General features: G+C 44.7%; 47 protein-coding genes (1 of these 47 running past the window's edge). 20 read left to right on the top strand and 27 right to left on the bottom strand.

Features of this window, described 5'->3' with window-relative positions; translation table 11 throughout:
* Positions 1-580 (bottom strand): DeoR/GlpR family DNA-binding transcription regulator (locus tag AB6D93_RS16475; protein ID WP_372159178.1); only part of this gene is annotated, 580 nt, incomplete at its 3' end.
* 429 nt (positions 581-1,009) lie between these two features.
* Here AB6D93_RS16475 and pykF point away from each other — a divergent pair.
* The gene (pykF, locus tag AB6D93_RS16480) at positions 1,010-2,422 is read left to right on the top strand and encodes a pyruvate kinase PykF (protein ID WP_017061403.1); all 1,413 of its coding nucleotides are present in this window, start codon (positions 1,010-1,012) and stop codon (positions 2,420-2,422) included.
* Between the two features lie 176 nt (positions 2,423-2,598).
* On the top strand, positions 2,599-3,270 hold the full coding sequence (locus AB6D93_RS16485; RefSeq protein WP_102332761.1) for a GntR family transcriptional regulator: 672 nt from the start codon (positions 2,599-2,601) through the stop codon (positions 3,268-3,270).
* Positions 3,271-3,851: 581 nt separating this feature from the next.
* Here the strand turns inward: AB6D93_RS16485 and AB6D93_RS16490 are convergent.
* The 10 genes from AB6D93_RS16490 to AB6D93_RS16535 form a co-directional block, all read right to left on the bottom strand.
* Positions 3,852-5,735 (bottom strand): diguanylate cyclase, encoded by a 1,884-nt coding sequence (locus tag AB6D93_RS16490; RefSeq protein ID WP_102332760.1) that lies wholly within the window; start codon positions 5,733-5,735, stop codon positions 3,852-3,854.
* A gap of 113 nt (positions 5,736-5,848) precedes the next feature.
* On the bottom strand, positions 5,849-6,343 hold the full coding sequence (ilvN, locus tag AB6D93_RS16495; RefSeq protein ID WP_008219984.1) for an acetolactate synthase small subunit: 495 nt from the start codon (positions 6,341-6,343) through the stop codon (positions 5,849-5,851).
* 1 nt (position 6,344) lies between these two features.
* Positions 6,345-8,102, bottom strand: a complete 1,758-nt coding sequence (locus AB6D93_RS16500) for an acetolactate synthase 3 large subunit (protein WP_017062926.1) — start codon at positions 8,100-8,102, stop codon at positions 6,345-6,347.
* Between the two features lie 460 nt (positions 8,103-8,562).
* On the bottom strand, positions 8,563-10,371 hold the full coding sequence (locus tag AB6D93_RS16505; protein ID WP_017066937.1) for a long-chain fatty acid--CoA ligase: 1,809 nt from the start codon (positions 10,369-10,371) through the stop codon (positions 8,563-8,565).
* Positions 10,372-10,572: 201 nt separating this feature from the next.
* The gene (gene leuO, locus AB6D93_RS16510; protein WP_102332759.1) at positions 10,573-11,532 is read right to left on the bottom strand and encodes a transcriptional regulator LeuO; all 960 of its coding nucleotides are present in this window, start codon (positions 11,530-11,532) and stop codon (positions 10,573-10,575) included.
* 347 nt (positions 11,533-11,879) lie between these two features.
* The gene (locus tag AB6D93_RS16515; protein WP_017068817.1) at positions 11,880-12,935 is read right to left on the bottom strand and encodes an MJ1255/VC2487 family glycosyltransferase; all 1,056 of its coding nucleotides are present in this window, start codon (positions 12,933-12,935) and stop codon (positions 11,880-11,882) included.
* Between the two features lie 54 nt (positions 12,936-12,989).
* The gene (locus AB6D93_RS16520) at positions 12,990-13,514 is read right to left on the bottom strand and encodes a phosphatase PAP2 family protein (RefSeq protein ID WP_017062930.1); all 525 of its coding nucleotides are present in this window, start codon (positions 13,512-13,514) and stop codon (positions 12,990-12,992) included.
* A 293-nt stretch (positions 13,515-13,807) separates the two neighbouring features.
* Positions 13,808-16,915 (bottom strand): efflux RND transporter permease subunit, encoded by a 3,108-nt coding sequence (locus AB6D93_RS16525; protein WP_102332758.1) that lies wholly within the window; start codon positions 16,913-16,915, stop codon positions 13,808-13,810.
* Positions 16,912-18,249: an efflux RND transporter periplasmic adaptor subunit gene (locus AB6D93_RS16530; RefSeq protein WP_050053092.1), complete on the bottom strand. Its 1,338-nt coding sequence runs from the start codon at positions 18,247-18,249 to the stop codon at positions 16,912-16,914. The genes AB6D93_RS16525 and AB6D93_RS16530 overlap by 4 nt, the downstream gene beginning before the upstream one ends.
* Positions 18,249-18,908 (bottom strand): TetR/AcrR family transcriptional regulator, encoded by a 660-nt coding sequence (locus AB6D93_RS16535; RefSeq protein ID WP_102332757.1) that lies wholly within the window; start codon positions 18,906-18,908, stop codon positions 18,249-18,251. Before AB6D93_RS16535 ends, AB6D93_RS16530 begins: the two co-directional genes overlap by 1 nt.
* Before the next feature lie 568 nt (positions 18,909-19,476).
* Here AB6D93_RS16535 and leuA point away from each other — a divergent pair.
* The 5 genes from leuA (at position 19,477) to AB6D93_RS16560 (ending at position 25,299) form a co-directional block, all read left to right on the top strand.
* A complete protein-coding gene (gene leuA / locus AB6D93_RS16540) occupies positions 19,477-21,024 on the top strand; it encodes a 2-isopropylmalate synthase (RefSeq protein WP_017066940.1) in 1,548 nt (515 codons plus the stop codon).
* A gap of 97 nt (positions 21,025-21,121) precedes the next feature.
* Positions 21,122-22,213 carry a 3-isopropylmalate dehydrogenase gene (leuB, locus tag AB6D93_RS16545; RefSeq protein ID WP_017061390.1) on the top strand — a complete coding sequence of 364 codons (1,092 nt, stop codon included), beginning with the start codon at positions 21,122-21,124 and terminating at the stop codon, positions 22,211-22,213.
* A gap of 117 nt (positions 22,214-22,330) precedes the next feature.
* Positions 22,331-23,743, top strand: coding sequence for a 3-isopropylmalate dehydratase large subunit (gene leuC, locus AB6D93_RS16550; RefSeq protein WP_017062936.1), 1,413 nt, complete (start codon positions 22,331-22,333; stop codon positions 23,741-23,743).
* 14 nt (positions 23,744-23,757) lie between these two features.
* Complete coding sequence (gene leuD, locus AB6D93_RS16555) at positions 23,758-24,360, top strand: 3-isopropylmalate dehydratase small subunit (protein WP_102332756.1); 603 nt, start codon at positions 23,758-23,760, stop codon at positions 24,358-24,360.
* Between the two features lie 156 nt (positions 24,361-24,516).
* A complete protein-coding gene (locus AB6D93_RS16560) occupies positions 24,517-25,299 on the top strand; it encodes a DUF547 domain-containing protein (RefSeq protein ID WP_102332755.1) in 783 nt (260 codons plus the stop codon).
* A 95-nt stretch (positions 25,300-25,394) separates the two neighbouring features.
* Here the strand turns inward: AB6D93_RS16560 and AB6D93_RS16565 are convergent, their stop codons facing one another.
* Both AB6D93_RS16565 and djlA read right to left on the bottom strand, forming a co-directional pair.
* Positions 25,395-25,940 carry a DUF924 family protein gene (locus tag AB6D93_RS16565; protein WP_102332754.1) on the bottom strand — a complete coding sequence of 182 codons (546 nt, stop codon included), beginning with the start codon at positions 25,938-25,940 and terminating at the stop codon, positions 25,395-25,397.
* A gap of 57 nt (positions 25,941-25,997) precedes the next feature.
* A complete protein-coding gene (gene djlA / locus AB6D93_RS16570) occupies positions 25,998-26,852 on the bottom strand; it encodes a co-chaperone DjlA (protein WP_017061385.1) in 855 nt (284 codons plus the stop codon).
* Positions 26,853-27,001: 149 nt separating this feature from the next.
* Here djlA and lptD point away from each other — a divergent pair, with 149 nt between their 5' ends.
* From lptD to AB6D93_RS16600, 6 genes are all read left to right on the top strand, one after another.
* Positions 27,002-29,329 carry an LPS assembly protein LptD gene (gene lptD, locus AB6D93_RS16575; protein ID WP_102332753.1) on the top strand — a complete coding sequence of 776 codons (2,328 nt, stop codon included), beginning with the start codon at positions 27,002-27,004 and terminating at the stop codon, positions 29,327-29,329.
* 43 nt (positions 29,330-29,372) lie between these two features.
* Positions 29,373-30,671, top strand: coding sequence for a peptidylprolyl isomerase SurA (gene surA / locus AB6D93_RS16580; protein ID WP_065584690.1), 1,299 nt, complete (start codon positions 29,373-29,375; stop codon positions 30,669-30,671).
* Positions 30,658-31,650: a 4-hydroxythreonine-4-phosphate dehydrogenase PdxA gene (gene pdxA / locus AB6D93_RS16585; protein WP_017062941.1), complete on the top strand. Its 993-nt coding sequence runs from the start codon at positions 30,658-30,660 to the stop codon at positions 31,648-31,650. Before surA ends, pdxA begins: the two co-directional genes overlap by 14 nt.
* Positions 31,647-32,462, top strand: coding sequence for a 16S rRNA (adenine(1518)-N(6)/adenine(1519)-N(6))-dimethyltransferase RsmA (gene rsmA / locus AB6D93_RS16590; protein ID WP_017062942.1), 816 nt, complete (start codon positions 31,647-31,649; stop codon positions 32,460-32,462). Before pdxA ends, rsmA begins: the two co-directional genes overlap by 4 nt.
* A gap of 88 nt (positions 32,463-32,550) precedes the next feature.
* The gene (gene apaG, locus AB6D93_RS16595; RefSeq protein ID WP_004735899.1) at positions 32,551-32,931 is read left to right on the top strand and encodes a Co2+/Mg2+ efflux protein ApaG; all 381 of its coding nucleotides are present in this window, start codon (positions 32,551-32,553) and stop codon (positions 32,929-32,931) included.
* Between the two features lie 29 nt (positions 32,932-32,960).
* A complete protein-coding gene (locus tag AB6D93_RS16600; RefSeq protein WP_017062943.1) occupies positions 32,961-33,764 on the top strand; it encodes a symmetrical bis(5'-nucleosyl)-tetraphosphatase in 804 nt (267 codons plus the stop codon).
* 74 nt (positions 33,765-33,838) lie between these two features.
* Here the strand turns inward: AB6D93_RS16600 and folA are convergent, their stop codons facing one another.
* From folA to rplU, 6 genes are all read right to left on the bottom strand, one after another.
* Complete coding sequence (gene folA, locus AB6D93_RS16605; RefSeq protein ID WP_017062944.1) at positions 33,839-34,318, bottom strand: type 3 dihydrofolate reductase; 480 nt, start codon at positions 34,316-34,318, stop codon at positions 33,839-33,841.
* Positions 34,319-34,354: 36 nt separating this feature from the next.
* Positions 34,355-34,828, bottom strand: a complete 474-nt coding sequence (locus AB6D93_RS16610; RefSeq protein ID WP_017062945.1) for a threonine/serine exporter family protein — start codon at positions 34,826-34,828, stop codon at positions 34,355-34,357.
* Positions 34,828-35,595 (bottom strand): threonine/serine exporter ThrE family protein, encoded by a 768-nt coding sequence (locus AB6D93_RS16615; protein WP_017061378.1) that lies wholly within the window; start codon positions 35,593-35,595, stop codon positions 34,828-34,830. Before AB6D93_RS16615 ends, AB6D93_RS16610 begins: the two co-directional genes overlap by 1 nt.
* A gap of 164 nt (positions 35,596-35,759) precedes the next feature.
* Positions 35,760-36,932 carry an Obg family GTPase CgtA gene (cgtA, locus tag AB6D93_RS16620; RefSeq protein WP_017061377.1) on the bottom strand — a complete coding sequence of 391 codons (1,173 nt, stop codon included), beginning with the start codon at positions 36,930-36,932 and terminating at the stop codon, positions 35,760-35,762.
* A 323-nt stretch (positions 36,933-37,255) separates the two neighbouring features.
* On the bottom strand, positions 37,256-37,513 hold the full coding sequence (gene rpmA, locus AB6D93_RS16625) for a 50S ribosomal protein L27 (RefSeq protein WP_004735905.1): 258 nt from the start codon (positions 37,511-37,513) through the stop codon (positions 37,256-37,258).
* A 19-nt stretch (positions 37,514-37,532) separates the two neighbouring features.
* Positions 37,533-37,844 carry a 50S ribosomal protein L21 gene (gene rplU, locus AB6D93_RS16630; protein ID WP_004740823.1) on the bottom strand — a complete coding sequence of 104 codons (312 nt, stop codon included), beginning with the start codon at positions 37,842-37,844 and terminating at the stop codon, positions 37,533-37,535.
* Positions 37,845-38,112: 268 nt separating this feature from the next.
* On the opposite strand from rplU, the gene ispB reads away from it, so the two are divergent.
* Positions 38,113-39,084 (top strand): octaprenyl diphosphate synthase, encoded by a 972-nt coding sequence (gene ispB, locus AB6D93_RS16635; RefSeq protein ID WP_017061376.1) that lies wholly within the window; start codon positions 38,113-38,115, stop codon positions 39,082-39,084.
* A gap of 103 nt (positions 39,085-39,187) precedes the next feature.
* Here the strand turns inward: ispB and AB6D93_RS16640 are convergent, their stop codons facing one another.
* Both AB6D93_RS16640 and mdh read right to left on the bottom strand, forming a co-directional pair.
* Positions 39,188-39,379, bottom strand: coding sequence for a hypothetical protein (locus tag AB6D93_RS16640; RefSeq protein WP_017061375.1), 192 nt, complete (start codon positions 39,377-39,379; stop codon positions 39,188-39,190).
* Between the two features lie 124 nt (positions 39,380-39,503).
* Positions 39,504-40,439: a malate dehydrogenase gene (mdh, locus tag AB6D93_RS16645; protein ID WP_009847834.1), complete on the bottom strand. Its 936-nt coding sequence runs from the start codon at positions 40,437-40,439 to the stop codon at positions 39,504-39,506.
* 332 nt (positions 40,440-40,771) lie between these two features.
* Here mdh and argR point away from each other — a divergent pair, with 332 nt between their 5' ends.
* The 4 genes from argR (at position 40,772) to AB6D93_RS16665 (ending at position 45,928) form a co-directional block, all read left to right on the top strand.
* On the top strand, positions 40,772-41,242 hold the full coding sequence (gene argR, locus AB6D93_RS16650; RefSeq protein ID WP_004740827.1) for a transcriptional regulator ArgR: 471 nt from the start codon (positions 40,772-40,774) through the stop codon (positions 41,240-41,242).
* Positions 41,243-41,583: 341 nt separating this feature from the next.
* On the top strand, positions 41,584-42,552 hold the full coding sequence (locus AB6D93_RS16655) for a TAXI family TRAP transporter solute-binding subunit (protein ID WP_017061374.1): 969 nt from the start codon (positions 41,584-41,586) through the stop codon (positions 42,550-42,552).
* Between the two features lie 254 nt (positions 42,553-42,806).
* Positions 42,807-45,386 carry a TRAP transporter permease gene (locus tag AB6D93_RS16660; RefSeq protein WP_102332752.1) on the top strand — a complete coding sequence of 860 codons (2,580 nt, stop codon included), beginning with the start codon at positions 42,807-42,809 and terminating at the stop codon, positions 45,384-45,386.
* A 104-nt stretch (positions 45,387-45,490) separates the two neighbouring features.
* Positions 45,491-45,928 carry a universal stress protein gene (locus tag AB6D93_RS16665; protein WP_048609641.1) on the top strand — a complete coding sequence of 146 codons (438 nt, stop codon included), beginning with the start codon at positions 45,491-45,493 and terminating at the stop codon, positions 45,926-45,928.
* 85 nt (positions 45,929-46,013) lie between these two features.
* On the opposite strand, the gene AB6D93_RS16670 is transcribed toward AB6D93_RS16665, so the two are convergent.
* Positions 46,014-46,976 carry a D-2-hydroxyacid dehydrogenase gene (locus AB6D93_RS16670; RefSeq protein WP_102332751.1) on the bottom strand — a complete coding sequence of 321 codons (963 nt, stop codon included), beginning with the start codon at positions 46,974-46,976 and terminating at the stop codon, positions 46,014-46,016.
* Between the two features lie 36 nt (positions 46,977-47,012).
* Positions 47,013-47,747 carry a bifunctional tRNA pseudouridine(32) synthase/23S rRNA pseudouridine(746) synthase RluA gene (rluA, locus tag AB6D93_RS16675; RefSeq protein WP_102332750.1) on the bottom strand — a complete coding sequence of 245 codons (735 nt, stop codon included), beginning with the start codon at positions 47,745-47,747 and terminating at the stop codon, positions 47,013-47,015.
* A gap of 156 nt (positions 47,748-47,903) precedes the next feature.
* Here rluA and AB6D93_RS16680 point away from each other — a divergent pair, with 156 nt between their 5' ends.
* Positions 47,904-49,181, top strand: a complete 1,278-nt coding sequence (locus AB6D93_RS16680; RefSeq protein WP_010434396.1) for an NRAMP family divalent metal transporter — start codon at positions 47,904-47,906, stop codon at positions 49,179-49,181.
* 110 nt (positions 49,182-49,291) lie between these two features.
* On the opposite strand, the gene rapA is transcribed toward AB6D93_RS16680, so the two are convergent.
* The gene (gene rapA, locus AB6D93_RS16685) at positions 49,292-52,201 is read right to left on the bottom strand and encodes an RNA polymerase-associated protein RapA (RefSeq protein ID WP_102332749.1); all 2,910 of its coding nucleotides are present in this window, start codon (positions 52,199-52,201) and stop codon (positions 49,292-49,294) included.
* A 466-nt stretch (positions 52,202-52,667) separates the two neighbouring features.
* On the opposite strand from rapA, the gene AB6D93_RS16690 reads away from it, so the two are divergent.
* On the top strand, positions 52,668-54,047 hold the full coding sequence (locus tag AB6D93_RS16690; protein WP_102332748.1) for a PhoH family protein: 1,380 nt from the start codon (positions 52,668-52,670) through the stop codon (positions 54,045-54,047).
* A gap of 108 nt (positions 54,048-54,155) precedes the next feature.
* Here AB6D93_RS16690 and tldD read toward each other — a convergent pair whose 3' ends face one another.
* The 3 genes from tldD to AB6D93_RS16705 all read right to left on the bottom strand — a co-directional run.
* Complete coding sequence (gene tldD / locus AB6D93_RS16695) at positions 54,156-55,601, bottom strand: metalloprotease TldD (protein ID WP_017061366.1); 1,446 nt, start codon at positions 55,599-55,601, stop codon at positions 54,156-54,158.
* A gap of 19 nt (positions 55,602-55,620) precedes the next feature.
* Positions 55,621-56,433 carry a carbon-nitrogen hydrolase family protein gene (locus AB6D93_RS16700; protein WP_102332747.1) on the bottom strand — a complete coding sequence of 271 codons (813 nt, stop codon included), beginning with the start codon at positions 56,431-56,433 and terminating at the stop codon, positions 55,621-55,623.
* A gap of 94 nt (positions 56,434-56,527) precedes the next feature.
* Positions 56,528-57,671 carry the 3' end of a YhdP family protein gene (locus AB6D93_RS16705; protein ID WP_102332746.1) on the bottom strand. It continues 2,732 nt past the right edge of the window, so the window shows 1,144 of its 3,876 coding nt (coding positions 2,733-3,876); the start codon falls outside the window, past its right edge; it ends in the stop codon at positions 56,528-56,530.

A 57,671-nucleotide genomic window follows, 5' to 3' on the forward strand; every position in this document is an offset into this window, starting at 1 on the left:
TGCTCAGGCCAACCAGTTCGTTAAACGTGGTTGTGCCTCTATCGAGGTCGATACCATCAGCCCCAATAAATAGTTGGTCAAAATCGTAAGCACGAAGTACCGACTCTGCAACTTTGCCTTGGAAAGAGTCCGAATGGGTATCCCAAGTGCCGCCAGTCATTAATAACGTCGGCTCGCTTTCAAGCTCATTAAGCGCATTAGCAACGTGCAATGAGTTGGTCATAACAACCAAGCCACGCTTAGCATTAAGCTGCTGAATTAGAGCACCGGTCGTACTGCCACTATCGATCACGATGCGGTTATGGTCGCGAATTAAATCTGCAGCGGCTTTTGCCAATGAAATCTTTCGAGTCGAAACTTGTTGACCCAGTTCTTCGTTGACAACCTCTTTCGGTAACGAAATCGCACCACCATAACGGCGTAAAAGCTGACCGTTTTTCTCTAAAGACGCCAAGTCCTTTCTAATAGTGACTTCTGAGGTTTCGAACTTAGCGGATAATTCATCAACACTAACCTCCCCTTTTTCATTCACTAGGTTAGAAATTGCATGTCTTCTGAGCTGGGTGTTTCGTTTCGACATTTAAAAAAGGCCATTAAGTTTCGATATGAAACATATTATAGTTACAACGAAACTATTTAGTCCATTTATTTTGATCCAAAAAATTAATAAATAGCGATAAAACCTTGTCCTAAGACAATTGTTAAGCAGTGATATTGAACTCATTAGGTGGTAGAATCCGCACCCGAAAAGAAAAAAAATTACAAAACTGACTGTTATTTTTTTGCAACTTACCCCTTATATAGTGGGGTAAGTCACAGAAAACCGATATTGAATCAAAATCTTTTAGTCATAAAATGACTAAAATTGATGAAAGACTTACAACTCTGAAGGACATATTGGAAGTCCCGCGCTTTTACACAACAGGCACAAAATGTTGATGTAGCGGACCAATCTTCAGAACTTAAATAAATTTCAAATTGTAACAATACTTACCGGAGAGTACCTTCCATGAAAAAGACCAAAATCGTATGTACGATTGGCCCTAAAACTGAATCTGTAGAGAAGCTAACTGAACTAGTAGATGCTGGCATGAACGTTATGCGTCTTAACTTCTCTCACGGTGATTTCGCAGAGCACGGCACTCGTATCGCGAACTTCCGTAAAGTAATGGAAAACAAAGGTGAGCAACTTGCTATCCTTCTAGATACTAAAGGTCCAGAAATCCGTACTATCAAACTTGAAGATGGTAACGACGTAGATCTAGTAGCTGGTCAAGAGTTCACTTTCACAACTGACGCAACAGTTGTTGGTAACAAAGACGTAGTAGCAGTAACTTACCTAGGTTTCGCTAAAGACCTAACAGCAGGTAACACTATCCTTGTTGATGACGGCCTAATCGAAATGGAAGTTATCGCAACAACAGAAACTGAAGTTAAGTGTAAAGTTCTTAACAACGGTGCTCTAGGCGAAAACAAAGGTGTTAACCTTCCTGGCGTTTCTGTTCAACTTCCTGCTCTTTCTGAGAAAGACAAAGCTGACCTTAAGTTTGGTTGTGAGCAAGGCGTAGATTTCGTTGCTGCTTCTTTCATCCGTAAAGAAGAAGACGTTAAAGAAATCCGTGAGCTTCTAAACGCTAACGGCGGCGAGAACATCCACATCATTTCTAAGATTGAAAACCAAGAAGGTGTAGATAACTTCGATTCAATCCTTGAAGCTTCTGACGGCATCATGGTTGCTCGTGGTGACCTAGGTGTTGAAATCCCAGCTGAAGAAGTAATCTTCGCTCAGAAGATGATGATCGAGAAGTGTAACCGTGCACGTAAGATGGTTATCACTGCAACTCAAATGCTTGACTCTATGATCAGCAACCCACGTCCAACTCGTGCTGAAGCGGGTGACGTTGCGAACGCAATCATGGATGGTACTGATGCAGTAATGCTTTCTGGTGAAACTGCTAAAGGTAAGTACCCAGTTGAAGCTGTTACTATCATGGCTCAAATCGCGAACCGTACTGATTCAGCTCTTAAAGCTGAGCTAGGTTCTCGTCTAGACAGCCCACGTCTACGCATCACTGAAGCAGTATGTAAAGGCGCCGTAGACACAGCAGAGAAGCTAGCTGCTCCTCTAATCGTTGTTGCAACTGAAGGCGGTAAATCTGCACGTTCAGTACGTAAGTACTTCCCAACTGCAAACATCCTAGCTCTAACAACTAACGAAAAGACAGCTGCACAGCTAGTTCTTACTAAAGGTGTTAAGCCAGTTCTTGTTGACTCTATCGAGAACACAGACGCGTTCTACATCAACGGTAAAGAAATCGCTCTACAATCTGGCCTAGGTAACAAAGGCGACATCGTAGTTATGGTTTCTGGTGCTCTAGTAGCTTCTGGTACTACAAACACGGCATCTGTTCACGTTCTATAAGAATGAACCGATTCGCATAAAATATAAAAGAGGGCTTCGGCCCTCTTTTTTTATGAAACAAAATCTTGCCTAACTTTTCAGTACGCTGTATTATCAATCACAATAGAACTACGTACTGTTAACCTCCAACTGACTCTTTCTAAGAGACGGATTAGCAGACTAGAAATCATATATAGATGAGGTTTGTAATGTCTAGTCCTACGCTCACTGACAAAGTATCAAAGATGATTCGCCAAGATATTCTTAATGGTGAGTTAACCCCAGGCCAAAAGCTTGTTGTTGCTGATCTAAAAGCACGCTACAACGTTGGCGCATCCCCTATTCGCGAAGCCTTGGTACAGTTATCTTGGAGCAAATACGTAAAGCTAGAGCCACAAAAAGGCTGCTGGGTATCTCCTGTATCAAAGAAAGAACTGAATGACCTATACGAAAGCCTTCGTGTTGTATCATCGGTTCTGCTTAAAAAAGCGATTGCAGCAGGTGATGAGAGCTGGGAACTGGATGTACTAACGTCTTACCATAAACTATCGCGAGTACAGTACGTATCTGAAGAGTTTGACTGTGTAGAATGGGAAGAGCGCCACCAGCAATTCCATGTCGCACTGCTTGAAGGTGCAGGTTCAGAGAACATGTTTAAGTTCTTTGATGACCTAATTAACCAAGTGAAACGTTACCGCTTCCTCGCTATGTCTGCAGAAAGCGCATCAGATGATCTGTTCAATATTGATGAACACGAAATGATCATGAAACTAGTACTCTCTAAGAATGTAGAACAAGCGACTGAACTGCTTGATCAACACCTGCTAGGTTCAATGAAACGAATTGAAGAAGTTATCGAAGCGGCATAACGCTAAAGTAGCTTCTAACCAAATAAAAACGGAGCCCAATGGCTCCGTTTTTTGTTTCCAGTATTACGACTGAACTACCACCCAAAAAACTCTTTGTGATGAGTATTGAGCAGCACAACCATAGGTAAAAAATACAATGCACTAAGTTGAAAGCCAAGAATGGCTAATGTGCCTATGGTTAACCTAACTAAAAAATCGACAAACATACCACGCCTCTTTTAACCAGACTGTATGATCCCCAAACTCTTGCTCCAGCTAACCTAATTCTACTGCTGCCTTTCAAACCATTGAAAAGGCTAGCTAATCAGTTGAATTAAGTTAACGGTGTCATCCTTTTACATCTGGTAAACACTCTATTTATTACACCGTTAAGCACGATGTAATCTGAAGCAAGGTAGTTTACTTATTGTTCATTTTAGCTCAAATTTCCACCAGCATTAGACTTTAGTCTAACTGTATAGATTTTGTGACATAGGTCGCTCAAAAGTGAGATTCCTATAAAAAGGGGGAGAGATAAAGTGAGTCGGGCCGCGACTTGAAGAGGTGAAGGAAATAGAAGACAGGACTAGATAGAAGCGACCCTAAGCGACATCATCATAGCTAGGACACATAGAGACCGTATTACGGCCAGACGATTTAGATTCGTAAAGCGCAACATCCGCACACTTGTATGAGCGAGTGCTGTTACTGGTTAAATCCGTAAAGCCAACACTCACTGTTACCTTAGTTCCGGCCGCTAGCTCAATCTCGATTCGTAAGCGATCCAATACGCGCTTTGCTTCTGGCAGTGAGGTGTGTGGCATCAAGAGTGCAAACTCTTCCCCTCCGACACGTGCAACAAAATCCGTCCCACGAAGACTGTCTTGCAGAAGCTTAGCAACACCAGCAATCACACGGTCACCTTCGTCGTGGCCAAGTTCATCATTGATTCGCTTGAAGTTATCGATGTCGACTAAGGCTAAGCAAGTGGTCGTTTCGTTCGGGTAACGCTCAACCAAGCGAGAATAGTAGGCCAACTGCTCTTCGAACTTTCGTCTGTTCCAGAGGTTACTCAAAGAGTCACGTTCACTTAAGATCCTCAAACGCACCTCAAGCTCCTTCCTTACGGAAATATCAACCAACGAGGTGATGTAGTAACTGACTTTGCCTGAATTGTTTTTGACCGCATGCACTCGCATGATCGCAGTAAAAGGAATACGCAGCTTGTTCTTACACTGAACCTCCCCTTCCCATACTTCTTCTTGCTCTAAATGACTCCAAATAGCCGAGCTTGAGAGCACTTGGTCGGTATTCTCAAGCAGCAACTGCAATGCATTTTGACCGATCACCTGTTTTTTGCAGTACCCAGTCATGTTCTCAAATTCGTTGTTGATCATCATTGTGCGGTGCTGCTTGTCAGAGATCATCACTGCCGACATACCATTCAATGCGGCGCGTGCCAATTTACTCTCTAGGCTTCGGCGTCGGCAGTGCGTCACCAGGTAAGCAAACGGGAAAGCGAATATCAGCACCGTAATCAGAACAATGATCTCTTCATGGGCCAAATCATCTAGATCACGCTCAGCCCGATCCATCAGTTGCTTTTGATTAAGTTGAATCAGTAAATGGACCTTTTGACTGTTCGCGAGCATAACCGTGTTAAAGGCAAACAAATTACCATCTTCAAAAACGTATCCCACCTGATCATTGGAGATCGCATCCCACGTCTTCGGCGCGATATTTTTCAGGTTATAGCCTTTTCTTTCAGGAATAGAGTCTCCGAACAACTTACCGCTGTTGTTACTCGCGATGAAGTAACCCGCGTCATTGAGAACTTCTGCTCTAAGATCGTTATCTGGTGAAAAGCTCAGACGCGACGATAAGCCCCATACATCAAGATTGATGACGAGGTAGCCTACTCTTTCGTCAGGGGTTTCTACTGGGGTAAAGACACGGATTACCGGCGAATAAGGGAAGGTGACTTCACCATGCTCAGTTTCAAGCTCAATACCCCAACCGCCAATCTGTTCGGCTTCTAGTTTTTGAGCGTATTGGAAGTAGTTAGAATCCGACCTATCTTGCAGCTGTTGAGGAAACGTCACTCTACCGGTATCAGAGGAATAGTTAACACGCACCAATTCTTTGCCAGTGACATCTAACAGATGGATTTGTGTATACCACTTCTGGTTCACGAGAACAGATTGCCAGACCTCTTCAAGTAGATGTTTGGTTTGGTCTGAGGGAGAGGAAGCAAAGTTAACCAAGCTCTGGCTATGACTGAGTAGCTCCATGACCGAGACTAACTGAGTCTTGAGAAGATCATAATCTCGCTTGGCATACACTAACTGATGAACGGCTTGCTTAGCTGAGTAGTCAAAGCTCTGCTGTTTTACTTCTTTGTAGCGCTGCAAATAATACAGACATACTGCAGAAGACAATATGATAGAGATAATCAGCAATGTAATTATTGATTTTTTATTTCGCATTGCTAACTCAGATGAATGGAAGTGCAGCGCGGGATTATAGCACTCTAAAAAATTAACAAAATAAAAGCCGCTTAAAAAAGCGGCTTTAAAGTTATTTTTTAAAGACTTATCGTCTAGGCTTTCAACGCACGTTCGCCTCGTGCGATGCCAACAACACCACTTCGAGCTACTTCAAGCACTTCCGTCACTTCAGACAGCGCCTGAATGAAGGCATCCAGTTTCTCGCTAGTACCCGCCATTTGAACCGTATATTGAGAAGCCGTAACATCAACGATCTGACCACGGAAGATATCCGCTGTGCGCTTCACTTCCGCACGAGCAAAGCCGCTCGCACGTACTTTTACCATCAACAGCTCACGTTCAATGTGTTCAAGTTCAGACACTTCTTGTACTTTAAGTACGTCGATTAGCTTATGCAGTTGTTTCTGAATCTGCTCAAGCTGCATTTCGCTCGAGTTAGTAGTGACGTTCAAACGAGACAGCGTCGGATCATCGGTTGGAGATACGTTCAAAGACTCGATGTTGTAGCCACGCTGAGAAAACAAGCCAACCACACGAGAAAGCGCACCAGGTTGGTTTTCCATTAGTAGTGAAATAATGTGTCTCATATTATGTTCTCTCCGTTTTGCTTAGCCACATGTTATCCATACCCTCGCCTTTGATCTGCATTGGGTATACGTGCTCGGTGTCATCCACACTAATATCGACAAATACCAAACGGTCTTTCATCGCTAGTGCTTTTTCCAAACCTGATTCCAGTTCATCCGGAGATGAAATGCGCATACCAACGTGGCCATAAGCCTCAGCGATAGCAGCAAAATCAGGAACAGAGTCCATATATGAGTTAGAGTAACGGCCTTGATAAACAATGTCTTGCCACTGTTTTACCATGCCTAGGAAACGGTTATTAAGATTAATAATCTTAACCGGGATATTGTATTGCAGTGCTGTCGACAGCTCTTGGATATTCATTTGAATACTGCCGTCACCGGTTACCACAACCACCTCTTCATCTGGCTTAGCAAACTTAACGCCCATACCAGCAGGCAGGCCAAAGCCCATCGTGCCTAGACCACCAGAGTTAATCCAACGACGTGGCTTGTTAAACGGGTAGTATAAAGCAGCAAACATTTGGTGTTGACCTACGTCAGAAGCAACATAGGCATCGCCATTGGTTACTTTATGCAGTGTTTCAATTACTTGCTGTGGTTTGATGCGCTCAGACGATTTCTCGTAAGCTAGGCAGTCACGCTCTTGCCACTGCTTGATTTCACTCCACCAGCTTTCAATCGCTTCTGCATCGTTAGTGCCGCCTTGCTCAACGAGCAAGTTCACCATGCTCTCTAGAACCTTTTCAGCAGAACCTACAATCGGTAGATCCACTTTTACGTTCTTAGAGATCGAAGATGGGTCGATATCAATGTGCATGATCTTCGCATCAGGGCAGTACTTATCTAGGTTATTAGTCGTTCGATCATCGAAACGTACGCCAATACCAAAGATCAAATCCGCATTGTGCATCGCCATATTGGCTTCATATAAACCATGCATGCCTAACATACCCAAAGAGTTCTTATGGGTGCCAGGGAAAGCGCCAAGCCCCATTAGGGTGCTTACCACAGGTAAATTCAGTGCCTCTGCTAATTTTAACAGCGGCTTATCTGCCTCAGAAATAACCGCACCACCACCGACATAAAGTACCGGCTTCTTCGCTTCAAGAAGGGCTTTTAGCGCCTTTTTGATCTGACCTTTATGACCCGTAACCGTTGGGTTATACGAACGCATTTTGAGCGTTTCTGGGTATTCATAAGGAAGCTTGATTTGTGGGTTTAAGATGTCTTTCGGCAGATCAATAACCACAGGACCGGGACGCCCTGTCGTTGAAATATAGAATGCTTTTTTAACGACTTCAGGGATATCTTCCGCTTTCTTAACTAAGAAGCTGTGTTTAACGATCGGGCGTGATACACCCACAATGTCACACTCTTGGAAGGCGTCGTTACCAATAAGGTTATTTGGTACGTTACCAGAAATAACAATCATTGGGATTGAGTCCATGTAGGCTGTTGCAATGCCAGTAACGGTATTGGTCGCACCTGGACCAGAACACACAAGTACTACGCCCGGTTTGCCGGTAGAACGAGTATAGCCATCTGCCATGTGGGTAGCAGCTTGTTCGTGTCGTACTAATACGTGTTTAATTTCAGCAGTTTTAGCATGCAACGCATCGTAGATATCAAGTACAGAACCACCTGGGTAACCAAAGATTTGTTCTACACCCTCTTCAATTAGAGACTGCACCACCATCTCAGCGCCGGATAACATTTCAGCGCCGGATGACATGGCTGTTTCAGGTTTTGTTGTCATATTGCTCTCCTCACCAGTTTCCAATCATATTTGGTGAACATGTTGGGCTGGTTTTTCATAGTCTAGGGCTTATTCGTAGCCTAATTCGAAATACTTCCACTTTTTCGGCTATGGCTGTCTGTCGTGATAACAACAAACAGTAATACGAAACAACTTTAACGCTTTATTATCATCTGGTCTAACACCTGTTATTCGGCAACTATGCCAAAAAACCAACTATTAGCTCAAAGCATTAAATAAAACCCAACTCAGCCCTCCACGCTAGGTTTAAACACTAGTTAGCGAACAAAAAAAAGCACTTAATATTTTAATAGATCGCTATTTATCGATAAACCGCGAGCTTGCTGGTGTGCGCTTTCGCACATTGTGCTGTGTCATTAGATACAAAAAATCCCCCTAAAAATGCAATCACATTCGTAGGGGGATTTTTAAACAACTGAAAATTTATCTAAGCAGAAAACTACTTATCTTTAGGCTTTTCGTTGTACATTTCTTCGATTTCGTCTTGATACTTATCGTTGATAACTTTACGACGCAATTTTTGAGTTGGTGTCAGTTCACCATCATCCATAGAAAATGCTTTTGGTAGCAGTTTGAATTTCTTCACTTGCTCAAACTTAGCCAGTTCTTGCTGTAGGTCATTCACACGCTTTTCTAGCATCTCGACGATTTGGTGGTGCTTAACCAGTTCAACGCGATCGTGATACTTGATATTAAGCTCTTTGGCGTACTCTTCTAGCGAGTCATAACAAGGAACAATCAGCGCAGAAACGAATTTGCGTGTATCAGCGATAACAGCAATCTGTTCGATAAAGTGATCTTTACCAATCGCACCTTCAACCACTTGCGGGGCAATATACTTACCACCAGAAGTTTTCATCAGCTCTTTGATACGATCAGTAATGAACAGGTTACCATTTTCATCAAAATGACCCGCATCACCGGTTTTCAAGAAACCGTGCTCATCGAATGTCTTAGCTGTCTCTTCTGGCATCTTGTAGTAGCCACGCATCACCATTGGACCGCGAACAAGAATCTCGTCCTTAGCACCAATTTTTACTTCTGCGCCCGGCATCGACATACCAATCGAATCAGGGTTAAAACAGCGATCATCCCAACAAGATACTGTTGCCGTGGTTTCTGTCATGCCGTAGCCAAGTTTTACGTTGATGCCGATAGCATGGAAGAAACGACCAATCGTCTCATCAAGCTTCGCGCCACCACATGGCATGAAGTTGATGTTACCGCCGAGTAGAGCGCGCAGTTTAGATAGCACAAGCTTATCAGCTAGCGCATGGCTCTTCTTCAGCATCAACGATGGAGTACGACCTTCTTGGTGACAAACTGAAAGCTTTGCTCCCATGTTCACCGCCCAAGTAAATAGCACTTTACGAATAAATGGTGCTTTAGATACCTTCTCGTGAATCGCAGAGAAGATCTTCTCGTAGAAGCGTGGAACCGCACACATTACAGTAGGTTTCACATCACTTAGCGCATCACGCACTTGCATCGTATCTTGCAGGTAGCAGTTGGTTGCGCCTTTATAAAGAACGTAGAACGTCCAAGCACGCTCAAATACGTGTGATAACGGTAGGAAACACAATGAGACATCGTCTTTGCTCAGGCTAAGGCGCTCATCGTGGCCTTCTAACTGGTAGCCAATGTTGGTGTAATCAAGCATTACGCCTTTTGGCTGACCTGTGGTACCAGAGGTATAGATAAGAGTCAGCAGGTCGTCCATGCTTGCATCAGCAAGACGCACGTCAAGTTCAGCTTGTTGTGCTTCAACGCCACGCGCCATGAAGTCATTCCAAGATACGGCAAAGCTGTGTCCTTGCAGGTCGATGTCATCAGACATAGCCACAACAACTTCTAGCTGCTCGCACTCTTCAAACAGGCTAACCGCCGCATCGAATTGAACTTGCTCACCAACGAATAAGATCTTCACATCTGCATTTTGGATGATGTAAGAAGACTGTGCTGCTGTATTCGTTGGATAAATCGGCACAGTCACAAGGCGTGCTTGTAACGATGCAAAATCTGCCACGGTCCATTGAGGCATATTGTTCGAATAGATACCGATCTTATCCTGAACTCTCAGTCCTTGAGCCAACAGTGCTAATGAAAGCGTATCGATTTGTTGTCCAAACTGCTGCCAGCTAATACCTTGCCATACATTATCTACTTTGTGCTTCAAAGCTGTACGGTTGCCGCCTTGGGCAATTTGGTCACGAAGTCTTTTTACGATATGAAAATCTAAATTGGCCATCTCTTTACCCTTGGCTTACACCTGTAAGCTTTTTTGAGCGCACAAGTGTACCTCTGATCATGGAAAAGGCAACTGATGAAGCTCAAAGTTATAAGTAATAGTACGTCTCACGCTAAGTTTTCTATCAACAAAAATAGCAGGTACAAAAAAGCCCCAAGCCAGACTCCTAGCTTAGGGCTTATAAAACATAGGGATTAGTGTCTAGTTAAGTGCCACTACTTCGCCACAGATCATCATTAACTGATCTCGTAACCAAATGTGTCCTTTGTCCTTTTCACTTGATTCGTGCCAGCTTAGGAAGCCTGAAATTGCCGCATTATCAAATGGGAAATCTAGAATCTGAAGCTGCTCTTTGTTTGCTGCATGTTCTACCATCCAACGAGGAGCAATCGTTACTAGTTCAGACTGACCTACAACGTAAAGAACGTTGCTTAGGCTCGTGCCTTCGTAGAAAGGCATGCAGTCTAGGTCACGGTAAGCTTGCTCAGAGAAGCTACGTTGACCGTGAATGCGAGACAATTTCGCGTGCTTTTCGTTAAGCAGCTCTGCCGCTGTTACTTCACCGTTAATGCGTGGGTGAAAAGCAGAAGCGACAACAACCAACTCATCTTGGAAGATTTCAGTGCTTGAGAAACCTTGCTCATCAAAGCGAGCGTAATCGATCACGAAGTCGATTTCTTGGTAGCGCATACGCTCAGAAAGCTGACGATCGAACTCAGCGTCCATGTGCAGTTTAACGCTTGGTGCTTGCTCGTTAATTGTCGACATAATCTTAGGTGCAAAACGCATGTCACAAGGGCTGCAAATCGCAAGTTTGAACAGGCGAGAAGACGACTCTGGAGAGAACACAGAACTTGGTAGTTCGTTGCGTACTAACTGTAGCGCTTGGCGGATAGGACCAAACAACTGACGAGCACGTTGAGTCGGTTGAATACCACGACCTTGACGCATGAATAGTTCGTCGTTAAACATCACTTTTAGACGAGCAACAGCGTTACTTACAGCAGGCTGAGACATACCCAGATTGTGAGCTGCACGTGTAATGTTTTGCTCTTGCATAACTGCATCAAATACAGTCAAAAGATTTAAGTCGACTCCACGAAGTGTGCTTTCCATTCTGTAGCTTGCAATAGCACTCATTGCGTCTTTCTTATCTAACATTCAAGTTGCCTCTTGTCGGTTCGACAGCGTTAAATTGGTAATGGTATGAGAATAGATAACCACTAATTCTTATATTTATCAGACCGATGTTTTTTCGGATTGACATTACTATTAACCAATGCATCTCGAGCTACCAACAAGATTGATAAAGAATAATTTTATTTTACCTTAATTATTAAATAACATCTAAAAATCAATTATTTATAGAGTTATAAAAAAACATAAAATGCGTCACTTATGAGTTTAATTTCGACTTATTTAGCTGTTCTATCGTTTGGTTACATTTGTTACAATTTATTGAACTCGTGAATTGTTCAACCGGTCAATTCAGAAATAGCACTTATGAGTTAGGTGAGCGATGCATAACTTGGAAAGTCGACCTTGTCCCAAAGTTGCTTTCTTAAATCATCTTGATTAGACCAATTCCCTGCTAATACCCACTCAACGAGTGCACTTGCCACGTCTGGATAGGTGACCACTTCGGCCTGTTTTTCACTGAGCCAAGCGCGCAAGATAGCCGCATCTAAAAACGTCATGGTTTGAGCTAACCCAAGGGCCTCTAGCGTCGCCACATTGCTCTGTTGTTCGAACTGTCCTTCGAGTGGTTTGAGAAGCAATTTCTTCCCCAAAGTTAGGGCTTCAGATGGCAATTCAAAGCCGCCATTTGCGACCACACCAGAGCACTGATTGAGGTCGAATTGAAAGCCCGCATGACTCAGTGGTTTGAACTCAATATTTTCAACTCGGCTATGCTCAATCACATCCGGGTGGTAACAGACAAAGTTTTGCGAAATGAACTTCATCAGCAGCTCTGAGATCGACTCAAGATCCTCAAATGGCAAATAGACCAACGTAAAGTCTTGTGCTGTTTTGGTTTGTTGCTCACCAACCAGCGTGTGAACGATAGGCGGCAAAATCGGCTGTTCAAAGTGATACCAGTGCAAGCCAATAGAGTGCTCGGTTGGGGCGAAATGTTGAATCACTGAATGTTCAATCCAGTTGCCCCCTTCTTTAGGTACATCATAACGAAACGCATTCTGGTGGCTTATCCCAATGCATGGCACACCTTGTCTCTTAGCCGCCCATGCAGTGACAGGCTCAAAATCATTAATCACTAAGTCATAAGGCGTAAGATCGATCTGGTTAATCTCACGGAGAAATCGCCAGATGTTGTTCTTCATGAATGTTTTGCCGTATTTAACCTGCCCCTGCTCGCTGTAAAAAGTTAAGCCGCTGCGGGTCTGATAGTTGCCAAACGCTTCCATCGAAAAGTATTTGCTCTCATCTCGCCCAGAGAACAGAAAATCGACATCAATATTTTGCTGACGAAAAGCGACGGCCATTGCTCTCGCTCGAGCGATGTGCCCATTTCCTGTGCCTTGTACGCCATATAAAATTTTCATGCATGTTCCTTTAAATTTACCACTTAAGCTCGGCAGTGGTTGCCAACAAAATAATTACAGGATGAAGCTGATAGCTAGGCTGGTACAAGCGATGCCCAAGGCTGCGCCAATCAGTACGTCCGTTAAAAAGTGCACACCGAGCAGGATTCGAGAGCCTGCAATCGCAGTTGCCCACACCAAGCTAAAGAGGTACAAGCTCGGATAGAAATGCCCGATTAGGGTCGCCATAACAAAAGCAGCAGCGGAATGCCCTGAAGGCAGACTGTATTTATCGGATGGCACAATATGAGAGTGAAGTAGTGAAGAGAATTCAGCTGGTCGACGGCGCTTGAGGGTATTTTTAGCAAACCAGTAAATAGGCAGTTCGATTGCGAAGGCGGTTAAACCCACCAAAAGAAAGTCTCGACCGGTGTTGCTATCGACCAGCAGTGCAATCAAGGCAATCAAAACATAAAGGTGTCCATCTCCAGTATGAGACACCGCTTTACTGAGCGTTGCATGTTGCCCGCCATAGCGGTTGTTTAAACAGAAAACAGAAAATGCCACATCCCAGCGGACAATAGGTTCGATAGTACGCATACGATCTCCTTAACAATCCTTATTCAGTTAAGGCTCAAGTTATGCTCAACAAATGACAGTTAAGTGACATTTTGAATGAACTAAAATGAAATTTCCCATGCTTGATAGGCTGGTCAATGGATCAAGTCAGGATGGCGATAGAAGCGACCGATAAAAATAAAGCGACCCAAGGCCGCTTTATTCTTCTATGTTTTCAATTCTTTATATAAGCAAGCAAACGCTACTTCTATCGTGTTAATGGTTATAGCGTTCGCTAATGATAATAGAGCTCGCAAATAATTAAACGCTAAAGGCTATAGCGCTAGTGGCTCGTGCTTTTTAACCAAACCGAAATCCGCCAATATCGCGTAAGCAGCAGGGGTCATAAACAGCACCAGTAAGGTCGAGGCAAATATGCCGAATACGATCGAAATAACCAATGGCTGGATAACCTGAGCCTGTAAGCTGGTTTCCGTCAACAGCGGTAGCAAACCTGCCGCAGTCGTCATTGAGGTCAAGAATACCGCTCGGAAACGCTCGCGACTGGCTTTCACCACCGAGTCATGCACGCTATCTCCCTCATCGACATGGTGACGAATGTACTGCACCAACAAGATGGAATCATTAACCACAATTCCGGCAAGCGACACAAAGCCCATCATGCTTGGCATACTCAAAGAATGGCCAAGTATCCAGTGACCAACGACCACCCCAATAAAAGCGAGTGGAATCGCTAACATCACGACCACAGGCTCTAAATAGCTTCTGAACTGATAGCTAAGAATCGCAAACACGCCGAATAAGCCGAGCAAGAATCCTTTGCCCATCGAAGCGCCAGTCTTGGCTGCATCCTTGGCCTCCCCTTCGAAATCAAAGCGTAAACCCGGGTACTTCTGAATAAGTTTGGCGGCTTCATCTTTTTGGAACTGAGCCAAAATCGCGGATGAACTCGCTTTCTTATTATCAATATCACCAAAGATACTGATGGTTCTCAGCCCATCAATACGCTGAATTCGCACGTAGTTACGCTGGAAATCTAATGTCGCCAACGTTGCTAGCGGGATCTGACTGCCGTCTGCGGTAATGATTGGGAAGTTAGCTAGCTGCTGTAAATCACCCGCTTGTTCTTTATCAAGACGAACTTCAATCGAGATATTCTCAACACCGATTTGAATCTCATCCGCTGTCTGACCAAAGAAAGCCGCACGTAATTGGGAAGCGATCATCTGTCCATTCACATTGTAGGTCTCAGCGCCCGGGCGCAGCTTAACCAAAATCTCTTCTTTACCCATGCGCATATCATCAAGCACGCCGTGCACCCCATCGAACTGATTAAGGTACTCCTGAATATCCAAAGAAGCGGATTTCAATGCGCTCAGGTCATCGTGTTTGGCGCGGATTTCAATAGCACGACCGCCCGGCCCCATAGTCGGTTGCTTGAACACCAATGAAATAGGATCCGCTAAATCGCCAATATCCTCTCGCCACGCATCAATGAAATCATCGATAACCGTATTACGACTCTCTGCTCCGCGTAAATCTAAGCGCACTGTGGCTAAGTGCGGGCCGGATTCATTGGCATCGGCGTTAGCATTGAATTGGCTAGTTATGTGCTCGACCAGTGTATTGCCTTCTTCAACCTCTTCGCTCCATTGCTTGTTCAAACGCTCAGCAGACGCGACAATTTTGTCGACCACTTTCTCGGTTTGAGACAGTGATGCGCCCGGCGGAAGAATAATACGCGCCTCGGCAATATCACCATCCAGCTCTGGGAAAGGTTGAAACTTAACAACACCACCAGCAATCAAGGCGACTGAAAGCAACAACAGCGTAATCACTCCGCCCATAAAGGCGTAGCGGAAGGTCACGACTTTCTCAACCATGTTCATCAAAGTGGTATTACGGAAGTTCTCAAACTTCTCAAGCAACACCACTTTAAAGCGCAGCGCTGGCTTGTCATTTTTTTCTTTGTGTAATGAATGAGATAGGTGATTAGGTAGAATCAGGAAGGCTTCAATCAAGCTCAACGACAGCACCAAAATCAATACTTGAGGAACGGCCTTAAGCACAGCGCCCATCTCGCCATCAAGAAACAGTAAGCTACCGAAAATACACACCGTGGTTAAGAAAGAAGACAGTACTCCGGGAAGCACTTTCTTAACGCCGTTGTACACCGCATCATCGACGCTTTGTCCCCTATCTAAGTGGGAGGCTATCGATTCGGCTATCACGATGGCGTCATCCATCATAATACCGATTGCCATTAACAACCCGACCAGCGACATAATGTTGATCGACAAACCAAGGTTGGCCATTAAGAACAAGCCACCAAGGAAGGCCACTGGCAACCCTGCCGCCACCCAAAATGAATAACGTAAGCTGAAGAACAGCCACATGGTGGCGAACACCAGCACAATACCTTGCCAGCCATTGCTCACCATCATGGTTAGACGATCCCAAAGCACAGATGAGAGATCGTTGGTCATTTGTAGTGTCACGCCATCAGGAGCAATCGCGCTTTGATCTTCAACGAATCGTGTTACGTTCTCTTTGATTCGCAGCGCATCGTCTTCTTTGTTCTTACTGATCTTAAGCAGCGCTGAAGGCTTGCCATCAAATAGCACCTTTTGCTCATCAAGCTCAAAGCGGTCGGTTATTTTGGCTATGTCTCTCAAACGAATCACCGAGCCATTAGGCGCAGATCCAACCACGATGCTTTCCAGCTCAACAGGCGTAACTCGTCTCTCGTCGAAACGAATCAGAAAGTTTTTGTCTGGTGTTTCAACGTTACCACTCGGCAGTTTTACATTCTGTCGACCAATTTGATCCGCGATATCACCGACACTCAAACCCAACTGACGAATAGCTTGGGTATCCAGTTCCACTCGATATTGATGATCCGAGAAGCCGCTAACCTCGACCAAAGAGACATCGTAATCAAGCTTCATGGTGCGCTTAAGATCTTCCGCGTAGGCCTTAAGTTCTGGCCACGACGTTTCGGCTGTTATAGCGATATCGACAACCGGTTCATTCCAATCTAGCTCTTGAACAACAGGCGATTCAATCTCAGTTGGGAAATCATTGATCGAGTTGATCTGGGTTTGCACATCCACCAGCATTCGGCCGATGTCCGCTTTTTCATTTAACTTTAGAATTAAACGAGCGCTGCCTTCGATGGCTTCACACTGAGTTTCTTCAATGTTGGCTAAGCCGTCTACTGCATCTTCCATTCGCACACACAAGCTCTCTTCCACTTCTTGTGGAGAGGCGCCGGGATAAACAATCGCAGCCATAATGTAAGGCGGATCGTAAGCGGGGAAGGTTTCACGTTTGATGGTTGATAGTGAGCTTATACCCAAGATCAACAACCCAAGCATCAACAAGTTTGCTGCTGTTGGGTGCCGAGAGAAAAACTTGATCATGACGCACTCTCCTGAGTATCTGATTCAAGCTCAGCCTCTTCAGAGTTGGACTCTCTCAGTAACATGCCTTCTATTGCTGGCAGGACATCATTGAGAACCAGTTTATCTCCAGTTTGTAGCTCTCCACTCACAACCACTTGATTGTCTCTGCGATAAAGCACTTCAACATTGACCACTTGCAAACGCTGGTTGTCATCCATCAGGTAAACCTTATCACCATGCAGTGCTCGCTCTGGAACCACCCAACTTAGATTGGCGACACCCTCAATCTCAGCTTTGACAAACATACCGTTAACCAAAGGCGTCGCGCTGTCTGGTTGCAATTGTGAGTAATCTTGAGCGATCTCGAGAATAATCCCCGCCGTCGCTTGGTTTTCATCAACTGTTTCGCTGATTCTTGCCACCTTCGCTGGCCAACTGAGGTTCAGGTTGCCGCTGTTAAGTTGAATGCTTGCTTTGATTGGCGCTTCATAAGGATTAGGGATTCCTGCAGCATCGCGAGGAAATTGGTTAAAGCTGGAGGCTAAAGTTTGCATATCGTGAATAGAAAGTTGCGCCTCTACTTCCATGACATTAATCCCGTGAGCAATAAACATCTCCTGCTGAAGGTTTACTACTTGATTTTGTTCGATATCAACCTGAGCAATTCGCATCGCTCTTGGCAAAGTGATCGTGGTCTTATCGAGAGAGCGCTGCGCCTCTTTTACCTTAGACACGTTGACCTTAATCACCGCTTCCGCAACACGCTTTTCATCTGGCATCAACGCGATTTGGTTCGCGATATCTAATACCAACTTCTGCTGAGACAATGCGCTTTGTTGTTGCAGGTCGACATCCGATTGAGAGGTGAGCCCTTTCTTACGCAGATCCTGTTTACGTTGTAGCTCTTTATTGCTGATCACCAAACGATTCTTTTCGATCTTAAGAGTCTGATTAAGGTTGTCTTCTTCTTGATTCAATTTCGCTAATGAGGTTTGGCTTGATTTTAGATCCGCCTCTGCTTGTATCAGTTTCAATTCGTAATCCAATGGATCAACCTTGAGCACGACCGTTCCTGCAGGGATCACCTGGCCTTTTTCAAGATCTGGATGTCGATACACGATCTGTCCTGTCACCTCAGCGATCGCTTTCCATTCAACTTTAGGCACCACTTTGCCAAAGCCGACCGCTAACGGCGCTATCAGTTGTTGTTCTAGGCTCACAGTATCAACTAAGCGAGCCCTATCACCCGCAGGTTTGGTTGGAAGATCCGGCTTCAAGTTAATCGCGGCGACAAGGCCAATCACACCAACCGCAAGTGCTGGAAAGAAGAGTAGTTTTTTATTTATTTTCATTATCTTTGGTCCTGCACGGAAGAAGGGCTCGGTGCGTTAATAAAGCCTTCAGTCATCAATTGAATGTTGTGTTCGATTAAACGATTAAGAAATTCTTCATTAATCTCAATCCCATGAATTGCCAATAAAGGCGGCGGAGCGATGAAAGGAAACACCATCAAGCTTACATACGAAATACGGCACAATTTTGGATCCATGTTCTGTTTTAAGATGCCTTGTTCAACCAACTTTTCAAAAATGACATCTTGGGCTGGCTTTGCAACATCGAGGAAAACCTTTTCGAGCAACTCTCTTTGCACTTCAGAGGGAGGCATATTCATCACTTGGGCTATCAAGCGAGGAAACTTCGGCACTTTGACCATCTCTTTGTAGTAAGTCCTCATTAAATCAAGAAAGTTCTCATGACTGCTTTCATCAACGAGTCTCTGCATCTGCAATTGCATCGGTCGTAGCGTTTCACGCAGCATCGCCTCAAACAATCCGGCTTTACTGCCAAAGTAATAGCGGATCATCGCAATATTCACACCCGCACGCTCAGCAATCAGGCGCGTCGAGACCTTGTCGTACGGTTGAACCACGAACAGATCTCGAGCGTGCTCAATGAGTAACTGCCGTACATCTAGATTCTGTTGAGGTCGCCCTGCTTTACGCGCTGCCATCACTGAGACCTATCCCTATAATTAATCACACGATTAATTATAGGGATAAATCGACATGGTTGTAGAAGATTAATTACTCACTATTTAATCAAATGATTAATTAATTTAGCCACCCTTTTAATTTTATTGGTGAATCGTTCCATCAAAAAGATTTACTACAAAGTTTTAACCTACACATCAGCCAAACGATAAACTAACCGCCCAGTACAAAACACTCAATCAGCTGATAACACCAGCAAACAACACGCAAGCAGCACAAACCAAAAAAAAACACCGCCAAAGCACGCTGATATTGGATTTTCTTGTTTGACGCTCAGAATAAATTGCGGTAAATATGGTGTTAACAGTTTATTTACGGATATTTGTGTAATGATTTTTTCTTCTTCTCGACTGCTGAAACTTCTCCTTATCGTGAACCAATCGCGCGGGTAAGTTGTGGGTCAAGAACTACACAAATATTAAAACCCGCGCTGAGCGGGTTTTTTTGTAACTGGCACTTTTAAAAGAACATCATTCTTAATAATAATTTGGATAGCAATCGATTCATTATCGATATAAGGAAGCACCCATGAACGATCAAGTGATAATTTTTGACACGACCTTACGTGATGGCGAGCAAGCGTTGGCTGCAAGCTTAACGGTAAAAGAGAAATTACAGATCGCTTATGCACTTGAACGACTGGGTGTAGATGTTATTGAAGCGGGCTTTCCGGTGTCATCACCAGGCGACTTTGAGTCAGTACAAACCATCGCAAAAAATATTAAAGACAGCCGAATCTGTGCACTTTCTCGTGCTGTAGCGAAGGATATCGATGCCGCTGCAGAAGCGTTAAAAGTCGCTGAGCAGTTCCGTATTCACACCTTCATATCTACATCAACGGTTCACGTGCAAGATAAATTACGCCGTAGCTACGACGATGTTGTCGATATGGCAGTAAAAGCGGTAAAGCATGCGCGCAACTACACAGACGATGTTGAGTTCTCTTGTGAAGATGCCGGTCGTACACCTATCGACAACCTATGTCGTATGGTTGAAGCGGCAATCAACGCGGGCGCGAAAACCATCAACATTCCAGACACAGTGGGCTACACAGTACCTAACGAGTTTGGTGGCATTATCAAAACGCTATTTGATCGCGTTCCAAACATCGACCAAGCAATCATCTCTGTTCACTGTCACGATGACTTAGGCATGTCGGTTGCTAACTCAATCGCAGCGGTACAAGCAGGTGCTCGCCAAGTTGAAGGTACCATTAACGGCATTGGTGAACGCGCGGGTAACTGTTCTTTAGAAGAGATCGCAATGATCATCAAGACTCGTCAAGAGTTATTAGGTGTTCATACCGGCCTAGATCACCAAGAGATCCACCGTACCAGTAAATTGGTGAGCCAGCTTTGCCACATGCCGATTCAAGACAACAAAGCAATCGTTGGTGCTAACGCATTCAGTCACTCTTCAGGTATCCACCAAGATGGCATGCTAAAGAACAAGAACACTTACGAGATCATGACACCTGAGTCTATTGGCTTGAAAAACAAAGCATTGAACCTAACAAGCCGCAGTGGTCGTGCAGCCGTTAAGAGCCACATGGACGCAATGGGCTACAAAGACAATGAGTACAACCTAGATTCATTGTACGAAGACTTTTTGAAACTGGCTGACCGTAAAGGCCAAGTATTCGATTACGACCTAGAAGCACTAATGCACTTCGCAAATCTACGTGACGAAGATGACTTCTATAAACTTAACTACCTAAGCGTACAATCTGGTAGTGTTATGTCTACCACTAGCATCAAGCTGCAATGTGGTGATGAAGAGAAATGCGAAGCGGCTGTCGGTAACGGACCTGTTGATGCTTTATACCAATGTATCTACCGCTTAACAGGTTACGAAATTGCATTGGATAAATTCGACCTTACCGCGAAAGGTGAAGGCGAAGATGGCTTAGGCCAAGCTGATATTATTGCGAACTACAAAGGCCGCAAGTACCACGGTACAGGCGTTTCAACGGATATCGTTGAGGCCTCTGGTCAGGCGCTACTGCACGTTATTAATAGCATTCAACGCGCAGACACCATTGCTGAAATGAAACAGCAAAGAATCGCAACAGTTTAAACACCCAATAACAGAGCCCTAGAGCCGATGTTATTGGCTTTAGGGACAAAATTTAAAACGAGCGAAAGAGCTCAGTAACAAGAATTAAAGGATTAACATGACTGATAAATCATACAAGATTGCCGTACTACCTGGTGATGGCATTGGCCCAGAAGTAATGCAGCAAGCACACAAAGTGCTAGACGCGATTGAAAAGAAGCATGCGATTAGCTTTTCTCGTGAAGAGTATGATGTTGGTGGTATCGCAATTGATAACCACGGCTGTCCACTTCCAGAAGCGACAGTAACAGGCTGTGAAGAATCTGACGCAGTACTATTTGGCTCGGTTGGCGGTCCTAAATGGGAACACCTTCCACCGAACGACCAACCAGAGCGTGGTGCCCTACTTCCTCTACGTAAACACTTCCAACTGTTCTGTAACCTACGTCCAGCTCAAATCCATAAAGGTCTAGAGTCTTTCTCTCCTTTACGTGCTGACATCTCAGGTAACGGTTTCGACATCGTGGTAGTCCGTGAGCTAACAGGCGGTATCTACTTCGGCCAACCTAAAGGCCGTGAAGGCGAAGGCGCAACTGAAAAAGCTTTTGATACAGAGGTTTACCACCGCTACGAAATCGAACGTATTGCAAAGATTGCGTTTGAATCGGCACGCCTACGTAACAAAAACGTTTACTCAATCGATAAAGCGAACGTTCTACAGAGCTCTATCCTATGGCGTGAAGTCGTTGAAGAGATCGCAAAAGATTACCCAGATGTAACGCTAAACCACATGTACATCGACAACGCGACCATGCAGCTAATCAAAGACCCATCTCAGTTTGACGTAATGCTATGTTCAAACATCTTTGGTGACATCATCTCTGATGAGTGCGCAATGATCACTGGCTCTATGGGTATGCTTCCTTCTGCAAGTTTAAATGAAAGCAACTTCGGCCTATACGAACCAGCAGGTGGCAGCGCACCAGATATCGCAGGTAAGAACATCGCAAACCCAGTCGCGCAAATCCTTTCTGCAGCCCTAATGCTTCGTTACAGCCTAGGCGAAGAAGCGGCAGCACAAGACATCGAAGCAGCGGTTTCTAAAGCACTTTCTGCAGGCGAGCTAACGGCAGACCTTGCTGGCAAAAACCAAGCGCTGACTACCTCTGAAATGGGTGACAAGATCGCTGAGTACATCTTAGCTTCATAAGCTAAAGGCTCCGATTAGAAGCAAGTACATAAGAATAATATCAAGCCAAGTCAGCGTAAACCGCATGACTTGGCTCGAAACAAACACTGGGACTGATGCTCCCAAGGAAGAAAAGCTATGTCGACAAACCAGCACGCAAAAACCTTATACGAAAAAGTTTATGACGCTCACGTTGCGGTTGCAGCGAAGGGCGAAACACCAATTCTTTATATCGATCGTCACTTAGTTCACGAAGTAACGTCACCTCAAGCCTTTGATGGCCTACGTGAGAAAGGCCGCAAAGTTCGCCAAGTTGGCAAGACTTTCGCGACCATGGATCACAACGTATCGACACAAACTAAAGACATCAACGCTTCTGGTGAGATGGCTCGTATCCAAATGGAAACGCTATCGAAGAACTGTGAAGAGTTTGGTGTCACGCTTTACGATCTAAACCACAAATACCAAGGTATTGTGCACGTAATGGGTCCTGAGCTAGGTATTACGCTACCGGGCATGACCATCGTATGTGGTGACTCGCACACGGCTACACACGGTGCATTTGGTTCACTAGCATTTGGTATCGGTACTTCAGAAGTGGAACACGTTCTAGCTACGCAAACGCTAAAACAAGCTCGCGCTAAAACCATGAAGATCGAAGTAAAAGGCAAGGTTACTCCTGGCATCACTGCAAAAGACATCGTGCTAGCGATCATCGGTAAAACAACGGCTGCTGGCGGTACTGGCTACGTAGTTGAATTCTGTGGTGAGGCAATTACCGACCTTACGATGGAAGGTCGTATGACAGTATGTAACATGGCAATCGAGCTTGGCGCTAAAGCAGGCTTAATCGCTCCAGATGCAACGACATACGAGTACATCAAAGGTCGTAAGTTCTCTCCAGAAGGCGAAGACCTAGAAGCAGCAATCGAATACTGGGATACGTTAAAAACCGATGCTGATGCAGAATTCGATGCAGTTGTTACATTAGAAGCGGCAGACATCAAACCACAAGTCACTTGGGGTACCAACCCAGGTCAGGTTATCTCAGTAGACACACCAATCCCTGCACCAGAAAGCTTCGCAGACCCTGTAGAAAAAGCATCAGCTGAAAAAGCGCTGGCTTACATGGGTCTTGAAGCCGGTAAATCTCTATCTGATTACAACGTAGATAAAGTGTTCGTGGGTTCTTGTACTAACTCTCGTATCGAAGACATGCGTGCAGCAGCAGCGGTAGCGAAAGGCCGTCAAGTAGCGAAACATGTTCAAGCGCTTATCGTTCCGGGTTCAGAGCAAGTTAAAGCACAAGCTGAGGCTGAAGGCCTAGATAAGATCTTCATCGAAGCAGGCTTTGAATGGCGTTTACCGGGTTGCTCTATGTGTCTTGCGATGAACAACGACCGTCTAGGTCCACAAGAGCGCTGTGCTTCTACATCAAACCGTAACTTTGAAGGTCGCCAAGGCCGTGATGGTCGTACGCACCTAGTTAGCCCAGCAATGGCAGCCGCAGCGGCTATCGCTGGTCACTTTGTCGATATTCGTGAACTTTAATTAGAGGATTTAACATGTCAGGTTTTCAACAACACACCGGATTAGTCGTTCCTCTAGATACGGCCAACATCGATACTGATGCGATCATTCCAAAGCAGTTTCTACAGAAAGTAAACCGCATCGGTTTTGGTAAGCACTTGTTCCACGATTGGCGCTTCCTAGACGATGCAGGCCAACAGCCAAACCCTGATTTTGTAATGAACGAAGCTCGCTACCAAGGCGCTTCAATTCTTTTAGCTCGTGAAAACTTCGGTTGTGGTTCATCTCGTGAACACGCACCGTGGGCGCTTGCCGATTACGGTATCCAAGTAATGATCGCACCAAGCTTTGCCGACATTTTCTACGGTAACTCGATCAACAACCAAATGGTGCCAGTTCGATTGACTGAGCAAGAAGTGGATGAGCTATTCCAATTCGTTGAAGCGAATGAAGGTGCAGAAATTACGGTTGATCTAGAAGCAATGAAAGTCAGCGCGAACGGCAAAGAGTACTCGTTTGAAATTGATGAGTTCCGTCGTCACTGCTTACTGAATGGTTTAGATAATATCGGCCTTACACTTCAACATGCCAATAAGATCTCAGAGTTTGAAGCTAAGATTCCTAGCTTCCTAAAATAATGAGACGTTTCTGAATAAATCTAAAGGTTGGCCAAGTGCCAACCTTTTTTATTTGGCTAAGCTTTTAACTTAACTTCATATGTTTATTTAAATGAAGAGCAATGAAAGAAAATGGTAAGCCTTAAGGTCTTAGTAGTCAGTCATCAGGAGAATGCCATGAAACAACTACTTTTTATTGTCAGCCTACTTTTCTCAACCTTAGCTTGGTCTGCGCCTAAATCCGATCTTTGGCCATACTGGAAGCAAAGCGACGAAACCAACCTAGAACAGGTATCTCATCAAAATTGGCAGCAATTCCTCGATAGCTACTTGGTTAAACAGGGGCAAAATACGTTAGTTCGCTATAAAGCAGTGAACACCGCCGATAAAACAAAGCTTAAACAATACATCAAGCAACTCGAACAGGTGAATCCGCTCGACTATTCAAAAGCGGAGCAGTATGCCTATTGGGTTAACCTATACAACGCCGTGACTGTCGATTTGATTCTTGATGCCTACCCGATCAAATCCATAACTAAACTTGGCGGACTATTTAGTTTCGGTCCGTGGGGAGATGATGTGGTAGTCGTTAATGGGAAATCACTGACACTCAATGACATTGAACACCGAATCCTAAGACCAATTTGGCAAGATCCTCGCACGCATTATGCCGTGAACTGTGCCAGCCTAGGTTGCCCTAACTTACAACCTGACGCTTTTACCTCTAAAAATACTGAAGCCTTGCTAGAGCAAGCTGCAACTGAGTTTGTAAGCAGTGACAAAGGCGTGATGGTTACAAACAATAAGCTTCAACTATCATCGATTTACGAATGGTTTGCTGTGGATTTTGGTACGAAGAAACAGCTTATTCAGCACTTAGAACAATATCGAATTGAAGCAGTAACCAATACTCAAAACATCAGTTATGAATACGATTGGTCGCTCAACCAAGCAAACTAGCTCTAAGGCTAAAGTTGATCACTAAAGTAAAAAAGAGGCGAGAGGTTTTTATTAACCTCTAGCCTCTTCTCAATTCTTTGACCGTATTTCTACAATTAAAAGCTTGAGCTCGGTTGCTGCAAGAACTCAATCTCTTCGGGAGTCGAAGCTCGCCCTAACACCTCATTACGGTGCGGATAGCGACCAAATCGCTCAATGATAACCTTGTGCTTAAACTCAAAGTCCAGATTATGCTCTAATCCCGTTTGAGAAAAGAGTTCCACGGCTTGTTCATGGACTAACAAAGATTCACTGTGCATATAAGGCATATACAGGAAGCTTTTCTGTTGCTCGTTAAGCTGGTGATCAAAACCACCCGCTACCGCCTCTTGGGCTAGAGCCAACGCCATCGGATCAGCAGAAAATGCTGTCGGACTTTTTCTACCAATATTTCGAGAAAACTGATCAAGTACGATAATCTCAGCCAATCGTCCTTGCGCAGTTTGGCGCCACTCAAATAGCTCGCCTTGAATGGCTGCTTTATGCAATTCAGAAAATCGAGACTCTATCAAAGTGTCAATCTCGGCGCCGCCAGTAAACCAACCTTTAGGCGTCAACTCATCGAACCAAAACTCTAGAACATCCTGATACGTTACCGTCATATAATTCCCTTTAATAAAAAACCGAGTAACTTTGTTATTACTCGGTTTAGTGTTCAATTACTTAAAACCTTTTACTTTCTTTATCAGGTCATAAGCATTCTGAATTTCTTGCGATTTCTCTTTCGCAACATTCATCATCTCAGGCGGTAAGCCCTTCGCCATCAGTTTATCTGGGTGATGTTCATTCATCAGCTTGCGGTAGGCTTTCTTCACCTCTTTACCGTCAGCACTTTCACTCACACCAAGAACCTTATATGCGTCGCCAAGTTGGTTCTGTTGCGAAGCCTGTTGCCAACCTGATGATTGCCCATGACCCTGATGGCCACCAAAGCTTCCACCTTGCTGTTGGAAACGGAACGCAGCTTCTTGCATCTGCAAGCGGCGTTCTAGTTGTGCTGCCGAAAACCCAAGCCCTTGCGCTATTTTATGCAGAACTTGACGTTCACTCGGGTGCAAACTTCCATCCGCAAATGCGGCAGATACCTGAAGCTCTAGAAAGAACTGCAGAAGATCAAAACGACCACCCGATGAGATTTTAACTCGCTCAAGTACGTCGTTCAGAGGGAAGTCGCTCTCTTTGCCGTCACGGAATGCATCTTGCGCTGCTTTACGCTGTTCGCCATGCAGGTTCATACGCTCCATCATGGTAGAAGCGAGTTGAATCTCTTCTGGCGTTACCTGCCCTTTCGCTTTAGCAACGTGCCCCATAACCGCAAAAGCGGATTTAAAAAACTCGTTCTGTCTTTCTGCTTGGCTTGGACCTCGACCAAAACCAGAGCTATTGAAGCCTGATTGGTTCAATCCGCGAGCTTTATCGAATTGGTGTCCTAAAAACAGACCAAAAACTAAACCGAGTGGCCCTCCAAATAAAAAGCCAAAAAACGCGCCCAAAATTTTGCCAAATATTTGCATTATGTGTTCTCTATCTATGAATTTTATCTGAGTAATGCTGTCTGATGATGCTGAATGCTATTATTTCCTTTATCATAAGGAAAATGCTTTATTAATTGGATTGATACTAGATCAACCCTTCATCTAGTGACACAGGATAGTTCAACTTCATGCAATCTTTTTCCCGCACCTTGTTAGCCGCGTCTATAAGTACGGCGTTATACGTGTCGACAACTCAAGCTGAAACAATCACCGATAGTAGTGTGCAGGAAATGCCCTCTATAGATCAATGCTTGATCGAGCCCGCTGCAGAAAACGAGACACAGCTACCCGCTCATGTTGAGTCAGATCGCTTAGAAGCTATCAATGGTGACAAGGCAATATACTCAGGTGACGTAGTCGTTACGCAAGGAAATAAGACCATCCTTGCAGATAACGTAACCCTGCACCAACAAGAAAATATCGTTGTAGCTGAAGGCAACGTAAACTTTAGTGATGGTCAAATCAAATCTATCTCAGACAGAGCGACCAATAATCTGACTACAGATGAAATGACGCTTGAGAACACCGATTACGAATTCCTTTGCGAGCCCGGTCGCGGAGATGCTGTTTATATAGCAAAAACAGGTAAAGCGGTTTATGAGATTGAAGATGGCTCCATTACCTCTTGCCCGATTGGCGATAATGCTTGGCGTCTAAGAGCATCGAGCATCAGTGTCGACCAAGACGAAGAACAAGCCACTTTTTATAATCCACGTTTTGAAATCCAAAGTGTTCCCGTCTTTTACTTACCTTACTTAACAGTACCGGTGGGTGATACACGTAAAACCGGTTTCTTGTACCCAACAGTTTCGTATGGTTCAAGCGATGGTTTTGAAGCTGAAATTCCTGTTTATTGGAACTTAGCACCAGACTACGATTTGGAAACTACCTTCAAGTACATGCAAGAGCGTGGCACTCAACTCAACAGTAAATTCAGATATTTAAGCGATTTTGGTTCCGGTAGTATCGAGTCTGAATATTTACCAGACGATCAAAAGTACACTGATCTAGGCGATCGTTGGGGTTTCCAACTAGAACATTCAGGAATATTCCAACAATCTTGGTTATTCGAAATTGATTACTCTAAAGTCAGTGATATTGACTACTTTTCGGACATGAGCTCAAATATCGGTAACCGTGAAGATGGACAACTGCTTCAAGAAGGGCAAGCAACATACCGTTCTCAAAATTGGGATGCGTCTGTACTTGTTCGAGACTTCCAAGTTCTTACCACCAGCAATAACTTGCCTTATCGTCTAATGCCACAACTCGAGTATAACTACTATGCTCCAGAGGTAATGGATTACCTAGATTTTGACTTAATCAGTCATATATCAATGTTCGATACCGACGCATCAGGCAAACCATCAGCCACTCGTGTTCACGTTGAACCTGGTATTACAATCCCAGTAGGTAACACTTGGGGCACTTGGACAACCGAAGCACGATTACTTGGTACATACTACCAACAGGATCTGAATGACATTGATAGTGAGTATGAAGATTTAGAGGAATCAGTAACACGTGTAATACCTGAGTTTAGAAGCCACGCAGGTATCGTTCTTGAACGTGATACAAAAATTGTAGGTAATTACACTCAAACACTCGAACCTCAAGTTCAGTACCTTTACGTGCCAGAAGAAGATCAAAGCGAAATTGGTCTTTACGATACAACACTACTACAGACTGATTACTATGGCTTATTCAGAAGCCGCAAATACAGTGGTGTAGACCGCATTGCGTCAGCAAATCAAATTAGCTATGGCGCATCATCTCGCTTTTTTGATGATGAGTACCGAGAGCGCTTAAACATATCTTTTGGTCAAATTTTCTATTTTGATAAAGATACAAAGCAAACTTTAGGCAACGAAGACTCCGCTGACAAAACTAATTATTCATCTTGGGCTATTGAAATGGACTTCAACTACGATGATTACCTTTTCTACCATGGCGGTGTGCAATACGACATTGATTCATCTTCGATGCAACTTGCTAACAGTACCATTGAGTACCGTTTTGCCGGCGGCTATATACAAACCAACTACCGCTACGTTACAGAAGAATATATTGAGGATAATGTAGGCGAAAGTATAAATGTTGGTTCAATAACTAGAGATGGTATCTCACAAGCAGGCTTACTTGGTGCTTACCAGATTTCGCGGAAGTGGAATGCCAGTGCTCAATATTTCTATGATTTAACCACACAAGAAAATCTAGAATGGTTGGCTCGCTTGAACTATAAATCGGATTGTTGGTATATCGGATTTACGTATAGTAACCAGCTGACAAATAACATTAGTGATCCAAATGTCACGCCTGAATATGAAAATAACTTTGGTGTGAATTTCGGTATTATCGGCTTTGGTACTAACTTAGGCTCTGATTCAGGCGCTGTTGGGGATAGCAGTTCTGATAACTCATTGAGCTACGGTCGCCCATTCTTCTTAAACAACTAATTTTCTTTACTGATAAGAAATCAGTAAATTTAAAGGATTACACATGACATTGTGGAAACGCACATTAATTGCTATTGCAGCGACTTGTACTTTATCAACAAGCTTTGCAGCACCGGTTGAGCTAGACAGCGTAAAAGTTATCGTTAACGAAGGCGTTATCTTACAAAGCGACATCGATGCTTCGATGAAGACACTGCGTGCCAACGCAAAAAAAAGCGGTCAAACACTGCCATCGCAAGATGTGCTCAATGAGCAAGTACTAGAAAAACTGATCATCGATACTATTCAAACTCAAGAAGCAGAACGTATCGGTGTTCGTATTGATGATGCTCGACTTGATCAAGCAATTGAAGGTATCGCTAAAGACAACAACCAAACGGTAGAACAACTTACCGCATCGGTTGCTGAAGAAGGCCTTAGCTACAATGCATTTCGAGAGCAAGTAAGAAAAGAGATTGCAGCAAGTGAAGCTCGTAACGCCTTAGTTCGTCGCCGTATCAATATTCTTCCTGCGGAAGTTGATAACCTAGCAGATATCTTAGCGCAAGAGACTAACGCGACCGTTCAATATAAAATTGGCCACATTCAACTGCGCTTTAATGATGACCAAACCAAAGAAGAGTTAGAAGCTCAAGCTACTGAACTGGTTGAAGAACTGAACTCAGGCAAAGATTTCAGCACCATGGCATATACTTACTCTAAGGGTCCTAAAGCGCTGCAAGGTGGTGATTGGGGTTGGATGCGTAAAGAAGAGATGCCAACCATTTTTGCTGACCAGATCAAAATGCAAAATAAAGGCAGCATCATCGGTCCTTTCCGTAGCGGTGTAGGTTTCCACATTCTAAAAATTGAAGATGTGAAAGGCTTAGAAACCGTAGCAGTAACGGAAGTGAATGCTCGTCATATATTGATTAAGCCAACCGTAATCTTGAGTGACGATGGCGCGAAAGAACAACTTGAAGAGATCACGCGCCGCGTAAACACAGGTGAAGCGAGCTTTGGCGACCTTGCACAGCAATACAGCCAAGATCCAGGTTCTGCAGTACAAGATGGTGAGCTAGGCTACCAAACACCAGATTTGTATGTACCAGAATTCAAACACCAAGTAGAAACGCTACCAGAAGGCAAAATCAGTGCGCCATTCAAAACCGTACACGGTTGGCACATTGTTGAAGTACTAGACCGTCGCGAAGTCGACCGTACCGATTCAGCTTTGAAAAACAAAGCTTACCAAATTCTATTTAACCGTAAATTCAACGAAGAAGCTGGTGCTTGGCTACAAGAAGTAAGAGCAAGTGCCTTTGTTGAGATGGTTGAGGACGACCAAGATGACAACAACTAAACGTATTGTCATAACCGCAGGTGAACCAGCAGGGATAGGCCCAGATTTAACTTTGGCTCTATCTCAAGAAAGTTGGCCTCATCAACTCGTGGTTTGTGCTGATAAAACACTGCTATCCGAGCGAGCTAAAATTCTTGGTATCGAAGTCGATCTTCTGGACTACGATGCAAATGCAGCTAAGCAACCGCAACGCGCTGGCACACTGGTAGTGAAACACGTTCCACTTGCTGAAACGGCAGTTGCAGGTCAACTCAATGAGGCTAATGGTCATTACGTATTAAATACTTTAGAAACCGCAGCAATTGGCTGTATGAATGATGAATTTGATGCTATTGTCACCGGCCCCGTTCACAAGGGTGTAATTAACCGAGCTGGCGTTGCTTTTAGCGGCCATACCGAGTTCTTTGCAGAGAAGTCCAATACACCACTGGTGGTGATGATGTTGGCAACTGAAGGGCTGCGTGTTGCGCTAGTAACAACGCACATCCCACTAGCTTATGTATCTCAAGCTGTGACCGAAGACAGATTAGAGCAAATTATTGCTATTCTAAATAAAGACTTGGTTGAAAAATTTGCTATTGAGAAACCAACTATCTATGTGTGTGGCTTGAATCCACATGCTGGTGAAGATGGTTGTTTAGGGCGTGAAGAGATTGAAACTATCACACCGACGCTAGAAAAAATTCGCCAAAAAGATGGCATCAATTTAGTTGGCCCATTGCCAGCAGACACCATCTTTAATGAAAAATATTTGCAAGATGCAGATGCTGTTTTAGGTATGTATCACGACCAAGTACTCCCGGTATTGAAATACAAAGGGTTTGGTCGCTCAGTGAACATCACGCTTGGCTTACCGTTTATTCGCACATCAGTCGACCACGGTACCGCCTTAGACTTGGCAGGGAAAGGCCAAGCCGATACAGGGAGCTTTAGAACAGCGCTCACGCACGCCATTGAATTAGTAGAGAAAAAGCAATGAGAAATGATGTCCACTTAGGGCACAAAGCGCGTAAACGTTTTGGTCAAAACTTCCTTAACGATCCATACATTATTGATGGCATCGTATCGAGTATTAACCCACTACCAGGTCAAAACTTGGTAGAGATCGGTCCTGGTCTAGGCGCAATTACTGAGCCTGTGGGTAAGCTTGTCGATAAATTTACTGTTATCGAATTGGATAGAGACCTTGCAGAACGTCTTCGTAACCATCCAGATCTTGCGGACAAGCTAACGATCCGTGAAGGCGATGCGATGAAGTTCGATTTCCAAGAACTGGTTAAGCCAAACAATAAGCTACGCATCTTTGGTAACTTGCCATATAACATCTCTACACCATTGATGTTCCACCTTTTTGAATTCCATAAAGACGTGCAAGACATGCACTTTATGCTTCAAAAAGAAGTGGTTAACCGTCTAGCTGCTGGCCCTGGCAGTAAAGCTTACGGTCGTCTTACTGTAATGGCTCAATACTACTGTAAAGTAACGCCTGTGTTAGAAGTTCCACCAACGGCCTTCGTTCCGCCACCGAAAGTAGACTCAGCAGTCGTGCGCCTACAGCCATACGAAGTGCTGCCTTATCCGGCAAAAGATCTGAAATGGCTAGATCGCGTCTGTCGTGAAGGCTTTAACCAACGTCGTAAAACAGTTCGTAACTGCTACAAGAGCTTAATCGATAAGGAAGTGCTTGAAGAGCTAGGTATCAACCCAAGCATGCGTCCTGAGAACTTAACACTCGAGCAGTTTGTCGACATGGCAAACTGGTTGTACGACAGTCATAACGCTGACAAATAAATAAAAAAGGCTCCTACACTTCGGTTAGGAGCCTTTTTTATGTAATACTTTAATTACATTAAGTATATCAACAACAAAAGGTGCGAATATGGATATATCTACGCCTTGTATCAAATGCCAGGTTCACTCTAAGTACATAGAAGAACAATCTGAGCCAACGAAGAATCGTTATGTCTTCGCCTACATTATTACCATCAAAAATCTAAGTAAAACAACGGTGCAACTTATGTCTCGCCGCTGGTTAATTACCGACTCTAACGGCAAGCAGCTCACCATTGAGGGTGATGGTGTAGTTGGCCAACAACCCGTGATTGAAGCCAACGACGAGTACACCTACACAAGTGGTACGGTCATCGAAACCCCTGTTGGCGTTATGCAAGGTCACTATGTGATGACCGATAACAAGGGCATTGATTTTATTACCGAAGTTGACCCATTCAGACTCGCAATCCCTAATATTCTTAATTAGCCGTACATCCGTATCTACAGGAAATTATTGTGTCGAATTACATTGTCGGAGACATCCAAGGGTGCTTCGACGAACTTCAAGGACTACTTGAAAAAATTAACTTTGATAAACACCAAGATACTTTATGGGTCGCCGGAGACTTAGTTGCTCGAGGCCCTAAATCATTGGAGACGTTACGCTTTATTCGTAACCTTGGTGACGCAGCTAAGGTTGTATTAGGCAACCACGACTTACATCTTCTGGCGGTGTCCTTAGGACTATTTCCAGCGAAACCAAAAGATAAGACTCAAGCGATTCTTGATGCTGAAGATCGTGAACTGCTAATCGAATGGTTAAGACAACAGCCTTTGCTTCAAGAACACCCAGAGTTCGTGATGTGCCATGCGGGTATCTCACCGCAGTGGAATCTAGAAAGAGCACGTGTTGAAAATCGAGAGATCGTATCCTTGTTAAAGTCCGATAAATGGCAATGGCTAATCGAAAACATGTACAGCAACGCGCCTGATTTATGGCATCAGGATTTACATGATATTGAGCGCTATCGCTATGCGATCAATAGCCTGACAAGAATGCGTTTCTGTTTTGAAGATGGCCGTCTCGACATGGCATGTAAGCTACCACCGAATGAGATTACCGATGAACCATTAGTGCCATGGTTTGACCTTCCGCAACGCATAAAGCTCGATAAAACCGTTGTTTTTGGACACTGGGCTGCGCTTGAAGGCTATAACGGAAAAGACGTAATTGGACTTGATACTGGATGCGTCTGGGGAGGTGAATTGACAATTCTTCGCTGGGAAGATAAACAGTTTTTCACTCAGAAAGCGCTATAAAGATACGAGAAACTTGCGCTACCTTGGTAGGGTAACGCAAGCATTTTTCAGAGACTAGCTATTGATAACCACAGTTAACGCTCGAGAATCACAAACTCCATGTTGTGTTTGTTTTTCTCGTCAGCTTGATAGCTCTCGTTAAAGCTCTGCTTCCAACCTTCACCCCAGTCAGGAAATTGTGTATCTCCATCGACGGCGAAATCGATGTAAGTCAGATACAACTTGTCCGCTTTAGGTAAGCAGCTCTCATAAATAGAGCCGCCACCAATGATCATCACCTCTTCAACATCACTGAGTAGCTCTAGAGCCTGTTCAATAGAAGTTACCGTCGTTACACCTTCAATCTTTAAACTCTCATCACGGCTGATTACGACATTCAACCGGCCCGGCAAAGGGCGTCCAATAGAATCGTAGGTCTTACGTCCCATCACGACTGGTTTACCCATAGTCGAGCGTTTAAACCATGCAAAATCCGCAGGTAAATGCCAAGGCATCTGATTGTCTTTACCAATTATACGGTTGTTTGCCATTGCCGCTATCATGCTGATGATCATAAATCGAAAGTCCTGTCCCTAAAAAGAAAATTAACGCTAAACGATAGGTCTACGGCGATAGAATAACAGCCCTGGCACAGCTAAGCCAACCGCCAACCCTGCGATAATGAACATCGATTTTAAAAAGTTCTCCATCAACATTGCCAACAACTCAGGCGTGTAGCCTGCCCTGTTAATCTCCACCATCGCAATCATCGCCTTGAAGGCGAACACACCTGGCACCATAGGAATTAGAGCTGCAACCGTAAACACCTTCGGATGTGCTAACAGTTTATGTGACCAATGAACCCCTATCATACCAACCACGGTTGCGGCGAAGAACGTCGCCCATTCGATTGGAATACCAAAGTGCATCATCAGATACCGGCTACCATGACCGATAGAACCACCGAGTGCACAATAAATTAAAGCACGTTGCGGAACGTTAAACACCAATGCAAACCCAACCGCAGGAATAGCGGCGAAAAACATATCGTTGAGCAGACCTAAAAACAGTTCGAAAATACTCATTAGCTTGCCCACCCCCAAACATCTGATAGACTCATCGCCGCGACAATGCCCAAGCTCGTCGCCAGAGTTAATAAGCTGGCCATGGTAAAGCGCGCTAACCCCATATTAATATGGCCTTTAAGCATATCAGCGACGGAGTTAATCAGAGGAAAACCAGGTACTAACATTAATACAGATGAAGCCATCACGATCGTGGGTTGGCCGCCAATATTGTAAAGTACGGCTTGAGCTGAAATGGTCGTGGTAACGAATGCTGTGATAGCAAAGTTTAATAGCGGATTGAAATGGCGGTGCCCAATCTCTTGCCTGACGATCATACCGCAAGCTGAAGCAATAAAAGTCATCATGAAGACTTGCCAGTCTCCGCCCGCAAGGTGGCTAAAAGAGGCGCACGACAACCCTATCATCACAACCACTAACCAACGGTTGTAGCGCTCGGGGCTGATGTTTTGAATCTTTTTATACGCCAAATCATAATCGAGAATTCCCTTCTCCATCATGATGCAAATGCGTTGAATGTCGGTGATAACCTGCATGTTAATGCCACGATCAGCACAACTTCGAGTAGTGGTAATACAGTGATCATCCATTACGGTAGTTACAACAAGCGCATTGGCTGACAGTGCGACTTCAACCTCATTCACCCCACAAGCAATACCGATGCGACGCATGATATCGCCGACCAGTGTGCTCTCTGCCCCGTGCGCCAATAACATTTGTCCTGATTGAGCGACGAGTCTTGAGATCGCTCTTTGCTTTGATGCCATGATTTCCTTCCCATAGGCGTTAATTATCTAAAGATAAATTTTGCATAAAAAACAGTAAGACGTCATGATTTAGATACAAAAAAACCGCAATTTTCATTGCGGTTTAATAAAACTATCAGTGTACTTGTAAGAAGCGACCGATGCGTTATGAGAAACTAAGAGGATTAGTCACGAACATAGATAACATGGCCGTCATCCTCTTCGTCATCCCAATCGTCCCAATCGTCGTCATCTTCAGTAACGACATTCTTACCGCTCATCGCATCTTTATGGTAGTCATCCCACATAAAGTCTACTTTTTCTTCTTCTTCAACTTCTACAACTTCACGAGGTAGGTTTTCCATAAACTCACCTAGTTTGAAGCAAAGATCTTTGGTGCCGATTTTATTCACAGCAGAGATCTTGAAGTACTCGCCTTCCCAGCCCAAAGCATCGATGATTTCTTGAATCTTTTCGTCTGCTTCGTCTTCTGGCATTAGGTCAACTTTATTGAACACTAACCAGCGAGGTTTTTGTGAAACTTTTTCACTGTATTGCTCAAGCTCATCGATGATCGTTAGTGCATTCTGAATAGGATCAGATTGATCGATCGGCATAATGTCGATCATATGCAGAAGAACACGACAACGCTCAAGGTGCTTAAGGAATCGGATACCAAGGCCAGCGCCATCAGCTGCGCCTTCGATTAGTCCTGGGATATCGGCAACAACGAAGCTCTTTTCAGGGACAACACTTACCACACCCAAGCTTGGGATCAAAGTAGTGAACGGGTAATCAGCCACTTTTGGTTTCGCAGCAGATACTGAACGAATAAAAGTAGATTTACCTGCGTTTGGTAGGCCAAGCATACCAACGTCAGCTAATAGAAGAAGCTCTAAACGCAGTTCACGAACTTCGCCTTTAGTACCCATTGTCTTTTGACGAGGAGCGCGGTTAACAGACGATTTAAAACGCGTGTTACCAAGACCGTGCCAACCACCTTTACCAACCATTACTTTCTTGCCGTGTTCAGCAACTTCAGCAACGATTTCGTTGGTGTGGATATCAACTGCACGCGTACCAACTGGTACTTTCAGCGTAATGTCTTTACCACGTTTACCAGTACAGTTACCGCCGCGACCATTCTCGCCACGCTCTGCATTGTAAAAACGTTGGAAACGGTAATCGATCAGTGTGTTTAAGTTCTCATCCGCTTGGATGTAAACATCACCGCCGTCACCACCGTCACCGCCATCAGGACCACCTTTAGCGACGAATTTTTCGCGCCAAAAGCTAACTGTACCATTACCGCCATCACCGGCTTCTATTTTTACTACCGCTTCATCAACGAATTTCATTTTTTAACTCCGCACTTACGTTGCGTTACCACTCATCAAGGAGTGATATAAATTCTAGCAGATCCGTGTTTAGATCGATCACCTAAGATCTAGGCCGACCTGCAACCAAGGAACAAATAAGGAGAGGTTCTTTGCTTCTTATTTCTTAAAAACAAACGGCTTCTTAAAAACTAATCTGTTTATCAAAAAATAAAACGGCTTCTCAAAACCAAAACAAGAGCGTCTGCTTTTTTATTCTTGCTATAAATAAAAAACCCTGCCGAATCGGCAGGGCTTTTGAATTCAGCTTGAAAGCTAATAAAATAATCTAGTTAAAGATTAAATTACTCAGCTTCGATGCTTACAAACTTACGGTTTTTAGGACCTTTAACAGCAAATTTCACTTTACCTTCAGTAAGAGCGAAAAGAGTGTGGTCTTTACCGATGCCAACGTTTGTGCCAGCGTGGAACTTAGTACCACGTTGACGAACGATGATGTTACCTGCAAGAACAGATTCACCACCAAAACGCTTAACACCAAGACGTTTGCTTTCTGAATCGCGGCCGTTATTAGTAGAACCGCCAGCTTTTTTATGTGCCATTGTTAAACTCTCCTAATACTTAAGCGTTAATGCCAGTGATTTTCACTTCAGTGAACCACTGACGGTGACCAGCTTGCTTACGCGAGTGCTTACGACGACGGAACTTAACGATTTTTACTTTATCGCCACGACCGTGTTGTACTACTTCTGCAGTAACCTTGCCACCTTCAACAAGAGGTGCACCAACAGCGATTTCTTCGCCGTTAGCAACAAGAAGAACTTTATCAAATTCAACAGTTGCACCAGTTTCAACGTCTAATTTCTCTAAACGAAGTGTTTGACCTTCGCTTACTCGGTGTTGTTTGCCACCAGATTGGAAAACAGCGTACATATTTTACTCCGCTTTTTCCGCACAGCCTATGGTTGTTAATTGTACAACTCGGGTGTGCGCTAAACTAATCAATAGGGCGCAGATTCTACGGGAATCATCGCGCTATGACAAGCCATATTTTTAAAAAATTGGCGAAAACCTGTTCGCCAAAGAAAAGTGTGGCAATCATGCCCTTTAGCGATGTATTAATCAACGTTTTTTAGTGTATTATTCAACAATTGAATACAACGTATAAGCCTTACAGGGTCTAACTTCAGCCGGATGAACAATGGATTTTAAAGCTATCCAAACGCTTACTGCCAATGATATGGCAAAAGTGAATGAAACAATTCAAGCCCAACTTAATTCTGACGTAAGTTTAATCAACCAGCTTGGTTTTTATATCGTTAGCGGTGGTGGAAAGCGCCTACGCCCTTTGCTTGCTCTTTTATCTGCCCGCGCACTTGGTTACCAAGGTGAAGCTCATATAACCTCTGCAGCCTTTATCGAGTTTATTCACACCGCAACCCTGCTTCATGACGACGTTGTCGACGAATCGGACATGAGACGTGGTAAAGCGACGGCCAATGCCGCTTTTGGTAATGCCGCTAGCGTTTTGGTGGGTGACTTTATCTACACACGCTCATTCCAAATGATGACAACGCTAGGATCCTTAAAGATCCTTGAGTTAATGAGTGAAGCGGTAAACGTGATTGCCGAGGGTGAAGTTCAACAATTAATGAACTGCAATAACCCAGACACCACAGAAGAAAGCTACATGCAGGTGATCTACTCTAAGACTGCTCGTTTGTTCGAAGCTGCGACCCAAATCGGCGCGATTCTTACTGAGTCATCACCAGAGATCGAAACAGCAATGCAGAACTATGGTAAATACCTAGGCACCGCATTCCAACTGATTGACGATGTGATGGATTACACTGCAGATGGTAAAGAGATGGGTAAAAACGTTGGTGACGATCTTGCCGAAGGCAAACCAACGCTTCCTCTACTTTACGCAATGCATAATGGCTCTCCTGAACAAGCAAGCATGATTCGTGAAGCGATTGAGAAAGCGAACGGCATGGAACGTCTTGACGACATTATGGCTGTAATGAAAGAGACAGGCTCTTTAGAGTACACAACAAATAAAGCCTACGAAGAGGCCGATAAAGCTATCGCTGAGCTTTCTGTACTTCCTGACTCTGAATATAAGCAAGCGTTAACCACGCTCGCACACTTGGCTGTTAAACGCAGCAAGTAAGCAGGTTAATAGACAACTCGCTTCTAGCTTCTATATAAATAACAAAAAAGAGCAATGGCTCTTTTTTTTGGTTTTGAACAAATATTTGTAAGAGAGCCAAGGTTCAATATCGGCTCGCTTCTAATGATAGTGGCAGTTGAGCTTCAATTTCTTCAAGCTCTTCCATTGGCACTGCGTATTGCTCATGCCCGTTGTAAGTCTCTACCAAGGCATACTGCTCTTGCTCATCAATTACCAATACTTTTCCTAAGTGCCCCAAATATTCGACATTCATACCCTTCTGAACAGTAGCCATAACATTTACCTTCACCTTGGTTGTGGAGGTGTATACGAGTAGCTTGAACTTCAGGATCAAAAAAGCCGATCATAATGACCGGCCCTTATTAATTAGCTTTAGGCTGAGTTAAATAGCGTCTCGCTTATTTAGCGAATTCAACACCAATCTCGATGTCGCCATTTAGCGTCTCAAGCATGCTATCTAAAGCGTTACGTTCGAAGTCACTCAGCTCACCGTAGCTAAGGATCGCTTCAGCGCCCTCTTTGCCTAGTTTAACTGGCTGTGCGAAGAATGGAGCGTGCTCGCCTTCACCTTCAACGTATGCACATTCAATCACGTTTTCTTCACCTTGAAGTGCTTTAACTAGTGCAAGACCGAAACGACAAGCCGCTTGACCCATAGACAGTGTCGCACTGCCGCCGCCAGCTTTAGCTTCTACTACTTCTGTACCTGCATTTTGGATGCGAGTCGTTAGTGCTGCGATTTCCTCGTCAGTGAACTCTACACCTTCAACTTGAGAAAGTAGAGGAAGAATCGTTACGCCTGAGTGGCCACCGATAACAGGAACACGGATGTCGCCTGGATCTTTGTCTTTTAGTTCAGCAACGAACGTTTCAGAACGAATCACATCAAGAGTCGTAATACCGAATAGACGACGCTTGTCGTAAACGCCCGCTTTCTTCAGTACTTCAGCCGCGATTGGCACTGTTGTGTTTACTGGGTTCGTGATGATACCAACACAAGCAGTCGGACAAGTAACTGCGATTTTCTCTGCAAGAGACTTAACAATGCCAGCGTTCACATTGAAAAGATCCGCACGATCCATACCAGGCTTACGAGCAACACCCGCTGAAATAAGTACAACATCCGCACCTTCTAGTGCTGGTGTTGGATCTTCACCCGCGTAACCTTTGATCGAAACAGGCGTTGGGATATGGCTAAGATCGGCAGCAACACCCGGTGTTACCGGAGCGATGTCGTAAAGTGCAAGATCTGAACCAGCAGGTAGGCGGTTCTTAAGTAGTAGGGCTAGGGCTTGACCGATGCCACCAGCGGCACCAATAACAGCTACTTTCATTGTTATTCTCCTTGAGAGCTTTCTCTTATAGATTCTTTGTAGGGTAATTCTTGAGCTAAATCTAAGTTAAAAAACTATATTAATCACAAAGTGATTACAATCAATTAACGCTAGCTTTGCGACTTCGCGCAAGTCAATAAAACCGTGCTACACAGCAAGTTCGCATTATGGCGATAATCGACTGAAATAACAAAATAAGTCGTCGCAAATAACACATTATTCTATTAAATATTTACAGTGATATGACTAACAAATTACAGGGATGTTTTGGCTAAAATTGAATATGTATGCGAGAATATGCAAACATCTTTGTTAATGAATAAGAATGACATATGCGCAATACAGAAAAGCAAGACAACTTAGTTCGTGCATTTAAAGCCTTACTAAAAGAAGAACGTTTTGGCTCACAAGGCGAAATTGTTGATGCTCTAAAACACGAAGGTTTTGAAAGCATCAACCAGTCTAAAGTCTCGCGTATGTTAACCAAGTTTGGTGCCGTTCGAACTCGTAACGCAAAAATGGAGATGGTTTACTGTCTTCCTGCTGAGCTTGGTGTTCCGACCGTTTCTAGCTCTCTAAGAGAATTAGTACTAGATATTGACCACAACAATGCATTGGTGGTGATACACACAGGTCCTGGTGCGGCGCAGCTGATTGCTCGTTTATTAGACTCACTAGGTAAGTCGGAAGGTATACTGGGCGTAGTCGCAGGTGATGATACTATCTTCATTACCCCAACGTTATCGGTTACCACTAAGCAACTGTTTGATTCAGTGTGTGAACTGTTTGAATACGCAGGATAATTGATCGCTGTTTCATAACTATCAGCCTTATTAATGGATCACGAGTATCTATTTGCTTCGTGATCCAAATCACATCCTAGAATATCCATACCTCCCTTCCAAAATCACACTAAACCATTGATTTTAAAAACTCAGTAGCAAATCAAACACGAGATCAAGACATCATTTGTTAGATTTTTTAGCTATATCTTTTAACATTCGAGTAATTTTCTGCCAATTTTTGATATTATTCAGCCACTTTTTCATCACATGGATTGAAAAAGGTGCCGTTTCCAAATAGGAAACTCCTGAAGCAACTACACTTGTTTCAGGGTTAATAATGAATAAAGGAAGGGAAATTCATGGCATTTACCAAACTTATTAAAGTTGGTGCTATTGCAGCTGCTGTAATGGGCGCTGGCGCTGTTAACGCTCAAGAGTTCATCACGATTGGTACTGGTTCAGTTACGGGTGTTTACTACCCAACTGGTGGTGCGATTTGTAAGCTAGTGAACAAGGGCCGCAAAGACCACAACATTCGTTGTTCTGTAGAGTCTACTGGTGGTTCAATCTACAACGTTAACACCATCCGTGCTGGTGAACTAGATTTCGGTGTTGTTCAATCGGACTGGCAATACCACGGCTACAACGGTACAAGTAAGTTCAAAGATCAGGGCGAATACAAGAAACTTCGCGCGATGTTCTCTCTACATACAGAACCGTTCAACATCATCGCTCGTACTGATGCTGGCATCAACAATGTGTCTGACCTAGCAGGTAAGCGTGTAAACATTGGTAACCCAGGTTCTGGTGACCGTGCAACGATGGGTGTTGTAATGGACGCTATGGGCTGGACTAACGACAGCTTCAAGCTTGCTTCTGAACTTAAAGGTTCTGAGCGTTCACAAGCACTTTGTGATAACAAGATTGATGCATTCATCTACATGGTTGGTCACCCGAACGGATCAATCAAAGAAGCAACAACGTCTTGTGATGCAAAACTGGTTTCAGCAACAGGTCCACAGATCGACAAGATCGTAGCTGAAAACCCATACTACGCTTACAGCACAGTTCCTGCTGGTATGTACCGTGGTACTGACGCTGACGTAAACAGCTTCGGTGTTGCAGCTACTATGGTAACAACTTCAGACGTTTCTGAAGAAGTTGCATACAACGTTGCTAAGGCAGTATTTGAAAACTTTGACACTTTCAAACGCCTACACCCAGCATTTGCTAACCTGAAAAAAGAAGACATGGTTAAAGCGGGTATCTCTATCCCTCTTCACCCAGGCGCAGCAAAATACTACAAAGAAGTGGGCCTTCTAAAGTAACTCTACTTTAAGCCTACTACACCAATAAGGAGGCTAGCCCTCCTTATTGGCTTTTCACGTTTTATAAAAATAATTTAAGTGAAAAGAACAGCCCTTTAAGTTTCTCCAATTTGGCGGACTTACCTTCGTATCAAGCCTAAGACAAAGACGAGCAAAAAACGCATTTCCCTATCCATTCACTACACTAGATAGGAAAGAAATAACGTCTCGTTGTTCGTAAGAAAGGCAGACCATCAATAATAAGGATAAAGTACATGACGCAGACAACATCACCGTCTCCAGATGTGCAAGAAATGGTGGCACAATCAGACACTGGTGCGCGTAGCCCTCGCGGTATCCAAGGCCGTATTTTATGGTTTGTGCCTCTATGTTGGTCACTGTTCCAACTTTGGTATGCATCTCCGCTGCCGTTCATTTTTAACTTCGGAATTTTAAACGATACCGAAGCTCGAGCAATTCACCTTACCTTTGCTATTTTCCTAGCATTTACCGCTTATCCAGCCATGAAGAACTCGCCGCGGGACCATATCCCGGCAGTCGACTGGGTATTAGCGCTTGTAGGTAGTTTTTCAGCTTCTTATATCTATATTTTCTACACTGAACTTGCCGGTCGTTCTGGTGCTCCCACAACATTTGATATTGTTGCAGCGGTGTTCGGTATGGTTCTACTGCTTGAAGCAACACGACGCGCTTTAGGTCCACCTCTTATGGTTGTGGCGGCAGTATTCCTACTTTACACCTTTGGTGGCCCTCACATGCCAGACGTTATTGCCCACAAAGGTGCGAGCCTGAACAAGGCAATGTCGCACCTGTGGCTAACAACTGAGGGGGTATTCGGTGTAGCGCTTGGCGTATCAACGTCATTCGTATTCTTGTTTGTACTGTTTGGTGCAATGCTAGAACGTGCTGGCGCCGGTGCTTACTTTATTAAAGTTGCATTCTCACTGCTTGGTCACATGAAAGGCGGCCCAGCGAAAGCAGCCGTTGTCGCATCAGGTCTGTCTGGTTTGGTATCAGGTTCATCTATCGCGAACGTGGTAACCACGGGTACCTTTACTATCCCGCTAATGAAGCGTGTTGGTTTCCCGGGCACAAAAGCCGGTGCGGTAGAAGTCGCGGCTTCAACCAATGGTCAATTAACACCACCTATCATGGGTGCAGCAGCCTTCTTGATGGTTGAGTATGTGGGCATTTCGTATGTAGAAGTAATCAAAGCCGCGCTACTGCCCGCTCTGATCTCTTACATCGCTCTGATTTACATTGTTCATCTAGAAGCATGTAAAGCAGGTATGACTGGCCTACCTCGTCGCCACACACCAACTATCGTACAAAGCTTACTGTCTTTCACGGGTACCATTTTAGGTCTGTGTGTCATCAGCGCCGCGGTTTACTACGGTGTGGGTTGGACGAAAGATGTCTTTGGCGATGCGGCAACACCAATCGTAACTGTGGCGCTATTGATCGCTTATGTTGCTCTGGTTCGCGTATCTGCAAAATACGCAGCTGAAGGCGGCATGGAAATCGATGCTGATCTAAAAGAAGTTCCGGATCCGGGGCCAACGATTAAATCTGGTTTGCACTTCCTACTGCCTATCGTAGTACTTGTTTGGTGTTTAACAGTTGAACGTTTCTCTCCAGGTCTGTCGGCATTCTGGGCGACCGTGTTCATGATCTTCATTCTGATCACTCAGCGTCCGTTAATGACTCTGATGAACAAATCAGACGATCTTGCAGAGCAAACTAAAGCTGGCTTCGTTGATCTCGCAGAGAGCTTGGTTTCAGGCGCACGTAACATGATTGGTATCGGTGTCGCGACAGCGGCTGCAGGTACGGTTGTAGGCGTGGTGACTCTAACGGGTATCGGTCTAGTAATGACGGACTTCGTTGAGTTTATCTCAGGCGGTAGCATCATTCTTATGTTGCTATTCACTGCAGTAATCAGCTTGATCTTAGGTATGGGCTTGCCAACAACGGCGAACTACATCGTTGTATCAACGCTGATGGCTCCGGTAATCGTGACCCTAGGCGCTGCGCACGGCTTGATCATTCCATTGATTGCGGTTCACTTATTCGTGTTCTACTTCGGTATTCTTGCAGATGACACACCTCCGGTAGGTCTGGCAGCCTTTGCGGCCGCCGCGATTGCGAAATCCGACCCAATTCGTACAGGTATTCAAGGTTTTACCTATGATATCCGTACCGCAATTCTACCTTTCATGTTCATCTTCAATACTCAACTACTACTGATGGGCATTGATTCTTGGTGGCACTTAGCACTAACGATTTTCTCATCTGTGACTGCGGTACTTATCTTCGCAGCTGCAACACAAGGTTGGTGGTTCACCAAGAACAAGTGGTGGGAAACGGTGCTGCTTATTGCATTAACCTTCACTTTCTTCCGCCCTGGCTTCTGGTGGGACATGATTTACCCAGAGAAAGTTCTTTCACCTGGAGTTGAGATTGCTCAAATCACGGAAAAGCTGGATGTGGGACAATCACTTGAACTTAGAGTGGGTGGCGAAAACTTAGAAGGTGACTATTCTGAACAGACAGTTCGCCTGCCGTTTGAAGATTCTGCGACCTCAAGTGAAGATCGTATTGCCTCTATGGGTCTAATGCTGACTGAATCAGAAGGCAAGATGATTGTTGATATGGTTGAGTTCGGTAGCCCAGCAGAAGCGGCTGGTATTGATTTCGATTGGGAAATCAAATCCGTTATCCAAGATGCAGATCGACCAATGAAAGAGTGGGTATTCTTACCAGCTCTGATCATTTTGATTGGTTTAGCGATGAACCAAAGAAGACGTGCTCGTAAGGATGAGATTAGCGCGTAATGGATAAGGCTGAGTAGTGCTTAGCGCTATTTGGCTTTATTACATGGAAAGGATAATTACAGTGCTAAGTGGAAGCTTAGCGCTGATTAAAAAGAGACGAATACATGTATAGACAAATCCTTGTTCCCGTTGATCTTAACGACAAAGGCTTTTCTGATAAAGCAGTCGAGCTAGCGGTATGGCACGCGAAACACAGCAATGCTGAAGTCCACATTCTGAACGTCCTACCAGGCATTCACATGTCGATGGTGGCGTCTTACTTCCCGAAAGATGCAGCGAACCAAATGAAGCTTGATGTGAAAAATCAGCTCAAAGAGTTTGCTGACAAGCACATTGACGATGAAGTGGTGTATAAAGTTCACGTTGCCGAAGGCAAGACTTACACAACGATTCTAGATTACGCAGAAAAACTGGGCGCTGACCTTATCGTGATGCCTAGCCATAAGCGTTCGAAAATCGACAAAGTTGTGCTTGGTTCTGTTGCAAGCAAAGTGGTACAGAACTCACCAATCAATGTATTGGTAGTTAAGCCGCAAGGCTAAATCACTTAATCGACACAACGATCTAAAAAGGTTGGCCTAAAAGCCAACCTTTTTTGTTTTTCGTTCACGCAATTTAATTCTTCAATCAACTCACTAAGTTCTGCGGATTACCCGCAACAAACCCATCAATATTGTCGATTAAGATATCAGACAGCTTTTGAATTGAACTGTCACTGCCCCACGCAACATGAGGTGTCAGCAATAAGTTAGGTAGGTGACTGTTAGCTAAGAGTGGGTTCGAGTTGTCTGCAGGCTCTTGTGTAAACACGTCCATGCCCGCACCTGCGATCTCATTACCTTTCAAAGCTTCAACCAAAGCTTGTTCATCGACAAGCCCACCACGGCCAGCATTAATTAACACCGCACTTGGTTTCATCATTGCTAGCTCTCGCTGTGAAACCAGATTACGGGTCGCTTCAGTCAATGGACAATGCAAGCTGATCGCATCGGCTTGCTTCAATACCGTATCAAAAGGCAGATACCCCTCTCGACAAGACTCCGCCCCTTTTCGCTCAGCAAAAATCACCTTCATACCTATCGCTTTAGCCAGTATCGCAGTCGCTTGGCCTAAGCTGCCACTACCGATTAAGCCCAATGTGCTGCCTGCAATATCTTGAATCGGATGTGTAAAAAAACAGAACTGCTTGTCCTTTTGCCACTCCCCGACTTCAATGTCTTGATGATAACCAACAAGGTTTCGTTTTAGCGTAAACAGCATAGCAATCACATGTTCAGGAACCGATTGAGTCGCATAACCTTGTACGTTTGTCACTGCAATGTTTTTAGATTTGCAGTATTCCACATCGACATTATTGACACCGGTCGCTGAAACCGCGATCAACTTGAGTTTTTTCGCACCAGCGAGATTCGACTCATTGAGCACTACCTTGTTAGTGATCACCACATCAGCTTCTTCAACTCGCTCTGATACTTGCTCAGGAGCTGTGAAATCATACTCTACCCATTCATGCTCAAAGCTCAGAGGCTTTAAATGAATTTGAGATGGGATAGTCGCTCTATCGAGAAACACAACATTCAGCGTTGGCATTCTTCTTCCTTGGTTAGATCTATGAATCAGTCCATTCTAAGCTTTTAGCTTACTGTAGTCTGGAAGCTCAAGCGCAATTTCAAAGTGCTGTTCGATTTGTGGGGATGCTTGAGGATAAAAGTCACAGGGAACAAAGGCTTTAAACAACTGATTATTCGCTGGATGATAAAAGCTCAGCTCACACGCATGCAAAGCCAACCTATCACTGTATTCAAATGCTTCTGATGTTGCGTAAAACTCATCGCCCACAATCGGTGCGCCTATTTCCATGCAATGCACTCTCAATTGGTGAGAACGCCCGGTAATTGGCAGTAACTTAAGTAAAGTCGTTTGGAGTTCTTGCTGTTCTACCACATAACGAGTCTGTGATGATTTACCATCCTCGAAACACACTTTTTGCTTCGGCCGGTTTGGCCAATCGCAAATAAGAGGGAGGTCAATCAAACCTTCTGCTTCTTCTACTGAACCCCATACTCGGGCGTAATAGAGTTTGTGTGTCAGTCGATATTGAAACTGCTTCTTCAAATGACGCTCAGCTTGTTTGTGTTTAGCGAGCAGCATCAAGCCTGATGTCGACATATCCAAGCGATGCACCACCTGAATATCTGAAAAATCCACGACTAGGCGACTCCACATACTGTCGTAATGCTCTGGTAACCTCCCAGGAACTGAAAGTAAGCCAGCAGGTTTATTCACCACAAGAATATCGTCATCTTGATACACAATATCAATCCAGGGGTCACGCGGTGGTGCGTAATGTTCTAACGCCATTCTAGCCTCTAGTTACTGTTAAATAATAATTTATGGTCAAGTTGTTTATTAAAAAATACAATTAAAGTCTTTTTTGTACATAAAAGTTGACGACCTTACAAAACATGGTATTGATAGGGGAACGGAAAATAAGAAGTCAGCATCAAAGGAAAAATGATGGAAAGTACGGTTAAAACTACAACAACAAAAGCACAAACCTCTGCTCCCCTATCAACGTTAATTCGGTCTCTTGGCCCAGGTATTATGATGGCAGCAGCTGCTGTGGGAGGTTCACATTTAGTTGCATCCACTAAAGCTGGTGCGATATATGGCTGGCAACTTGCCGCTCTTATTATCCTCGTGAACCTGTTTAAGTACCCGTTCTTTAAAGCCGGCATCCAATATACATTGGGAACGGGTCAAAGCTTGGTGGAAGGTTACTCTAACTTAGGTCGCCCTTACCTTGTGATCTTTTCTATTTTGAGTGCTATTTCAGCCGTTGTGAATACCGCAGCCTTACTGTTATTCAGTGCAAGCTTACTTAGCTACTTTGTTCCTTTTGATTTGGCCACCAGCACATTGTGTATGATCGTTTTAGCGACATGCTTAATCATTCTATTCGCCGGCCATTATCGCGCTCTCGACACGCTATCTAAATCGATCATGGCGATACTGACCATCACAACCTTAGCTGCAGTCGCCATTGCTATCGGCTCTCCAGTCGAACCTGATGCTGCTTTTGTTCCACCGTCGCCTTGGTCATTGGCTGCTATTGGTTTTATCGTGGTGACCATGGGTTGGATGCCTGCGCCTATCGAAATATCAAGCATCACCTCTATGTGGCTAAAAAGCCAAAAAGAGAAGCAGGAAGTGACCGCACAATCAGCGCTGTTCGACTTTAACGTTGGCTACATTGGTACGGCGCTGCTTGCTTTAGTATTCGTTGCGTTAGGCGCGCTAGTACTTCACGGTTCGGGAGTTGAACTGTCTCGCTCCGGTGTTGGCTTTACTCATCAATTGGTCGGCATCTACGCTTCGACAATTGGTGAATGGTCTCGTCCATTAATCGCTCTGATCGCATTCTTCTGTATCTTTGGCAGCACCATTACCGTTATCGATGGTTATTCACGCGTGCTTGCTGAATCACAACGTCTATTGCTTAAAAAAGAAAGCAGCCCAAAAATGCTACAGGGTTGGATCGTCATCGTCTCTCTCGCAGCACTCTCCATCGTGATGTTCTTCAGTGCTGCTTTAATGCCTATGCTTGATTTCGCGATGGTACTTGCTTTTGCAACTACGCCATTCTTCGCATTGCTTAACTTCATCTTAGTCAGTAAAACAAAGCTTCCAAAAGCGCTCGCGATTGGCACTAAGCTAAAATGGTTGTCTGTCGCAGGTCTTATTTACCTATTTGGTTTCCTAGCCGTATTTGTTTGGTGGAAATGGTTAATGTAATTTCTTTGCCATTGCACGTTTCAACAATCAAAACACCTTTCAAATACTAGATAAAAAGAAGGCCTTCATCATGAAGGCCTTCTTTTGTTAAAGCATTTACTAATTCAAAACTAGTTGTGAGAAACCACTATCAAACGTAGTGAATCTAATTGAACCTGAGCTTTGCTGATGTAACCTGTCAGTGCATTGATTTGAGCTTCGATAACCTCTAGCTCTTCATCACGAATATTAGGGTTCACGGCTTTAAGCGCTTGTAGACGCTCTAATTCACCGTTCAGGTTAGTCTGCATATCTCGTTGAGCCTGTTCACGCACTTCTTCCACTTTAGGAAGTACGTGCGTCTCACCCGCTTCAATTAGCTTGTGAATCTCACCTTGTACCGAGTTCACTAGCTTGCTCGCTAAGTGACGGTTTACTGGGCTTAGTTGACGGTTAAAGCTGTCGAACTCAACCTGAGCAGATAAATCGTTACCACGGCCATCCATCATCAAACGAATTGGCGTCTTAGGTAAGAACTGGCTGATACCGCTGCGCTTTGGCGCTTGCGCATCCACAAGGTAAACCAACTCAAGCAGGATAGTACCCACTGGCAGCGCTTTGTTTTTCAGCAATGATACCGCTGATGCACCCACACCTTCACTCAGTAGCAGATCAATACCGCCTTGAATCATTGGGTGCTCCCAGCTGATGAAGTTCATGTCTTCACGAGAAAGGGCTGTATCACGATCGAACGTGATGGTTGCGCCTTCGTATGGTAAGCCAGGGTAGCTTGGTACCATCATGTGCTCAGATGGTGTCACGACTAGCGCATTTTCACCCTTGTCGTCTTGGTTCAAACCAATCGTGTCGAACAAGCTCAGTGCAAACGTTACTAGGTTAGTATCGCCATCAGTTGATGCAATCTTCTCTGCGATTTCGTGTGCTTTGTCGCCGCCGTTTGAGTGCATCTCTAATAGGCGATCGCGGCCTTTTTCTAGATCCGCTTTTAGGCTTTGATTTAGCTTGGCAGACTCTTCAATCACTTCATCAAGCTGCTCTGTATTACCAGAAGCCAGCATTTCGATAAGAACATCTGAGTACTTGTCGTAAACTGTGCGACCAGTTGGACATGTCTCTGCAAATGCATTTAGACCCTCATCAAACCAACGCGCAAGAATCGCCTGTGACGTGCCTTTTAAGTAAGGGACATGGATGTCGATGTCACGCAGCTGACCGATACGGTCCAAACGACCAATACGTTGTTCAAGCAAGTCTGGGTTGAACGGAAGATCGAACATTACTAGCTGGTTCGCGAACTGGAAGTTACGACCTTCAGAGCCGATTTCGCTACAGATAAGAACCTGAGCTCCGCCCTCTTCTTGAGCAAAGTAAGCCGCGGCTTTATCACGCTCTAGAATCGACATGCCTTCGTGGAATACGGTTGCACGTACACCTTCACGCTCACGTAGTGCTTGCTCTAATTGAAGAGCAGTACTTGCACGTGATGCGATCACTAAGATTTTTTCGCTTCGCTTGTCTTGGATCTTTTCAATCAGCCAGTTAACACGCGAATCGAACTGCCACCAGCTTGAGTCTTCACCTTCAAACTCTTGGAAGATCTCTTCTGGATAAAGCATCTTCATAGCACGAGCTTCGGGAGCCATCTTGCCACCGATCATGCCAGATACACGCATTGAGGTTGTGTACTGCGTTGGAATCTCCATCGGCAGTAGGTTTACATTACGCTTAGGGAAGCCTTTGATTGCAGCTCGCGTGTTTCTAAATAGAACACGGCCAGTACCATGGCGGTCCATAAGGTTATCAATTAATTCTTGGCGAGCTAACGCTTGCTCTTCTTCGCTACTATCACCTTCGATAACACGGAACAGCGGCTCTACATCTTGCTCAGAAAGCAGTTCAGTAATCTGATTCTTCGCGCTGTTTTCAAGCTTCACACCAGAGAACAATGCAGTAACAGCATCAGCAACCGGTGCGTATTGGTCTTCTTCTTCAACGAATGCTTCGTAATCGTAGAAGCGGTCAGGATCAAGCAGACGCAGACGTGCAAAGTGACTCTCACGACCTAGTTGTTCAGGCGTTGCTGTTAGTAGTAGCACACCAGACGTATTTTCCGCTAAGCCTTCAACCACTTGGTATTCACGGCTTGGTTTGTCTTGGCTCCACTCAAGGTGGTGCGCTTCATCGACAACCAACAAGTCCCACTCGCCTTCAAGTGCTTGCTCGTAGCGCTTACGGCTCTTACGTAGGAAGTCCAAAGAACACAGAACGTACTGCTGGGTATCAAACGGGTTGTCTGATTCAGCAAACGCTTCAATACAACGCTCTTCATCGAAGATAGAAAAATGCAGGTTGAAACGGCGCATCATCTCTACTAACCATTGGTGTTGTAGAGTTTCAGGAACCACAATCAGAATGCGTTCAGCACGGCCAGACAGCACCTGTTGGTGAATGATCATGCCCGCTTCGATGGTTTTACCTAGGCCCACTTCATCAGCCAGTAAAACGCGCGGAGCGTGACGACGACCCACTTCATGAGCGATGTATAGCTGATGAGGGATCAAGCCAGCACGCATACCACACAAGCCACGCATCGGGCTCTTGTGTTGTTGGTACTGGTTGCTTAGCGCACGGTAACGCAACACAAAGTTATCCATACGGTCGATTTGACCTGCGTATAGCTTATCTTGTGGCTTGTTAAAGCGGATCTGGTTGCTTAAGAAGATTTCACGCAGAGTGACTTCTGTTTCTTGGGTATCTTCGCGAGTACCTAAGTAGGTTAGCAGCCCTTTGTCTTCGATAACTTCTTCGACAGACAGAGACCAACCTTCTTGGCATTCGATGACATCGCCTACATTAAACGTTACTCGGGTTACGGGAGCATCAGTACGTGCATAAACACGGTTTTCTTCTGACGCTGCAAACATTAGTGTCACTGTGCGAGCATCCATTGCTACAACGGTACCTAAACCTAAATCGCTCTCCGTATCGCTTATCCAGCGTTGCCCCAAAGCAAATGTCATGAATCGACTACCTCAATCTTATAGTTGGAATTTGGTCTTCTTAACTGCAGTTTTAAACAAGAACATTATCGCTCCTGAACTAAAAATATAGCCAAAAATGTCTAGTTTGCAGCCACTTTTTAAGTGCGCTCTCAATAATAAATATCTCGAGAAAATGGTGCAGAAAAAGGTCGCTAATCTTACTCGATGCTGTGATTTAGGTCACGCCTAAAGGAGATGATTTCATGCTTTTTTTCTGTTTTCGCCAGTGCAATCAAACTGTCAAAAATTCATGGTTAATCTATAGGTAGCAGATTGCTGCTCTCAAACGAATACACCATATTCACTCGTAACGATATGGTGCTGTTCCTCTAGATGAAGTTTAGGTGAGTAGTTGACTATCACCAGAATCAGATACTAATCTTTATATGAGCTTTATCTACGTTCAATGAATGCAAGGCAAGCCGCACGTCGGCAAGGAGATGCTATGGGCGAGACCAACCGGAAGCTATTTGTTTTAGACACCAATATCCTACTTCACGAACCCTTCGCTATATTTTCTTTCCAAGAGCACGATGTCGTTATCCCCATGACAGTGCTAGAAGAACTAGACAGAATCAAAGACAGTAAGAGAGACGTTGCCCGAGATGCGAGAATTGCGATACGAACTCTCGAAGATCTATTCAGGGAAGCTACACCAGACCAAATATCGGAAGGTATCCCTTTCACCAAAGACATTAAAGCCTCAGGCAGTATTTCAATACTCGCCGATTACGAACTTCAAGAAAGCATTAAGGCCTTCGCCGATGACAAGGCGGGCGATAACCGAATCCTCAACGCAGTCCTCTATCTTCAAAATAAACGCGCGCCACGCGAAGTGGTTCTCATCACCAAAGACATCAACATGCGTTTGCGAGCTAAAGGCGCCGGTGTTCGTTTTGTTGAAGACTATCAAACTGACCAACTGATTGATGATATCCAATACCTCACTAAAGGCTTCCAACAACTGGAAGGCTCATTTTGGGATGGTATCGATAATGTCGAGAGCAGAAGTTTAGGCGGAAAGACGCTGCACACCTTAGCAAGAGCGCCGTTTGAGCCAACCTTCCTCAACCAATATGTGATTGACGAAGAAAGTGACTTTGCCGCTCGAGTCGAGGAGATTGAGCCTGAAAGCATTACCCTGAGAGACCTCAGCCGCGAAAGGCTGATGAATCGCAGGGCATGGGACATCACACCAAAGAACGTCTATCAAGGCATGGCGATAGATGCGCTGCTCGACCCTGATATTGATCTGGTGATTCTCACTGGCGCAGCGGGTAGTGGTAAGACGCTATTAGCCATGGCTGCTGCGCTTGAACAAACCATTGAGCGTAAGCAATTCGACAAGATCATCGTAACCCGAAACACGCCTGATATTGGTGAGTCGATAGGTTTCCTTCCGGGTACAGAGGAAGAGAAGATGTTGCCTTGGTTAGCCGCAGTGACCGATACACTGGAAGCGCTGCACAAGAATGACCACTGCACAGAAGGCTCGATGAAGTACATCTGTGACAAAGCCAATATCCAGTTCAAATCCATCAACTTCATGCGTGGCCGCTCGATTCAGAATGCATTTGTGCTTTTGGATGAGTGTCAGAACCTCACCGCTTCACAGATCAAAACCATCATCACCCGTTGTGGTGAAGGTACTAAGATCGTCTGCTCAGGTAACCTAGCGCAGATAGATTCTTCCTACCTAACCCCTGTGACTTCAGGCTTAACCTACATGGTCGAGCGCTTTAAAAACTTCGAAGGCAGTGCCAACATCCACCTCAATGGTGTGGTGCGTAGCCGATTGGCAGAATTTGCGGAAGAGAACATGTAATAGCTTTTTTGCTCTTACTCATCATTCACCCCAAAAAAAAAAGCGCCTCACAATAGAGGCGCTTTTCAATTTAATATTTTGAAGTAAGTCGGCAGAGGTTAGTCTGCTTTACTCAGTACCACCGACGGTTAGCGAATCTAGCTTCAATGTTGGTTGACCAACACCCACTGGTACACTTTGGCCAGCCTTACCACACACACCCACACCACGGTCGATGCTTAGGTCGTTACCCACCATAGACACCTGCTGCATCGCTTCGATACCAGAACCGATTAGCGTCGCGCCTTTCACTGGGTGAGTGATCTTGCCATTTTCAATCATGTACGCTTCAGAAGCTGAGAATACAAACTTACCTGATGTGATATCAACCTGACCGCCACCGAAGTTCGGTGCGTAGATACCTTTCTCAACCGTTGCGATGATCTCTTCCGGCGTGTGTTCGCCCGGTAGCATGTATGTATTCGTCATACGTGGCATTGGAAGATGCGCGTATGACTCACGACGACCATTACCTGTCGGTGCTACACCCATTAGACGCGCGTTCAGCTTATCTTGCATGTAACCTTTTAAGATGCCGTTTTCGATTAGCGTATTGTACTGACCGTTAACACCTTCATCATCGACGTTCAATGAACCACGTAGATCCGTTAATGTGCCGTCATCCACAATCGTACAAAGGCTTGAGGTAACTTGTTCGCCAACTTTGCCAGAGAATACTGATGACTCTTTACGGTTGAAGTCGCCTTCTAAACCGTGGCCTACCGCTTCATGCAGCAGAACGCCCGGCCAACCAGAACCAAGAACCACAGGCATTGCACCAGCAGGCGCTGCAACCGCTTCAAGGTTAACTAATGCTTGGCGAATCGCTTCATCAGCAAATTGGTAAGCAACTTGAGTGCCTTTGTCATCACTTAAGAAGAAGTCGTAACCAAAACGACCACCACCACCAGCGCTACCACGCTCACGACGATCACCCTTCTGTGCAAGTACACTAATAGACAAGCGGACCAGCGGACGAATATCACCAGCGTAAGTGCCATCAGTAGCAGCAACTAGCATCTGCTCATGCACACCACTTAGGCTCACCGATACTTCAGTCACCATCGGTTCTTTAGTGCGAATGTAAGCATCTAATGATTTTAGTAATTCTGTTTTCTGCTGTTTCTCCCAGCTCGCTAGCGGGTTAACTGCATCATAGTAAGCTTGGTTAGAGTTGCGTTTGAACGCTTGAACCTTGCCGTTTTGACCTTGTTTAGCAATACCACGAGCCGCAATTGCGCTCTGCTTCAGACCATCCAGTTGGATTTGATCAGAGTAAGCAAAACCGGTCTTTTCACCAGATACTGCACGAACACCAACACCGCAATCGATATTGAAAGAGCCGTCTTTAATAATGCTGTCTTCTAGCACTAAAGATTCGTGCCAGCTTGACTGAAAGTAGATATCAGCATAATCAATTTGGCGGGTAGCAATGCTCGCCAATGTATCTGCGATATTTTGCTCCGTAAGCCCTGTCGGGTTCAGTAGCGCTTCTTCAATTTGATTAATGCTCATAGATGGCTCTTGTTTGTAATTAAAATTGATTGGTAAATCGAGAGTGTTGCGTGATTGGCATATTTTGCCTAATTGACTCACAACTGGATGTGTCTATCTCAACCACCATACTTTTAGGATCTTGGTCTAACTGTGCGACCACTCGTCCCCATGGATCAACCACCATTGAGTGTCCCCATGTTTCTCTTTGGCAAGGGTGTTTTCCGCCTTGACCTACCGCGACAATCCACGACTGTGTTTCAATCGCGCGGCATCTTAACAATGCTTCCCAGTGCGCTTGACCTGTTACCGCTGTAAAAGCCGCAGGCACCACAATGATTTGTGCCCCTTGCTTACGTAACTCTGAATACAAGTGTGGAAAGCGCACATCATAACAAATACTCAAACCTAAGCGACCAAAAGGCGTTTCCGCTGTCACAACTTGGTTGCCCGGAGTGAAAATATCCGACTCTCGATAGCACTTATGGGCGTCAGCGACATCCACATCAAACATGTGTAGCTTGTCGTAATGAGCAACGAGGCAACCAAAATCATCAATCACCAAGGTGGTGGTCGTCACTCCGTTAGTTGTGCTTATCGGCATACTGCCAATGACGATCCAAATTCTGTGAAGCTTTGCTAGCTCAGAGATTTTCTTTTGCAGTGGGCCATCATTAAAAGGCTCAGCACACTGGTGATAGTCGGCTTTACTGCCAAAAACTAACGCGTTTTCAGGGCAAACAACCCACTTAGCCCCCAACTCTTTGCACTTTGCAACTTCTTGAGCAAGGTACTCAAAGTTCAATTCAGGGCTGGGGCCAGATGTCATTTGAATCAACCCAACACAATCCATGTGTATCGCTCCTCCATTCATTATGATTCAGAAATCAGCATTTCACCGTATATTCGCTGACTCGGGCATAAGGTCTTTTCGGCTAATTTAAGGCCTATTCGGCTAATTTTCTCAGCTTCTCTGGCAGCTGAAACTCGCCAGAGCTACGAGAAAGTTCGCTCACCGTTGGTGAATCCAATGGTCCTTTCACCGAATAATTTACTTGGGTAAAGACTTCCACAACTGGCGAGATAACCGTGGTCACCGCCAATACGTACAGCGCCGTTTGAGGGGTTACCGCAAAGGCCGTTAATACGGGAATACCCGAGGTAATATCTGGGGTAAAGTTCACCTCAGCATCAACCTGACGCGTGTTGAGGTTAGCGATACCTTTGATTTTCATCTCACCTGCGACCGCATCCATGTTCAGATCATTGGTCAGGAAGATACCATTTTGAATCTCGCCCGTTCCGGTGATGCTGTTGAAGGCCATACCTTTATCAAACACGTCTGAGAAATCGAGCTGCATCTTACGAATGATTGAATCTAGGCTAAACAGACCAAGCAATCGAGCAGCGCCGCTCACATCCGAGATAATGCCTTTACCAAACTTAGTTTTAACGTTGCCATCAAGGGTATCCATTTTGATCCCCCAAGGCGAACCATCCCAATTTAATTGACCTTCCAACGCGAATGGGGCTTTTTGAATCCCGGAAGTAATACCAAAGCGCTCCATGAGTTCGCTGTTGTTTTCACCTTCAACATCAACGGTTAATGATGAATGACTCTTGTCACCTTGCAGTTCCCACCAGCCACTCACATCCGCTTTGTTGCCGCCGCTTCGAACCTGGATTTTGTTCCACTCAATACGGTCTTCGTTCCTCGTCATTTCAACATCGACCTTACCAACCTTGTAGCCTTGCAGCCAAAAGTCGTTCAACGTCAGGGTCAGGTTTGGCATAGCATCGTGGATCTTTCTATCCAATTTCGAGATCAATGGCGCTGCTTGCTCTTTTCGTTGTAACAACTGCTGATCTTGATTGTTCTTATCACTCCACTCAGGAACAAACAGGTGCAGACGATCCAGTGAAACCGTCAAATCGTAAGGTGGCAGGTAGTTAATATCCCCTTCTAGCTCTTGGCTAGACACTTCCATTTGCCACGCTTGTTTGTTCTTGCGAGCACTAAAATCGACGTCATTCCAAGAGATACCACCCAAGATCAGCTCTTTACTCTCAAAGGTAATACGGCTTGGCGCT

Source organism: Vibrio sp. 10N.247.310.23 (assembly GCF_041467155.1).
In the GTDB taxonomy this organism is placed as follows: Bacteria; Pseudomonadota; Gammaproteobacteria; order Enterobacterales; family Vibrionaceae; genus Vibrio; species Vibrio crassostreae_C.

Coding starts and splice junctions, on each gene's coding strand:
- pykF (WP_017061403.1), top strand. CDS start 1,010: ATGAAAAAGACCAAAATCGTATGTACGATTGGCCCTAAAACTGAATCT.
- AB6D93_RS16485 (WP_102332761.1), top strand. CDS start 2,599: ATGAGGTTTGTAATGTCTAGTCCTACGCTCACTGACAAAGTATCAAAG.
- AB6D93_RS16490 (WP_102332760.1), bottom strand. CDS start 5,735: ATGCGAAATAAAAAATCAATAATTACATTGCTGATTATCTCTATCATA.
- ilvN (WP_008219984.1), bottom strand. CDS start 6,343: ATGAGACACATTATTTCACTACTAATGGAAAACCAACCTGGTGCGCTT.
- AB6D93_RS16500 (WP_017062926.1), bottom strand. CDS start 8,102: ATGACAACAAAACCTGAAACAGCCATGTCATCCGGCGCTGAAATGTTA.
- AB6D93_RS16505 (WP_017066937.1), bottom strand. CDS start 10,371: ATGGCCAATTTAGATTTTCATATCGTAAAAAGACTTCGTGACCAAATT.
- leuO (WP_102332759.1), bottom strand. CDS start 11,532: ATGTTAGATAAGAAAGACGCAATGAGTGCTATTGCAAGCTACAGAATG.
- AB6D93_RS16515 (WP_017068817.1), bottom strand. CDS start 12,935: ATGAAAATTTTATATGGCGTACAAGGCACAGGAAATGGGCACATCGCT.
- AB6D93_RS16520 (WP_017062930.1), bottom strand. CDS start 13,514: ATGCGTACTATCGAACCTATTGTCCGCTGGGATGTGGCATTTTCTGTT.
- AB6D93_RS16525 (WP_102332758.1), bottom strand. CDS start 16,915: ATGATCAAGTTTTTCTCTCGGCACCCAACAGCAGCAAACTTGTTGATG.
- AB6D93_RS16530 (WP_050053092.1), bottom strand. CDS start 18,249: ATGAAAATAAATAAAAAACTACTCTTCTTTCCAGCACTTGCGGTTGGT.
- AB6D93_RS16535 (WP_102332757.1), bottom strand. CDS start 18,908: ATGGCAGCGCGTAAAGCAGGGCGACCTCAACAGAATCTAGATGTACGG.
- leuA (WP_017066940.1), top strand. CDS start 19,477: ATGAACGATCAAGTGATAATTTTTGACACGACCTTACGTGATGGCGAG.
- leuB (WP_017061390.1), top strand. CDS start 21,122: ATGACTGATAAATCATACAAGATTGCCGTACTACCTGGTGATGGCATT.
- leuC (WP_017062936.1), top strand. CDS start 22,331: ATGTCGACAAACCAGCACGCAAAAACCTTATACGAAAAAGTTTATGAC.
- leuD (WP_102332756.1), top strand. CDS start 23,758: ATGTCAGGTTTTCAACAACACACCGGATTAGTCGTTCCTCTAGATACG.
- AB6D93_RS16560 (WP_102332755.1), top strand. CDS start 24,517: ATGAAACAACTACTTTTTATTGTCAGCCTACTTTTCTCAACCTTAGCT.
- AB6D93_RS16565 (WP_102332754.1), bottom strand. CDS start 25,940: ATGACGGTAACGTATCAGGATGTTCTAGAGTTTTGGTTCGATGAGTTG.
- djlA (WP_017061385.1), bottom strand. CDS start 26,852: ATGCAAATATTTGGCAAAATTTTGGGCGCGTTTTTTGGCTTTTTATTT.
- lptD (WP_102332753.1), top strand. CDS start 27,002: ATGCAATCTTTTTCCCGCACCTTGTTAGCCGCGTCTATAAGTACGGCG.
- surA (WP_065584690.1), top strand. CDS start 29,373: ATGACATTGTGGAAACGCACATTAATTGCTATTGCAGCGACTTGTACT.
- pdxA (WP_017062941.1), top strand. CDS start 30,658: ATGACAACAACTAAACGTATTGTCATAACCGCAGGTGAACCAGCAGGG.
- rsmA (WP_017062942.1), top strand. CDS start 31,647: ATGAGAAATGATGTCCACTTAGGGCACAAAGCGCGTAAACGTTTTGGT.
- apaG (WP_004735899.1), top strand. CDS start 32,551: ATGGATATATCTACGCCTTGTATCAAATGCCAGGTTCACTCTAAGTAC.
- folA (WP_017062944.1), bottom strand. CDS start 34,318: ATGATCATCAGCATGATAGCGGCAATGGCAAACAACCGTATAATTGGT.
- AB6D93_RS16610 (WP_017062945.1), bottom strand. CDS start 34,828: ATGAGTATTTTCGAACTGTTTTTAGGTCTGCTCAACGATATGTTTTTC.
- AB6D93_RS16615 (WP_017061378.1), bottom strand. CDS start 35,595: ATGGCATCAAAGCAAAGAGCGATCTCAAGACTCGTCGCTCAATCAGGA.
- cgtA (WP_017061377.1), bottom strand. CDS start 36,932: ATGAAATTCGTTGATGAAGCGGTAGTAAAAATAGAAGCCGGTGATGGC.
- rpmA (WP_004735905.1), bottom strand. CDS start 37,513: ATGGCACATAAAAAAGCTGGCGGTTCTACTAATAACGGCCGCGATTCA.
- rplU (WP_004740823.1), bottom strand. CDS start 37,844: ATGTACGCTGTTTTCCAATCTGGTGGCAAACAACACCGAGTAAGCGAA.
- ispB (WP_017061376.1), top strand. CDS start 38,113: ATGGATTTTAAAGCTATCCAAACGCTTACTGCCAATGATATGGCAAAA.
- AB6D93_RS16640 (WP_017061375.1), bottom strand. CDS start 39,379: ATGGCTACTGTTCAGAAGGGTATGAATGTCGAATATTTGGGGCACTTA.
- mdh (WP_009847834.1), bottom strand. CDS start 40,439: ATGAAAGTAGCTGTTATTGGTGCCGCTGGTGGCATCGGTCAAGCCCTA.
- argR (WP_004740827.1), top strand. CDS start 40,772: ATGCGCAATACAGAAAAGCAAGACAACTTAGTTCGTGCATTTAAAGCC.
- AB6D93_RS16655 (WP_017061374.1), top strand. CDS start 41,584: ATGGCATTTACCAAACTTATTAAAGTTGGTGCTATTGCAGCTGCTGTA.
- AB6D93_RS16660 (WP_102332752.1), top strand. CDS start 42,807: ATGACGCAGACAACATCACCGTCTCCAGATGTGCAAGAAATGGTGGCA.
- AB6D93_RS16665 (WP_048609641.1), top strand. CDS start 45,491: ATGTATAGACAAATCCTTGTTCCCGTTGATCTTAACGACAAAGGCTTT.
- AB6D93_RS16670 (WP_102332751.1), bottom strand. CDS start 46,976: ATGCCAACGCTGAATGTTGTGTTTCTCGATAGAGCGACTATCCCATCT.
- rluA (WP_102332750.1), bottom strand. CDS start 47,747: ATGGCGTTAGAACATTACGCACCACCGCGTGACCCCTGGATTGATATT.
- AB6D93_RS16680 (WP_010434396.1), top strand. CDS start 47,904: ATGGAAAGTACGGTTAAAACTACAACAACAAAAGCACAAACCTCTGCT.
- rapA (WP_102332749.1), bottom strand. CDS start 52,201: ATGACATTTGCTTTGGGGCAACGCTGGATAAGCGATACGGAGAGCGAT.
- AB6D93_RS16690 (WP_102332748.1), top strand. CDS start 52,668: ATGGGCGAGACCAACCGGAAGCTATTTGTTTTAGACACCAATATCCTA.
- tldD (WP_017061366.1), bottom strand. CDS start 55,601: ATGAGCATTAATCAAATTGAAGAAGCGCTACTGAACCCGACAGGGCTT.
- AB6D93_RS16700 (WP_102332747.1), bottom strand. CDS start 56,433: ATGGATTGTGTTGGGTTGATTCAAATGACATCTGGCCCCAGCCCTGAA.